The organism is Bartonella sp. AA86SXKL, assembly GCF_042196885.1.
The window spans coordinates 57,672-115,342 of record NZ_JBHIRE010000001.1; the positions used below are offsets into that span (position 1 = coordinate 57,672).

General features: G+C 38.0%; 40 protein-coding genes and 1 tRNA gene (1 of these 41 only partly in view). 21 read left to right on the forward strand and 20 right to left on the reverse strand.

The features are described from left to right. The 3 genes in view from ACFIO5_RS00225 to ACFIO5_RS00235 are tightly spaced (at most 36 nt apart) and all read right to left on the reverse strand, a layout consistent with a single transcriptional unit that may run on beyond the window. Window positions 1-727 carry the 5' portion of an Hsp33 family molecular chaperone gene (locus ACFIO5_RS00225; RefSeq protein ID WP_375705042.1) on the reverse strand. Its footprint begins 275 nt before the window's first position, so 727 of the gene's 1,002 nt are visible here — the first part of the coding sequence; its start codon is at window positions 725-727; the stop codon falls past the left edge of the window. A gap of 36 nt (window positions 728-763) precedes the next feature. Then, on the reverse strand, window positions 764-1,699 hold the full coding sequence (argF, locus tag ACFIO5_RS00230; protein WP_375617531.1) for an ornithine carbamoyltransferase: 936 nt from the start codon (window positions 1,697-1,699) through the stop codon (window positions 764-766). Beyond that, window positions 1,696-2,910: an aspartate aminotransferase family protein gene (locus ACFIO5_RS00235; protein WP_375636452.1), complete on the reverse strand. Its 1,215-nt coding sequence runs from the start codon at window positions 2,908-2,910 to the stop codon at window positions 1,696-1,698. The genes argF and ACFIO5_RS00235 overlap by 4 nt, the downstream gene beginning before the upstream one ends. A 485-nt stretch (window positions 2,911-3,395) precedes the next feature. On the opposite strand from ACFIO5_RS00235, the gene ACFIO5_RS00240 reads away from it, so the two are divergent. Further along, a complete protein-coding gene (locus ACFIO5_RS00240) occupies window positions 3,396-3,932 on the forward strand; it encodes a GcrA family cell cycle regulator (RefSeq protein ID WP_375617530.1) in 537 nt (178 codons plus the stop codon). A gap of 911 nt (window positions 3,933-4,843) precedes the next feature. Here ACFIO5_RS00240 and ACFIO5_RS00245 read toward each other — a convergent pair. Then, a complete protein-coding gene (locus ACFIO5_RS00245) occupies window positions 4,844-5,434 on the reverse strand; it encodes a Smr/MutS family protein (protein WP_375617529.1) in 591 nt (196 codons plus the stop codon). Between the two features lie 52 nt (window positions 5,435-5,486). Then, window positions 5,487-6,179: a Tim44/TimA family putative adaptor protein gene (locus ACFIO5_RS00250; RefSeq protein WP_375617567.1), complete on the reverse strand. Its 693-nt coding sequence runs from the start codon at window positions 6,177-6,179 to the stop codon at window positions 5,487-5,489. A 174-nt stretch (window positions 6,180-6,353) separates the two neighbouring features. Here ACFIO5_RS00250 and ACFIO5_RS00255 point away from each other — a divergent pair, with 174 nt between their 5' ends. Both ACFIO5_RS00255 and secB read left to right on the forward strand, forming a co-directional pair. Beyond that, window positions 6,354-6,848: an FxsA family protein gene (locus ACFIO5_RS00255; RefSeq protein ID WP_375633695.1), complete on the forward strand. Its 495-nt coding sequence runs from the start codon at window positions 6,354-6,356 to the stop codon at window positions 6,846-6,848. Between the two features lie 142 nt (window positions 6,849-6,990). After that, window positions 6,991-7,467 (forward strand): protein-export chaperone SecB, encoded by a 477-nt coding sequence (secB, locus tag ACFIO5_RS00260; protein ID WP_375617527.1) that lies wholly within the window; start codon window positions 6,991-6,993, stop codon window positions 7,465-7,467. A gap of 66 nt (window positions 7,468-7,533) precedes the next feature. On the opposite strand, the gene ACFIO5_RS00265 is transcribed toward secB, so the two are convergent. Continuing rightward, a complete protein-coding gene (locus tag ACFIO5_RS00265) occupies window positions 7,534-9,834 on the reverse strand; it encodes an NADP-dependent malic enzyme (protein WP_375633693.1) in 2,301 nt (766 codons plus the stop codon). A 195-nt stretch (window positions 9,835-10,029) separates the two neighbouring features. Here ACFIO5_RS00265 and mutS point away from each other — a divergent pair, with 195 nt between their 5' ends. After that, window positions 10,030-12,774 carry a DNA mismatch repair protein MutS gene (gene mutS, locus ACFIO5_RS00270; protein ID WP_375642761.1) on the forward strand — a complete coding sequence of 915 codons (2,745 nt, stop codon included), beginning with the start codon at window positions 10,030-10,032 and terminating at the stop codon, window positions 12,772-12,774. A gap of 1,058 nt (window positions 12,775-13,832) precedes the next feature. Here mutS and ilvD read toward each other — a convergent pair. The 3 genes from ilvD to ACFIO5_RS00285 form a co-directional block, all read right to left on the reverse strand. Further along, on the reverse strand, window positions 13,833-15,671 hold the full coding sequence (gene ilvD / locus ACFIO5_RS00275; protein WP_375633691.1) for a dihydroxy-acid dehydratase: 1,839 nt from the start codon (window positions 15,669-15,671) through the stop codon (window positions 13,833-13,835). 975 nt (window positions 15,672-16,646) lie between these two features. After that, entirely contained in the window at window positions 16,647-16,898 is a 252-nt protein-coding gene (locus ACFIO5_RS00280) for a BQ00720 family protein (protein WP_012754519.1), read from the reverse strand. A gap of 26 nt (window positions 16,899-16,924) precedes the next feature. Then, a complete protein-coding gene (locus ACFIO5_RS00285; protein WP_375612819.1) occupies window positions 16,925-17,356 on the reverse strand; it encodes an Hsp20 family protein in 432 nt (143 codons plus the stop codon). Between the two features lie 120 nt (window positions 17,357-17,476). Between ACFIO5_RS00285 and nth the strand changes: the two genes are divergently transcribed. The 10 genes from nth (at window position 17,477) to ACFIO5_RS00335 (ending at window position 27,222) form a co-directional block, all read left to right on the forward strand. Then, the gene (gene nth / locus ACFIO5_RS00290; protein ID WP_375612818.1) at window positions 17,477-18,217 is read left to right on the forward strand and encodes an endonuclease III; all 741 of its coding nucleotides are present in this window, start codon (window positions 17,477-17,479) and stop codon (window positions 18,215-18,217) included. Between the two features lie 155 nt (window positions 18,218-18,372). Continuing rightward, complete coding sequence (gene rpmI / locus ACFIO5_RS00295) at window positions 18,373-18,576, forward strand: 50S ribosomal protein L35 (protein ID WP_183193590.1); 204 nt, start codon at window positions 18,373-18,375, stop codon at window positions 18,574-18,576. A gap of 33 nt (window positions 18,577-18,609) precedes the next feature. Next, window positions 18,610-19,011: a 50S ribosomal protein L20 gene (gene rplT / locus ACFIO5_RS00300; protein WP_012754515.1), complete on the forward strand. Its 402-nt coding sequence runs from the start codon at window positions 18,610-18,612 to the stop codon at window positions 19,009-19,011. Window positions 19,012-19,105: 94 nt separating this feature from the next. After that, window positions 19,106-20,188 carry a phenylalanine--tRNA ligase subunit alpha gene (gene pheS, locus ACFIO5_RS00305; protein WP_375633688.1) on the forward strand — a complete coding sequence of 361 codons (1,083 nt, stop codon included), beginning with the start codon at window positions 19,106-19,108 and terminating at the stop codon, window positions 20,186-20,188. A gap of 32 nt (window positions 20,189-20,220) precedes the next feature. After that, window positions 20,221-22,635, forward strand: a complete 2,415-nt coding sequence (gene pheT, locus ACFIO5_RS00310) for a phenylalanine--tRNA ligase subunit beta (protein ID WP_375634005.1) — start codon at window positions 20,221-20,223, stop codon at window positions 22,633-22,635. A gap of 290 nt (window positions 22,636-22,925) precedes the next feature. Then, complete coding sequence (locus ACFIO5_RS00315; RefSeq protein WP_375620851.1) at window positions 22,926-23,834, forward strand: metal ABC transporter substrate-binding protein; 909 nt, start codon at window positions 22,926-22,928, stop codon at window positions 23,832-23,834. Then, entirely contained in the window at window positions 23,831-24,661 is an 831-nt protein-coding gene (locus tag ACFIO5_RS00320; protein ID WP_273790252.1) for a manganese/iron ABC transporter ATP-binding protein, read from the forward strand. Before ACFIO5_RS00315 ends, ACFIO5_RS00320 begins: the two co-directional genes overlap by 4 nt. Then, window positions 24,658-25,524: a metal ABC transporter permease gene (locus tag ACFIO5_RS00325; RefSeq protein WP_375611406.1), complete on the forward strand. Its 867-nt coding sequence runs from the start codon at window positions 24,658-24,660 to the stop codon at window positions 25,522-25,524. The genes ACFIO5_RS00320 and ACFIO5_RS00325 overlap by 4 nt, the downstream gene beginning before the upstream one ends. Beyond that, window positions 25,521-26,426, forward strand: a complete 906-nt coding sequence (locus tag ACFIO5_RS00330; RefSeq protein ID WP_273790250.1) for a metal ABC transporter permease — start codon at window positions 25,521-25,523, stop codon at window positions 26,424-26,426. The genes ACFIO5_RS00325 and ACFIO5_RS00330 overlap by 4 nt, the downstream gene beginning before the upstream one ends. Before the next feature lie 409 nt (window positions 26,427-26,835). Further along, window positions 26,836-27,222: a YbaN family protein gene (locus ACFIO5_RS00335; protein ID WP_273790249.1), complete on the forward strand. Its 387-nt coding sequence runs from the start codon at window positions 26,836-26,838 to the stop codon at window positions 27,220-27,222. 1,466 nt (window positions 27,223-28,688) lie between these two features. Here ACFIO5_RS00335 and pncB read toward each other — a convergent pair. The 5 genes from pncB to aroA form a co-directional block, all read right to left on the reverse strand. Further along, window positions 28,689-29,993, reverse strand: coding sequence for a nicotinate phosphoribosyltransferase (gene pncB, locus ACFIO5_RS00340; RefSeq protein ID WP_375611404.1), 1,305 nt, complete (start codon window positions 29,991-29,993; stop codon window positions 28,689-28,691). A gap of 125 nt (window positions 29,994-30,118) precedes the next feature. Beyond that, entirely contained in the window at window positions 30,119-38,689 is an 8,571-nt protein-coding gene (locus tag ACFIO5_RS00345; protein ID WP_375705043.1) for a glycoside hydrolase family 94 protein, read from the reverse strand. 226 nt (window positions 38,690-38,915) lie between these two features. After that, the gene (rpsA, locus tag ACFIO5_RS00350) at window positions 38,916-40,616 is read right to left on the reverse strand and encodes a 30S ribosomal protein S1 (protein ID WP_026500132.1); all 1,701 of its coding nucleotides are present in this window, start codon (window positions 40,614-40,616) and stop codon (window positions 38,916-38,918) included. Window positions 40,617-40,749: 133 nt separating this feature from the next. Then, complete coding sequence (gene cmk, locus ACFIO5_RS00355; RefSeq protein WP_375633683.1) at window positions 40,750-41,397, reverse strand: (d)CMP kinase; 648 nt, start codon at window positions 41,395-41,397, stop codon at window positions 40,750-40,752. Continuing rightward, window positions 41,394-42,722: a 3-phosphoshikimate 1-carboxyvinyltransferase gene (gene aroA / locus ACFIO5_RS00360; RefSeq protein WP_375676934.1), complete on the reverse strand. Its 1,329-nt coding sequence runs from the start codon at window positions 42,720-42,722 to the stop codon at window positions 41,394-41,396. Before aroA ends, cmk begins: the two co-directional genes overlap by 4 nt. A gap of 187 nt (window positions 42,723-42,909) precedes the next feature. On the opposite strand from aroA, the gene ACFIO5_RS00365 reads away from it, so the two are divergent. Continuing rightward, window positions 42,910-43,290, forward strand: coding sequence for a TIGR02300 family protein (locus tag ACFIO5_RS00365; RefSeq protein WP_375611400.1), 381 nt, complete (start codon window positions 42,910-42,912; stop codon window positions 43,288-43,290). Window positions 43,291-43,407: 117 nt separating this feature from the next. After that, window positions 43,408-43,483: transfer RNA gene (locus ACFIO5_RS00370), tRNA-Ala, on the forward strand. Window positions 43,484-45,082: 1,599 nt separating this feature from the next. Here the strand turns inward: ACFIO5_RS00370 and ACFIO5_RS00375 are convergent. After that, complete coding sequence (locus tag ACFIO5_RS00375) at window positions 45,083-45,670, reverse strand: transglycosylase SLT domain-containing protein (protein ID WP_375612813.1); 588 nt, start codon at window positions 45,668-45,670, stop codon at window positions 45,083-45,085. A gap of 111 nt (window positions 45,671-45,781) precedes the next feature. Continuing rightward, window positions 45,782-46,963 (reverse strand): DNA recombination protein RmuC, encoded by a 1,182-nt coding sequence (locus tag ACFIO5_RS00380; RefSeq protein WP_375612812.1) that lies wholly within the window; start codon window positions 46,961-46,963, stop codon window positions 45,782-45,784. A 90-nt stretch (window positions 46,964-47,053) separates the two neighbouring features. Between ACFIO5_RS00380 and def the strand changes: the two genes are divergently transcribed. The 3 genes from def to truA are packed head-to-tail and all read left to right on the forward strand — an operon-like array spanning window position 47,054 to window position 49,264. Continuing rightward, window positions 47,054-47,590, forward strand: a complete 537-nt coding sequence (gene def / locus ACFIO5_RS00385) for a peptide deformylase (protein ID WP_375620854.1) — start codon at window positions 47,054-47,056, stop codon at window positions 47,588-47,590. Next, window positions 47,590-48,519 (forward strand): methionyl-tRNA formyltransferase, encoded by a 930-nt coding sequence (gene fmt, locus ACFIO5_RS00390; protein WP_375633681.1) that lies wholly within the window; start codon window positions 47,590-47,592, stop codon window positions 48,517-48,519. The genes def and fmt overlap by 1 nt, the downstream gene beginning before the upstream one ends. 1 nt (window position 48,520) lies before the next feature. Then, window positions 48,521-49,264, forward strand: coding sequence for a tRNA pseudouridine(38-40) synthase TruA (truA, locus tag ACFIO5_RS00395; RefSeq protein WP_375633680.1), 744 nt, complete (start codon window positions 48,521-48,523; stop codon window positions 49,262-49,264). A gap of 32 nt (window positions 49,265-49,296) precedes the next feature. Here the strand turns inward: truA and ACFIO5_RS00400 are convergent, their stop codons facing one another. After that, on the reverse strand, window positions 49,297-50,160 hold the full coding sequence (locus ACFIO5_RS00400; RefSeq protein ID WP_375633679.1) for an LOG family protein: 864 nt from the start codon (window positions 50,158-50,160) through the stop codon (window positions 49,297-49,299). Between the two features lie 106 nt (window positions 50,161-50,266). Between ACFIO5_RS00400 and dapD the strand changes: the two genes are divergently transcribed. Together dapD and ACFIO5_RS00410 are read left to right on the forward strand one after the other, a co-directional pair. Next, a complete protein-coding gene (gene dapD, locus ACFIO5_RS00405; RefSeq protein WP_375633678.1) occupies window positions 50,267-51,115 on the forward strand; it encodes a 2,3,4,5-tetrahydropyridine-2,6-dicarboxylate N-succinyltransferase in 849 nt (282 codons plus the stop codon). Between the two features lie 236 nt (window positions 51,116-51,351). After that, entirely contained in the window at window positions 51,352-51,522 is a 171-nt protein-coding gene (locus ACFIO5_RS00410; RefSeq protein WP_375671727.1) for a hypothetical protein, read from the forward strand. 165 nt (window positions 51,523-51,687) lie between these two features. On the opposite strand, the gene lepA is transcribed toward ACFIO5_RS00410, so the two are convergent. The 3 genes from lepA to argB form a co-directional block, all read right to left on the reverse strand. Then, window positions 51,688-53,493, reverse strand: a complete 1,806-nt coding sequence (lepA, locus tag ACFIO5_RS00415; RefSeq protein ID WP_375633739.1) for a translation elongation factor 4 — start codon at window positions 53,491-53,493, stop codon at window positions 51,688-51,690. Between the two features lie 1,188 nt (window positions 53,494-54,681). Then, on the reverse strand, window positions 54,682-55,596 hold the full coding sequence (locus tag ACFIO5_RS00420) for a DMT family transporter (protein WP_375617501.1): 915 nt from the start codon (window positions 55,594-55,596) through the stop codon (window positions 54,682-54,684). Window positions 55,597-55,628: 32 nt separating this feature from the next. Beyond that, window positions 55,629-56,534 (reverse strand): acetylglutamate kinase, encoded by a 906-nt coding sequence (gene argB, locus ACFIO5_RS00425; RefSeq protein ID WP_375633738.1) that lies wholly within the window; start codon window positions 56,532-56,534, stop codon window positions 55,629-55,631. Window positions 56,535-57,671 lie beyond the last annotated feature (1,137 nt).

The following is a 57,671-nucleotide window of genomic DNA, read 5'->3' on the forward strand; positions in this document are numbered from 1 at the left end:
CCATGAGTATTTTAGCTTCCTGCCATTGGTTATCCAATTGGGTATGAGTTTTCGTTTCTTCTTGCTTTTGATGAGGGGCATCTATTTTATGATGAGACGATTCTTGGGGTAAAAGTTGGATCAAAATACCTCCAGCTCGCCAGCTTTTCTGCTGTTTTCCTTGTTGGTCACGATTAATTAATATAGCAACAGCCAGACGGATATCGGTAGGAATTTGTTCTGATTGATCAAAATAAATACGAGAAGCTTCTTGTAAATTTGATCCATCTAATGCAACTATCCCTTGATAGGGTTGCATATGGGGACCTTGATCAATTGTGAAAGCTAAAGTGCCTTTTCCTAAAAGTGTTTCTGAAGAGGTTTGACCATTGTCTATGGCTTGTTTAAGCTGTTCTTTATCAAAACGAGCGTATCCACGTAAACTGGAAGGAGGCAAAAAATCGCACACCAACATATTAACTGGTCCATCGGAATGAGTTTGTAAAATAAATTTTCCCGTAAGTTTTAGAGAAGTTCCAAGCAGAACCGTTAAAAGTAAAGCTTCTGCTAGAAGATAAGAAACCGGTTCAGGGTATTGATGTCTTGTGAGAATAGAATTTAAAGTTTCCCCAAGTTGTACGGTCCGTCCACGGATATCAAGTTCTTCAACTTGAAAGGGAATAACACTATCATCTTCATGCAAGAAGTTGTTGTTGAGAGAGGCTTCATCTTTAGCTTGTTCACTCATAGCTTTGCCTTTTTTATATAATTTGTTGTAGGGAGGCTATTGTGGAGAGAAAAACGCATCTTGTAAACACCAAGAAAGAATTGCTTTTTGAGCATGAAGACGATTTTCAGCCTCATCGAAAACAACGGAGTGCGGTCCATCAATCACAGAATCAACCACTTCTTCACCACGATGAGCAGGAAGACAATGCATAAAAAGAGCATCAGATTTTGCTAATTTCATGAGAGATTCATTGACTTGATAAGGCTGAAAAATAGAATGACTGCGAGCACGAAATTCTTGTCCCATGGAGACCCATGTATCGGTCATAATACAATCAGCATCTTGAGCCGCTTTTTGGGGATCATGGGTTAGTGTAAGATGCGCTCCTCGTTCACGTGCCCAATGTATAAATTTCTCCTGTGGTTCACTGCCCTTTGGAGTAGCAATACGCAAATGAAAATCAAAAAGAGCTGCGGCTTCAATTAAGGAATGGAGCACATTATTACCATCCCCCATCCACGCAAATATTTTACCAGAAATAGGCCCCCGATGCTCCTCATAGGTTAAGATATCTGCTAGAATTTGGCAAGGATGTGTATCATCTGTAAGAGCATTAATGACAGGAATTTGTGCATATTGTGCCAATTCGAGCATACGTTGGTGTTTCGTTGTTCGTAATATCACTATATCCACAAAACGGGATAAAACGCGCGCCGTATCAGCTATGGTTTCACTATGACCAAGTTGCATCTCTGAACCCGTGAGCATGATTGTATCTCCGCCAAGCTGGCGCATACTGATATCGAATGAAATACGGGTTCGTGTGGATGGTTTTTCAAAAATCATCGCAAGTGTTTTACCTATAAAAGGTTTTGAATCTTTTCCTGCTTTAAAAGATGCTTTAAGGATCTTTGCATAATCGATCAGTGCACGTGCTATTGCTGGCGTTAAAATGGATAAGTCCGTGAAATGACGAAGAGCATTTGTCATGTGTGTGATATTTGTCTTTCTTTGTTTACTTGGGAAAGATAAGCTATTGCTTTTTCAATACGATGTAAACTTTCATCTATTTCTTCTTCCCTAATGATAAGAGGAGGCAATAAGCGCACAACGTTGTTGTTGGCTGCAACGCTTAAGAGATATTCATTTTCCAAAGCATTAACGACAAGATTTGAAGGTACAATACACTGAATACCCAACATAAGCCCCATCCCCTGAACTGCGCAGATAATATCAGGATAGATATTGAGAATGTACAAAAGTCCACTTTTTAGTTTATCCCCCATACGCTGAACATGGTTGAGAAAACTTGGCTCTAACAAAATATCAAGAACACTATTTCCTACAGCCATTCCAAGAAGATTTCCTCCAAAGGTTGAGCCATGTGTCCCAAGTGTCATGCTTTTTGCAACTTTATCCGTTGCAAGGCAAGCACCTAATGGAAATCCCCCTCCTAATCCTTTTGCGAGGGTAAGAATATCAGGCGTGATATCACTCCATTCATAAGCAAAAAGCTTTCCTGTTCGTCCTATACCCGTTTGGACTTCATCTAAAATCAATAACAGACCATTATCATCGCATATTTTGCGCAAAAATCTTAAATATTCATGAGGAACCGTTCGTATTCCTCCTTCTCCTTGAATAGGTTCAATAAGAATAGCGGCGGTATTTTTATTAATAGTGTTACGCAAAGCGACTTCATCACAAAAAGGTACTTGAATAAATCCACCAGCTTTAGGTCCAAAGCCTTCAAGATATTTTTCATACCCAGTCGCAGCAAGTGCAGCAAGTGTACGTCCATGAAATGCCCCTTCAAAAGTAATTATTTCAATGCGTTCTGAATGACCAGCAGCATAGTAATAATGGCGTGCAGTTTTGAATGCGCACTCCAATGCTTCAGTACCTGAATTGCAGAAAAAAACCTTATCCGCAAAACTATTTGCACAAAGCCGCGTGGCAAAAGATGCTTGTTCAGGAGATTGAAAAATATTAGAAACATGCCAAAGTTTTTCAGCTTGTATTTTGAGCGTATCAACTAATTTTGGATGTGAATACCCTAATGCGTTAACAGCAATACCAGATGTGAAATCAAGATAATGTTCTCCTTTATCGGAAATAAGCCATACACCATGCCCTTGTTCAAAATGCAAATTTCGTCGTGCGAAGCATTCATAAAGTGGTTGTATAGAGACGACATCCATCATAATTCCCTTTATATTTTAGTCTTTTCAATATATATACAAAGCAACACTACAAATAAAACAGCATGGTATATTTCGTTACGGTGCTTTCAACATTTCATTACGATTAGTGATTACACCTATAGAATAGATCATTACACCAATTGAAAAAAAGTCAATGAGGGTTCTACAAATAAGCATTTTGGGAAAAAGCCTTAAACAAAAGTGAAAGTTTAACCTATGATTGATTTGCAAGTTGGGGAAAACATTCTAAATAAACTCTTCAAGAGGTAAAGACTCTTGTCATAGAGTGAGTGCATATTGTAATTTACAATATAATAAGCAAGATGATGTGTTTTGATTTGTAAATCCACAGGTTGGATGATTTTTTTATGCTCACGTAGAGTGTAAAGTTCTTTCATTCAGCGTAATGAAACATTATTTAAACATTTGAAGATGCAACGGGGGAGAGCATCTTAGTGACGTAATCGGAATGGAGTGCTGGTATGGGTTGGACATGTGAACGCGTTGAGCTTCTTAAAAAGCTTTGGAGTGAAGGGTTAAGTGCAAGTCAAATTGCTGCTCAATTAGGTGGGGTCAGTAGAAATGCAGTCATCGGCAAAGTACATCGATTAAAGTTACCAGGACGTGGTAAGACAGCACAAGGAAGCACGCGTGCGCAAAAAACTCCCGTGGGAAGCAGCAGTCCATCATCTCCACGTGTGCGTCGCAACACATCCACGGTATCGCCAATAAACACATCATCTGTAAGTATTGAAGAAACAGCTTTAAAGACAGAATTTGTAGTGGAAGATGTAAAAGAAGTTGATATGTCCACAAAATCCAATGTCGTTGTGCCTATATCACGTCAACTTAATCTTCTACAATTGAGTGAAAATACATGTAGATGGCCGGTTGGCGATCCATTATCAGCAGATTTTCATTTTTGTGGTGCAGATTCTGATGAAAATAGCCCCTATTGTGCCTTTCATGCTAAGCTAGCATTTCAACCAATATCTGAAAGACGTCGGATAAGAGTATAATACCCACGGTAGAATCTCATATTCTACGCCTTCTGCGCTTCGTTATTAAATTTTATTATCGAATTATTATGAGAAAGAAATTTGATGGAGCTTTTAATGAATGAAAAAATTTCTTCATGAAACTATTCAACGAAACTGTATCTTTTGGTGCTATTGCGCAGCTGTGTGTTGTAAAGTTATATTACTGTTTATTTTCATAATTTTCTTTAATTTAGTTGTACTGCTTTTAACACTATCCATAGCAACATCTTTTGAATAAGATCGTTTCTCAATTTCTCATGTTTTTATTCTTCGTGTATTTAATAGAGTAATGCTGTGGTTTATAAAAATAATTTATTGCTTTGCAACCTGAATGAGATCCATCTATATCTCTCTCATTTTAAGTCCTATTATATTGAATCAATCAAAATCTTTCGTTTGGGCGTCACGAGCGAGATGAGAACTGTGGAGAGTTAAAAACACTTAAAGAAAAGCATGCCTCTTATAAATGCTTTCAAGTGCCAAGGACTTAAAGGGTTGTTGCAACATTGGGAGATGGCAAAGTGTATGATGATGCCAGCTTGCTCTTTTATTAAGTATAAAGATAGTGAGTGCTTCATGGATTTATCGTTATACTCTTCACGAATGCCGTCGCAAAATAGGCTTGGGAGCGTTGAGAGATGTTTCTTTAAAACAAGCCTGTGAATATATGCAATTCAATGTCATTCTGTTTTGCGTGAGGGATGTGCCCCGTTAAAGAATGCGAAAAACAAAAGCGTGAAGCAATACGTAGAATGTAAAATAATATCTTTATAATTTTTTATAAAAAATTATAAAGAAGGGAATATTGTATTCAAGGCTCTTACGAAATATACAAAAACAATAAATTATAAGTATAAATAAATATAAAATCTAGAGCGACCACAATAACATCACTTTCCTTCTCCCGACACAAAACGGCGCAACCAAACATAAAGCGCACCTTCTCCGCCATGCTGACGCGCTGCTTGCTCAAACGCGTGGACATAATATCGAAAAGCTGGTGTTGATAACCAATACGGAACAAATCTATACAAAGCTCCATCGCTCCCAACGGATCGTCCTTTTCCTGTAATCACAAGGACATAACGCAATCCTCTCTGCTGAGAGGACTGTAGAAATTTTTTTAATAAAAAATAAGCTTCTTCCTGCATATAACCATGGAGATCAAGACGCGCCTCAAGAGGACAACGACCTTGGGAAATTTTACGATATGCAACATGATCAAAGAAATGAATCTTTTGTGCTTGTGTAACTGACCTCTTTTCTCTTTTAATAATTGTCGAGGATTGTTGATTTTCCTGAGACAATGAGGAGATTTGAGTTACAGGCTGTTTTTTATCATTAATATTTGCAATAGTTTCTGAAGCAGAAGAGAGCATCTTACCGTGAAGCGGTGTTATCGTACGACAAACCATCTCCCATAAAAAACGATCTTGTGGAGCCAATAAATCTATTTTTTGTCTCCATTTACTTGAGGACATTTTAATTTCTCATAAATCATTGAATGCTTATGGAAGAAAAACAAAAAGTATTTTAATTTTCATTTTCTGTAGCAAAAAGCTTCCAGTTGGGATCTGACGATAAACTATTGCGAACAAAAGTCCAAATATCCCTGATTTCTACAATAGCATCAGGATCACCGTCTATACGCTCGCCCTGTTCATTATAAGTAACAGAAATCATCTCACTGACAATACGTATCGTTAAAAGTTCATCTTTTTCTTGTATTGCCGCCGCAACAAATTCGATCTTATTAATTCCAACAAAAGTGAATTCTATTCTTTCTTTATTTTTTTCTCGTTGCTCAATAGCCGTACAAAAGCTCTCAAAAACATCCTGACAAAGCAAGCTTTTAAGTTGATTGCGATCACCTTTGGCAAAAGCTATTACAATCATTTCATACGCAATTTGTGCACCTTTTATAAAAAGTTGAGGAGAAAAATGAGGATCAATTCTATGCAATTCCCGCAAATTTTTATTCAAAACACTCCCCTCCGGTGAAATTTTATCAATTTCACTAAAGTCGTCTTTTTGTGAATTTTTCTGATGAGGGAACGAAACAATATTATCAGCCGTTTCTGCTTCAACTTGTTTTTTAGAACGTCGTGAATAAGGATCAAAGGGTGGCTTTTCAAACCCAATTCGTTTCCCTAATACATTACGGAGTTGCACAAAAATAACAACCATAACAACAAGAGCTATGACAAGTATAACGTCAAATTCCATAGGCGCTGTCAATCTCCAAAGCTTAAGTCTCTAATAAACATTGCAGTCAATACCATTTATCAATAAATATGTAAAATAAGGAATCTTATCATTCAAATATTTTTATAGATTTTGTATTTAAACGGAGTTCTCTTAAGAATTTCTCCCCCTACTCATCCAGAAGGAAACTTTCATGTGATAAAACTTTATTCTATAAATCCTCGTTTTTTTGTTGTTATCTTTCTTTGCATTCTTTTAATCGAGATTGCTGGTTTTATCTTTGTTGGTCAAGAAATTGGTATTTTGGCAACCTTGAGTTTGGTTATTCTCACAACCATAGCTGGGGTTGTTTTATTGCGAATTCAAGGGATTAGCCTTTTAAAAAATATACAAAATGAACTTATCCAAGGACGTACATTAGAGAATAATATTATTAATGATGCTTTCATCATGTTTAGTGCAATTTTACTTATTCTTCCCGGCTTTGTCACTGATCTCTTGGGAATATTACTTCTTATTAAACCAATTCGCTCTGTTGCTTGGCATTTCTTTGCATCATTAAAAAACAAAATGAATCCCAATACTAGAAGAAAAAATAACTCTGAAAAAATAATTGATCTTAAAGCAGAAGATTACACAATTCATGATACGACAGAATCTCCATGGCGCAAAAATGATGATAACCATTGAAATGCCTAAAAAATCTGTAACAAACTAAAAAAATATTCAAGATAAAGAGCGCATTTCTTGCAACCTTTTGCAAGGCGTGATAACCAATCTGGTCTTTAGATCTAAAATAAATATACATATTATAATGAGAGAGGTTTGTCGTATGGCCGAAGGTGAAATGAATAACAGTGGTGGAGAGCCGGTTTTTGCTGTATTAACTCAATATTTAAAAGATTTATCATTCGAAAACCCTGGTGCTCCTCGTTCATTGCGTGCACGTGAAAAATCACCACAAATTGATATCAATATTAACGTCAATGCTAACCCAATTGGTGATGACAATTACGATGTCGTTTTGTCTCTCTCCGTCAAAGCCAATGATGAAACTGAAACCTTGTTTCATGTAGAACTTATTTACGGTGGTGTTTTCCACCTTAAAAACATTCCACAAGAACATGTTATGCCACTGGTCTTTATTGAATGTCCCCGTCTTTTATTTCCATTTGCTCGCCAAATTATATCTGATGCTACTCAAAGTGGTGGTTTTCCACCTTTGTGGATTGATCCTATTGATTTTGCAGCACTCTTCCAAAAGCGTCTTTCTGAAGAACAAAAAGACAATCAAATACAGCCCTCTTAAAAATTTATTTTTTTGCTATCAAAAAGCCCCTTGATATATTATTGGTATATTAGGGGCTTTTTTCCTTTAGACGACTTTTGCGGCATGATAAGCCGCAAGCATTGCAATATTGACAACATCTGTATCGCTTCCACTAAACGGTACAATTTGGACAGATTTTTCCAATCCAATTAAAATAGGACCAATGATGGTTGCTTCACCGAGTTCTTGTAACATTTTGCTTGCAATGGAAGATGCGTGATATCCAGGCATAACCAAAATGTTAGCAGGCTCCGTTAATCCCATAAATGGATATTGCTGCATCAATTTGGAATTGAGTGCCACATCAGCACTCATTTCTCCATCAAACTCAAAATCAACTTTGCGTTCATGCAAAATATTAATCGCATCCTGAATTTGCTGCGTCGTCTTCCCTTTCATATAACCAAATGTAGAAAATGCTAAAAATGCTACCCGTGGTTGATATCCAAATCCTCGCACAAATGAAGCTGCTTGTTCCGCTATATCTGCAAGTTCTTCAGCATTAGGATTTTCATAAACGGCTGTATCCGTAATAAACACAATTCGTCCACGGCAAATAGCCATTGAAATACCAATCAATCGTTCTTTTGGTTTTTCATCAATTGCACGACGTATATCGATCAACGCTGTTTCATAATTGCGTGTCACCCCTGTAACCATTGCATCAGCATCTCCTAGTGCCACCATACACGCAGCAAAATAATTGCGATCATTATTGATACGACGATGACAATCACGCAACAGCCAACCTTGACGCTGCATTTTTTTATAAAGATAATTCGCATAAGCATCTGTACGGCAAGAAAGCTTAGCATTCATAATAGAAATACCTTCACGCTCCAGATCAATTCCAGCGATAACAGCCGCTTCTCTTACTTGCTCTTCACGACCAACCAAAATCGCTTGTCCCAATTTTTGATGAACATAGGAAACGGCTGCCCGCATAACTTGCTCTTCTTCACCTTCTGCAAAGACAATTTGTTTTGGCGCTTGACGAACATGGTTATAAACCCCACGCATCATCGAGGAAGTAGGATCACGTCTCGCATTCAAATCGCGCTCATAGGCCTCTAAATCATCTATGTTCTTTTGCGCAACACCGCTTTCCATTGCTGCTTTTGCTACCGCTATTGAAACAACCGTAAATAAACGCGGATCAAAAGGAACAGGGATGATATAGTTAGGACCAAACTTTAATCGCTTTCCATGATAAGCTTCTGCAACGCTGTCAGGCACTTCTTCATGCGCTAAATTAGCAAGAGCCTTTGCCGCAGCAATCTTCATGTCTTCATTAATAACTCTTGCACGCACATCAAGCGCACCACGAAATATATAAGGAAAACAAAGAACATTATTAATCTGATTTGGATAATCGGAACGTCCTGTTGCGACAATGGCATCATGACGCACTTGCATAACCTCTTCCGGCGTAATTTCTGGATCGGGATTAGCCATAGCAAAAATGATCGGCTGGGGTGCCATGGATCTTACCATTTCAGGAGTAAGAGCACCTTTAGCAGAAACCCCAAAAAATATATCTGCACCTTCCATTGCTTCCATAAGCGTACGTTTATCTGTTTGAATAGCATGCGCAGATTTCCACTGATTCATTCCCTCTTTGCGTCCTTCATAGACCACACCCTTTGTGTCACATAATATGATATTTTCGGAACGAAAGCCCATCGCTTTAATCAATTCAATACAAGCAATCCCTGCAGAACCAGCACCATTACAGACTAACCGCGTATTTTGCATATCACGCCCTGTTAAAGTCAAAGCATTGAGAACACCCGCAGCAACAATAATCGCTGTACCGTGTTGATCATCGTGAAAAACAGGTATATTCATCATCTCGCGTAGGCGGCTTTCAATCATAAAGCACTCTGGCGCCTTAATGTCTTCAAGATTAATTCCACCAAAAGAAGGTTCTAAATGGCGCACCAAATTGATAAAACTTTCTGTATCGTTTATATCAATTTCTAAATCAATGGAATCAATATCCGCAAAACGCTTAAACAACACTGCTTTGCCTTCCATGACCGGCTTAGAGGCAAGTGCCCCTAAGTTGCCTAACCCTAAAATAGCGGTTCCATTTGAAATAACAGCAACAAGATTACCTTTTGCTGTATAATCATAAGCTAGCGCTGGATTTTGAGCAATTGCCTTAACTGGAACTGCAACACCTGGTGAATAAGCAAGTGCTAAATCATGCTGTGTTGCCATAGACTTTGTTGCAATAATCTCAAGCTTTCCTGGTCGACCACGACTATGAAAATCTAGAGCTTCTCTTTCGCTCGCACTGTAAACAGTTTGAGACATTTTCTGATCCTGCTCGCTCTTTTTCATCTCACTTTATTTTCTCCAAAAACAGTGTAAATTTTGCTTGATAATGCGTATAGTCATTAAATTTGATTCATATATTAGAAATCGCTATTCTTGCCTTAGCAAATCTGATGATGCGTTGCAATTTAGAGATAAATAGATATTGAAGTAAACAAAAAAGAGTAAAAACTTCACTTAAAGGAAACAGGCCTCGTACAAATGGATAAAAAAAACAATCATAAAAATAATTTAATTCCACAGCCTGCCTCCCCATCTGCTTCCTCTCAAGAACGTCTTACACCTATGATGGAGCAGTACATAGAAATCAAAGCCGTCCATCATGATTCCCTTCTCTTTTACCGAATGGGGGATTTTTATGAATTATTTTTTAATGATGCGATTGAAGCTGCTCAGGCTTTAGGAATCACACTCACAACACGCGGAAAACATTTAGGACAAGATATTCCTATGTGCGGTGTTCCCGTTCATGCAGCAGATGATTATTTACAAAAACTGATTGCTTGTGGTTACCGAGTTGCTGTTTGTGAACAAATAGAAGATCCTGCTGAAGCAAAAAAACGTGGCTCAAAATCTGTTGTTCGGCGTGATGTTGTTCGCCTTGTAACCCCTGGAACGATAACAGAAGAAAAACTCCTTGATCCAACACGCGCAAATTATTTTATGACACTTTCCCGTATAAAAACTAGCGATGGAGAGGAATTTGCTCTTTCTTGGATTGATATCTCAACAGGCATATTTCGTGTAACAGAGAGCCGCCAAGAAAAACTTTTAGCAGATATTATGCGTGTGGATCCACAAGAAATCATTGTTTCTGATTCATTTTTTCATGATAAATCTCACAAGTCACTTTTTAGTGTTCTTGATCGTATCGTTTCACCTCAACCTGCTTGTCTCTTTGATGCACTCACCGCTGAACGCGATATTTGCAATTATTTTAAACTCTCAACTCTTGAAGGCGTTGCCGATTATTCACGCTGTGAACTCTCTGCAATTGTAGCTGCTATTCGTTATATCGAAAAAACACAAATCACGCATCGCCCTCCCCTCATGCAGCCTGAGCGCCAAAATGAAAGTGCAACTCTTTTTATTGATGCTGCAACCAGACTAAGCCTTGAACTTATTCGAACGACATCAGGTCAACGGGATGGAAGTTTATTAAAAGCTATTGATCGCACTGTAACAGGAGGAGGATCACGCCTTCTTATTGACCGCCTTATTGCTCCCCTCACAACTCCTTCAGCTATTGATACGCGTTTGGATTCTATCGATTTTTTTCTACATAATCCTTCTCTTGCGGAAGCGATAAAACTTATTTTAAAGGGGGGACCAGATATGCCCCGCGCCGTTTCACGTTTGGCTCTTGGACGAGGAGGTCCCCGTGATATGGCGACAATCCAGCGCGGCTTTGAAATCATTCGTGAATTGCATCAACTTCTTAATAATGAGCTTCTGCCTCAAGAAATAAGTGATGTACAACAGGTGTTCTCAAACTTACCCACAGCGTTGTACTTTCATTTAGAACAAACATTAGCTGATGATCTCCCACTCCTTAAACGTGATGGTGGTTTTATTCGTTCAAATTATCATAAAGAGCTCGATGAAATGCGTGCTTTACGTGATGAATCGCGCCGTGTCATTGCTGAACTTCAAGCGCAATATGCCCAAGAAACAGATATTAAGACTCTTAAAATAAAGCATAATAATATTCTAGGTTATTTCATTGAAGTAACCAGTACACAAGCATCTGCCCTTACAAATAATCCACAAGCTAAAGCACGTTTTATTCATCGGCAAACAATGGCAAACGCTATGCGTTTTACGACAACAGAGCTTGCTGACCTTGAAAGCCGTATTGCCCATGCTGCCAATCACGCATTGACACTTGAACTAGAGATTTTTGATATTCTCGTTCAGGAAATTACCGAACAAGTTGATTTTATTCGTAAAGCCTCTGAAGCACTTGCTATTTTAGATGTCTCTGTCGCCTTAGCATATCTTGCTGAAGAACAAGGCTATTGCCGCCCTAAAATTGATCTTTCACTTACCTTTCATATCACAGCAGGACGCCATCCTGTCGTCGAGCAAGCACTCCGCAAACAAGCAGCAGAACCTTTTATTGCCAATAATTGTGATCTCTCTGTGCAAGAAAATCAGCAATATGCAGCAATCTGGCTGTTGACAGGGCCTAATATGGGAGGAAAATCAACTTTTTTGCGGCAAAATGCTCTCATTGCTATTATGGCGCAAATGGGGTCCTTCGTTCCAGCGACTTCAGCACATATTGGTGTCGTTGATCGCCTGTTTAGTCGTGTCGGGGCTTCCGATGATCTTGCACGGGGGCGCTCAACCTTTATGATGGAAATGGTTGAAACAGCAACGATTCTCAATCATGCTAGCCACCATTCCCTTGTTATTCTTGATGAAATAGGGCGTGGGACATCAACTTTTGATGGACTTTCTATTGCTTGGGCTGCCGTTGAATATCTCCATGAGGTTAACCATTGTCGTGCTATTCTCGCTACCCATTTTCATGAAATGACCGCACTTACCGAAAAACTTGACAGACTGCATAATGTAACCATGAAAGTCAAAAATTGGGATGGTGATGTAGTTTTTCTTCATGAGGTCACACCAGGAGCTGCTGACCGTTCCTATGGTGTACAAGTCGCAAAGCTTGCTGGACTTCCCCCAGCCGTTATTACACGAGCAACAGATGTACTCCATCAATTAGAACAAGGTGAAATGGCTGGAAAAGGACCTAAACTCATTGATGATTTACCACTCTTTTCTCTTAAAGCAACATCTCCCGTCAATGAAGCAAGAAACAAACATTGTGTACTTCACGAAGCTTTAAAAAATATCCATCCCGATGAACTCTCTCCTAAACAAGCTTTAGAAGCAATTTACCACCTCAAACAGCTTGAAAAGAGAAACCCTTTATAGAAAACAGATGTTATTTTTTATTAAAAAACCTTCTTAATAGGAGATAAAGAACCCTTTTTGATGTACCACAGCACAAACAGTTATTTACCGTATTCCCATCGCTTTTCTACATAATATATTTTGATAAGTGTAATTGCCTATAGAAGCAAAATCCTATGCATTATATTTCATATTTCCTTAGATCAACATTGGCCCGTATACAAAAAATTGGTCAATATCGACTATTTTTACAAGATAGTCGTTTTTTGCAAAGATTGTCATGAAATCTCCTCCACCTTGCAAATACGCAACATTTAATGAATTATGCTTTTTCACAATCAATATTATTGTTATCATAGCAACAGTTTTAGTTTAAAGCTGTCGGTGTTGGGATGCCTCCCCATTTTTCATAATAAATTCATGGATAATGGATCTCGCATTTTCTTCACATTTTAAGTTATGCTTCACATTTTAAGTTATAAAGAGCTCTTTTACTGTTTTCATATGAAACATATAATCAGATATATCACAGCAGTACTTTATTTTCATAAACATCTTTGAACTCCTTCCCGCACCTCAAAGGATAAGGATTTTCATTCGAATCAAGTCTGCAAACAGTCCAGATTCTAAGGGATTTACCTTGACTTCCTAGTCATGTAATTCACTTAAACTCAAAGTTTGATAAACAAGTCTAAGAATATTCACCACACACTAAATATATTAAGTAGGATGCCGTATATCACAGCTCTAAATGACAGTGTTTTTACGGTACAACAAGATAATGCCACCAGTACAATAAATATCTTTCATAAATATAAGAACAGGAAATCGTAATTTCGTATAAAATTGAAATATGATATGAAACGTAATCATACCATATCTATCTTTATCTGTCTTACATAGCTGCTAAAATAAGCAATCCGCAGCAGCTTTTAGTTGTATTGATAGCTTTTTAATCATACTGATCATGACTCGAAATATTCTGATAAGCTCATAAAATAATTAGCTTAGAATATCGTGTAAAAGATGCAAAAAATCAGAATACTATCTATCTTTTATAAGACGCGTCATTCATCTCATCAAATATTACGTACTGCACCCTTTGCAGCAGATGTGGTCATCGCTGCATAGGCTTTGAGAGCCTTTGAAACTTTACGCTGACGCTTCTCTATCGGTTGCCAAGCACCTTTTCCTTTTGCTTCCATCTTAGCACGGCGCTGCTTCATCTCAACGTCATCCACCAACATATGAATTTTACGATTTGGAATATCAATTTCTATGATATCCCCCTCCTCCACCAACGCAATTTCTCCTCCTTCAGCAGCTTCTGGTGAAATATGTCCTATCGAGAGCCCTGAACTTCCCCCTGAAAAACGTCCATCCGTAACAAGTGCACAAACCTTGCCCAATCCTTTAGATTTGAGATAACTTGTTGGATAAAGCATTTCTTGCATTCCAGGTCCACCACGTGGACCTTCATAACGGATTAAAACAATTTCACCTATTTTAATCTTATCAGTTAATATAGCTGAAACAGCTGAATCTTGGCTTTCAAAAATTCTTGCCGGACCTTTAAAAGTTAAAATTGATTGATCAACGCCTGCTGTTTTTACAATGCAGCCATCTTTTGCAAGATTTCCATAAAGAACTGCCAATCCTCCATCTTGTGAATATGCATGTTCCCTATTGCGAATCACACCTTTTTCACGATCAAGATCAAGGCTCTCATAGCGACAAGATTGGCTAAAAGCTGTCTGTGTTGGAATGCCACCAGGAGCAGCACGATAAAATGTACGAACTGTTGGTTCATTAGTTTGTTTCACATCCCAACGGTAAAGAGCTTCTTTCATTGTTTTTGCGTGAACCGTATAAGTTGACGTATCAATGAGTCCCGCCGCATCCAGTTCACCTAAAAGCCCCATAATACCACCAGCGCGATGAACATCTTCCATATGTACATTCGCGACAGCAGGAGCAACCTTACATAAAACAGGAACACGACGTGAAAGATGATCAATATCCGTCATGGTAAAATCCACCTCACCTTCTTGCGCCGCGGCTAAAAGATGCAGTACTGTATTGGTTGATCCCCCCATAGCAATATCAACGGTCATTGCATTTTCAAAAGCCTTGCGTGAAGCAATAGAGCGCGGCAAGACTGTTTCATCATCTTTTTCATAATAACGTTTAACCAATGCAACAATCTGTTTTCCAGCTTCTTCAAAAAGCATTCGTCGATCTGCATGTGTTGCTAACATTGATCCATTTCCGGGAAGAGAAAGCCCCAATGCTTCCGTTAAGCAATTCATAGAATTGGCCGTAAACATTCCTGAACAAGAACCACATGTAGGACAAGCAGCACGCTCCATTTCAGCCACTTCTTCTTCTGAATTTTGTTCTGAAGCTGCTGCAACCATGGCATCGACCAAATCAACCGTTAGATCTTGATCCTTCCATTTAATCTTACCTGCTTCCATAGGACCGCCTGAAACAAAGATTGTCGGAATATTCAACCGTAAAGCAGCCATTAACATACCAGGCGTAATTTTGTCACAATTAGAAATACAGACAAGTGCATCTGCACAATGTGCATTAACCATATACTCTACAGAATCAGCAATGATTTCACGTGAGGGCAACGAATAGAGCATTCCATCGTGCCCCATTGCAATTCCATCATCTACAGCAATGGTATTAAATTCTTTCGCAACACCACCGGCAACTGCTATCTGTTGCGCGACTAATTGCCCAAGATCTTTTAAATGGACATGCCCTGGTACAAATTGTGTAAAAGAATTCGCAATCGCAATAATGGGTTTACCAAAATCAGTATCTTTCATCCCTGTTGCACGCCAAAGTCCGCGGGCTCCTGCCATATTACGCCCGTGGGTTGATATTCTTGAACGGTAAGAAGGCATTATTTTTTTCCCCTCAAATAATTCCATTTTGCTTTTTGTGCTGTAACTTCATTATAAAAACAAGAGCTTTAATATTCAAAAGAGAAAAATACCTTGTACTGCGGCATTTGAAGCACAAAATTAAAAGCTCTGCATAAACTTTTTCATAAAGCCTTTGTTTTTTATTACCTGTTAATCAACATCTAATCCTTGTGCAAGTCCACGTTTGAGACAAATATCAAAACGCTTCAGTGTGACATGAACAGTTCCAGATTTTTGTATGCCAGATTTGGTTAGTATATTGCATCTATCTGTTTGCGTAATCTCTGGAATTGGAAAGAATATAAAGAAATCGTGGTAAAAATCTATTATCTCCTTACAATTCAGCTTTACACCTTTCAAACGCATTCATAAAAATATCTTTTAAATAATGATGACGCATTATCTCATGCTTTTGTTTTTACACTCTTCAATAGAGCTACTCCCCTCAGGAAGAACAAAACACACCAAACAAAATACACTTGTATAGCCTTTATGTACTCATTTTAAAGAGACATCTTTCAATGCACTCGAGCCCATTTCACGATAGCGCCTATGAATGGTATAACAGCCCCCGTGAATAATATAAATCTATAAGGGACATCTTCACACTTATGAAGAAGATAACTGACACCATCATACATTTTTCTCATCCCCAATATTGCGAACATCCTTGGTAATTAAGACAATTAACAAGAGATATTTTTATTCCTTCCTTCAAGCGTTTTTATCTACACGGCCTTCCCTGCGTGTGACATACAAGCAAGTGACTTTAATTGTTTTAATACAAGAGGATCTAAAATGAGAGAACCTTATGATATTCGGGACTCTCATTCCAGTTGTAAAAAATTAATTATGAATATAAACCAATACTTATCTCATTATAACTCACATTACACCCTTTACGAAAAAACAGATAGAATTTACAAAGAGTACAGCGTTTTCTCGTAAGGTAATCTAGTGCAGAGTTACAATTTGTAGTTCATGCTCATTGGCTCCAGCAAGAGCGATAGAACGCTCATCGGATAAAATGATAGGATAACCTGTTTCACCAAAGAGAGCCCATATCGTAATGCCTGGGGTCATCGGTGGAAGATCTGGAAAGTTTTTAGCCAGATCATCTGTACAAACTTTTTTTAAATAGGCAATCTGTCCCGCATCAGAGTAGGATGTGTTCTGAAACGACAAGTTTTGTTTGTGTTCTCCCATTTCACTGTTCCTTTACGCCTTAACTTTTATGACTCACCACTACTGACTTTAATTGGAATCTGTTTTATTTCTTTTTTTAATTTTGGTTGATACAGATTAATTGATAAAAGACCATTTTTCAACTCTGCATTTGTAACATGCATCCCTTCCGCGAGAACAAAGGTTCGCTGGAATTGTCGCGCAGCTATACCGCGATATAAATATTGATGATTTTGGTTGTCTGTTTGTTTACCATGAATAACCAATTGATTATCATCGAGTAAAATATTAAGATGGTTAATCTTAAATCCAGCAACAGCCAAAGTTATCCGGATATGATTTGCATCATCACTTTTATGCAAACGTTCAATATTATAGGCTGGGTAAGCCTCATCAGCTTTACCGATACGTTGCAATATTTTTTCTACGGTTTCAAACCCTAAAAGAAAAGGATTGGAGAAAGGCGTCACATGTGTCATTCATGAGTATCCTCTTTAAAACGGCTTTACTTGACCAAACTCTATAAAAGTGTTCGCTGCACTCCTCTCATATGGCGAGCGTGAATGATAACTTCAAGAGAGAAGATTTAAGAGAGTTCAATGCCTCAAAGTAACATAAAATTATCAAAGGTGCGAAATTTATCTAGTATATTGTATAATAAAGATGAAATTGCGGAAATATTTCGCCGTTTTTCTGTGCAACGCCCAACACCTAAGAGTGATCTTAACTATATAAATACTTTTACACTTTTAGTTGCCGTTGTGCTTTCGGCTCAAGCGACAGATGTAAGCGTTAATAAAGCGACAAAAGAATTATTTTGCCTTGCTGATCAACCGGAAAAAATGGTTGCATTAGGGGAAGAAGAAATAGCAAATCATATCCGTTCAATTGGCCTTTGGCGTGCAAAAGCACGTAATGTTTATGCGCTTTGCAACTGTTTAATTGATTATTATGGCGGTCAAGTACCCGATACGCGTGAAGCACTCATGGCCCTTCCTGGAGTGGGGCGCAAAACGGCTAATGTGGTCTTGAATGTTGCTTTTGGTCAGCCTACATTGGCAGTAGATACACATATTTTTCGCTTAAGCAATCGTCTTGGTTTGGCGCCTGGCAAAACACCAGAAATTGTTGAGAAAAAATTATTAAAGATTATACCGGTTCATTATATTCGCCATGCGCATCATTGGCTAATTTTACATGGTCGCTATATTTGTCAAGCCCGTAAACCACAATGTACGCAATGCATTATTGCCGATTTATGTAAAGCAGCCATCAAAACAAATGCAATTCCAGCACCTTTGGTTGAGCTTCAAGGCAATGGAGCGCCGATTTTTTTGTAATACGGTCTTGCTATTTTGTGTATACTAGCTTATGAAAACGTCTTTAAGAGCCGCCCGGCAGGGCATGCCGTGGCTGTTTAAATGCTTGTTCAAGCGTTGGTCCGCTTGAGTGAATAAAATGTTTGATTGAATAAATTAATGTACGGAGTAGCAAAATGCCCAAGATGAAGACCAAATCATCCGCTAAAAAGCGGTTTAAAATCACTGCGTCAGGCAAAATTAAAGTAGCAGCTGCCGGTAAGCGCCACGGCATGATTAAGCGTTCGAATAAATTTATTCGCGATGCACGTGGAACAATGGTTTTGTGTGAACAAGATGCTAAAAAAGTCATTCAGCATTATTTGCCGAATGGTATTTAAACCTTACGCTTTTGATTTTGAGGAGATTATAATATGGCTCGTGTGAAAAGAGGTGTGACAGCACACGCTAAGCACAAAAAAGTTCTTAAACAGGCTGAAGGTTTTTACGGTCGTCGTAAAAATACCATTCGTGCAGCTAAAGCAGCGGTTGATCGTTCAAAGCAATACGCTTATCGTGATCGCAAAAATAGGAAACGTACTTTCCGTGCTTTGTGGATTCAGAGAATTAATGCGGCTGTTCGCGCAGAAGGTTTAACTTATGGACGTTTTATTGATGGCTTATCAAAAGCCGGTATTGAGGTTGATCGTAAGGTTCTTTCAGATATAGCAATCCATGAGGCAGAAGCATTTTCTGCTTTAGTAGCTTCGGCAAAAAAAGCTTTAGAATATTTAAAAGATACGACACCTAATGCTTTCGAAGGCGCTGTCAAATAAGCCAGTCGTGTTCTCTTAAAGCATTCATTTATTCGAGGTCCCGTGCTGGCTATTGCGAGTGCGGGTTTTTCTTTATTAAAAAATAGGCAAAAATATGAATGATATTGAGCATCTGGAACAAGAAATTTGTTTAGCCTTAGAGGCAGCAGGTGATGAACAAGCACTTGAAGAAGTGCGTATTGCAGCATTGGGTAAAAAAGGTAGTATCTCTGAAAAATTAAAAGAATTAGGAAAAATGGATGCTGGCGAGCGCCATAAAGTTGGACCAGTTCTTAATGGATTAAAAAATCGCATTTTAGAATTATGGGCACAAAAGCGTGATCTTTTGAAAAGACAGGCAATGGATGCCCGTCTTTCTCGTGAAACAGTTGATGTTACCTTGCCTGTTCGCTCTTCACCTATAGAACGGGGACGCATTCATCCTATTTCACAAGTGATTGAGGAAATTATTGCCATTTATACAAAGTTGGGTTTTTCTCTTGCAGAGGGACCTGATATTGAAACAGATTATTATAATTTTACGGCATTGAATTTTCCTGAAGGGCATCCAGCGCGTGAAATGCATGATACCTTCTTTTTTGATGTTGATAAAATGGGAGAACGAAAATTATTGCGAACCCATACATCACCCGTACAAATTCGTACACTAGAAAAACAAAAAGCACCGATACGAATCATTATTCCTGGAAAAACTTACCGCATGGATTCGGATGCAACACATTCTCCCATGTTCCATCAGGTAGAAGGTCTTGTCATCGATAAAACCTCCACCATTGCCCATATGATGTGGCTACATGAAACCTTTTGTAAAGAATTTTTTGAAGTTCCCTCTGTAAAAATGCGTTTTCGTCCCTCTTTTTTCCCTTTTACCGAACCATCTATGGAAGTGGATATTCAATGTGATCGTTCTGGTTCAGAAGTAAAGTTCGGAGAAGGACAGGATTGGTTGGAAATTTTAGGATGCGGAATGGTGCATCCCCAGGTGTTGAAAAATGTTGGTTTAGATCCCGATGAATATCAAGGTTTTGCATGGGGCATGGGCATTGATCGTATTGCCATGTTGAAATACGGTATGCCTGATTTGCGGGCTTTTTTTGATGCTGACCTGCGTTGGTTAGACCATTATGGCTTTCGTTGCTTTGATATGCCTGCTTTTTTTCCTAATAAAAACGTGTGATCTTAGTCATCGCTTTCATGTGAGGTTTTAAAATGAAGTTTACATTGTCGTGGTTAAAAGATCACTTAGAAACAAATGCATCTTTGAATGAAATTTGTGAAAAATTAACCGCTATCGGTCTTGAGGTTGATCACGTTGATGATCGGTCTTCTTTAAAAGGTTTTATGATTGCAAAAGTTTTAATAGCAATAAAACATCCTGATGCCGATAAACTTCAAATTTTATCAGTGGATACAGGAACTGCTACACCTGTTCAAGTTGTCTGTGGAGCACCAAATGCACGAGCAGGTCTTGTAGGTGTTCTGGCACTACCAGGCACTTATATCCCAGGACTTGATGTGACATTATCTGTAGGAAAAATCCGCGGGGTTGAAAGTTTTGGGATGATGTGTTCGCAAGCGGAGCTTGAATTATCAAATGAACATGAGGGAATTATCGAACTTCCAGAAGATGCACCTATTGGAGATTCATTTGCAGCTTATGCTGGTTTAGATGATCCGATCATTGATATTGGTTTGACCCCCAATCGTTCCGATTGTACAGGTGTTCGCGGTATTGCTCGTGATCTTTCTGCCGCTGGAATGGGAAAATTAAAAGAATTATCTTTGTCAAAATTTGAGCCTTCTTTTGAAACACCTCTCGATGTTTCATTAGATTTTTCGCAAGGTTCATCATTATGTTTAGGTTTCGCTTGGCGTGAAGTACGCAATGTTCAAAATGGCGAATCACCACAGTGGATGCAACAGCGTTTGAATGCAATTGGTTTGAGACCGATTAATGCGCTTGTTGATATGACCAATTACATCAGTTTTGACCTTGGTCGTCCACTCCATGTTTTTGATGCAGATAAAATTAAAGGTAATTTGTGTGTACGTTGCGCGCGTGAGGGAGAGCAGCTTCAAGCACTGAACGGAAAAATCTATCATCTGGGCGCTAAGAATTGTGTCATTGCAGATGATGAGGGGGTTGTTTCGATTGCCGGTATCATGGGCGGTGAAAGAACGAGTTGTGATGAAACAACACATCGCGTTATTATTGAATCGGCGCTTTGGGATGCGCGAAGCATTGCACAAACAGGAAGAGCATTAGGTCTTATCAGTGATGCACGTTATCGATTTGAACGAGGTGTTGACCCGGCTTTTATAGAAACAGGACTTGAGATTGCAACAGAATTGGTCTTACGTCTTTGTGGTGGTGAAGTATCTAAAAAGAGGATCGTTGGCTATCAGCAACAAGAAATCAAACAGATCGCTTTTCCTTTTTCTGAAATTAAACGTTTAACAAATTTGGAAATAGAGCCTGAAAAAGTCATCTCTATTTTAACAAAACTTGGATTTTTTGTTGAAGGAAAAGGAGATGTTATTACGGTAAAAGTACCATCATGGCGCCCTGATATTATGAGTAAAGCCGATTTGGTGGAAGAGGTTATGAGAATTTATGGGTTAGATAAAATTAAACCTATTCCTTTGGAAAACTTTGCAGAAGGAAAAGATCAAATTTTAACATGCGCACAAATTCGTTCACGTGCTACACGTTTGGCTCTAGTGCAACGTGGTATGAAAGAAGCGGTAACATGGTCTTTTATTTCTGAAAATCAAGCTCTTGCTTTTGGAGGAGGTCAAGAAGAGCTTAAATTAGTTAATCCTATTGCTGCTGATATGTCAATGATGCGTCCTTCCCTTTTACCTAGTTTGATTATAGCGGCACAAAGAAATGCTGATCGTGGTTTTTTCGATCTTGCTTTGTTTGAAGTTTCAAGTATTTATGAGGGCGACACCCCTGATAAACAACACCGTGTTGTTAGTGGAATTCGTCGCGGAACAGAGCAATTTAAAGGGGCTGGGCGTTTTTGGAATGGAAATGCAACCGTCGTTGATGTTTTTGATGCCAAAGCAGATGCTTTAGCTATTTTAGAAGCATGCGATATGGATGTTGGGAAAGTGCAGATTGAAGTTGGAGCACCTGATTGGTATCACCCTGGTCGTTCAGGTGTCATAAAACTTGGATCAAAGATTATTCTTGGTTTTTTTGGTGTTTTTCATCCTGCTACATTAGAAAAGTTAGATGTCAGTGGACCTTTATGCGGCTTTGAAATTTTTCTAGACCGAATTCCAGAATCAAAGAAAAAAACGACCAAAAGCCGCCCTCCTTTGAAACTCTCACCTTTTCAAATGGTGCGGCGTGATTTTGCCTTTATAGCGGATAAAACTGTTGCCTCTTCTCTTATTATTCGGGCGGCAAGTGGAGCCGATAAAAAACTTATTCATTCAGTGCAGGTTTTTGATATTTTTGAAGATTTAAGCTTTGGTGAAGATAAAAAATCTGTTGCAATTGAAGTAACTATTCAGCCCATAGAACGGACTCTAACAGATGAAGATTTAGAAAAGCTTGCCTCAAAGATCGTGGATAATGTTACCAAAATGACAGGTGCATATTTACGCTACTGAGTATTCTCATTTTTTATGAGATATTTTACATGAAGTGGGAGCATTTTTGAGTGCTCCCTTTTTGTTTGGCATTCAAGAGCTATAGAACTTCTTGAAAGGGAACCTCCTTACCAAAACAAGCTGCTTAAATCATCAATTTTTTCAATATGAAAAAACTGTTTTTAAACATCTTGAAAAGTTATTTTTTCTCTTAATCCTTCATTGCAAATGTAAAAGATAACTGCTATTGCTAAATGATAATGCAAATTATTTGCAATAAAAAGAAGGCATATAAAGGAAAGAGAGAATCAATGAACGTAAGAACGTTTTTCACCATAGTTTTTGGAAGTGTTATTTTTTTTACACCCAATTTTGCTTTGTGTGCTGGTAAATTTAAAGCTGTTACGACATTCACTATCATTGCTGATATGGCACGCAATGTAGCAGGTGATGCCGCTGATGTTGAATCCATTACAAAACCAGGTGCGGAAATTCATGAATACCAACCCACCCCACGCGATCTTATGCGTGCTCAGGGAGCTAACCTTGTATTGTGGAATGGTTTAGAGTTAGAGCTTTGGTTTGAAAAGTTTTTTCAAAATATCAAGGATGTTCCAAGTGTTGTTGTTTCAAAAGGTATTATACCCATTAAAATTGGTGAGGGACCCTTTAGCGGTAAACCCAATCCTCATGCGTGGATGTCACCGACCTCTGCTTTGATTTACGTTGATAATATTCGCGATGCTTTTGTAAAATATGATCCTGAACATGCTGAAATTTATAAACAGAATGCTGAAATTTATAAACAGAAAATTCGTGCAACGATTGATCCAATTAGGGCTGAATTAGAAGCTGTACCGCAAGATAAACGTTGGCTTGTGACCAGTGAGGGGGCTTTTAGCTATTTGGCGCGTGATTTTGATCTAAAAGAACTTTATTTATGGCCCATCAATGCTGACCAACAAGGAACACCACAGCAGGTCAAGCATGTTATCGATATGGTTCGCAAATACAATATTCATGCAGTTTTTTCTGAAAGCACTATTTCCCCTGCGCCTGCCAAGCAGGTTGCCAGAGAAACAGGGGCTAAATACGGTGGTGTTCTTTATGTTGATTCTTTAAGTGAGAAAAATGGTGAGGTACCCACTTATATTGATTTATTACGTGTCACGAGTGGACGTATTAGCAATGCTTTAGTAGAGGGAGTAAAAAACCAATGACGGAATGTGGAATTTTTGCCCAAGGAGTAACGGTAACATATCGTAATGGACATACAGCTTTACGCGAAGTGAATTTTGAAAGTCCAAAGGGTTCTATTACGGCATTGGTTGGTGTTAATGGATCCGGTAAGTCAACGTTATTTAAAGCGATTATGGGGTTTGTACGCCCCTCAAAGGGAAAAATTCGTATGTTTGATTTGCCCGTTGATATAGCTTTGAAAAAAAATCTTATTGCTTATGTTCCTCAAAGTGAAGATGTTGATTGGAATTTTCCTGTCTTGGTTGAAGATGTTGTATTGATGGGGCGGTATGGTCATATGAATTTCTTTCGCTATGCCCGTACACAAGATTATGAAGCCGTTCGTATTGCCTTAGAACGCGTTGATATGTTGGCTTTTGCCAAGCGCCAAATTGGAGAACTTTCTGGTGGACAGAAAAAGCGTGTTTTTCTAGCGCGCGCTCTTGCACAGAAAGCAAAAGCTATTTTATTAGATGAGCCGTTTACAGGGGTTGACGTTACAACAGAAGATAAAATCATTGCTTTGTTACAAGATCTCCGTAAAGAAGGAGCAGTGATCTTGGTTTCAACTCACAATTTGGGTTCTGTTCGCGAATTTTGTGATCATACAGTTTTAATAAAAGGTACTGTTTTAGCTTCTGGGTTAACAGAAAAAATCTTTACAAAGGAAAATCTGGAGAAAACTTTTGGAGGGTCTTTGCACCACCATATTTTTGATCTTCAAACCACAAAAAAAAATGATGTTTTCATGGGAAGAAAGCAGTCTGCAGTTTGTGAAGATATTGAAAGAGTGGAGCACGTTGCATGATTTCTTGGTTGCTTGAGCCACTTAGCTATCAATATATGGTGAATGCAATGTGGGTTTCTGGGTTAGTTGGGTGTGTTTGTGCCTTTCTTTCAGCTTTTTTGATGTTAAAAGGTTGGTCATTGATTGGTGATGCACTTTCCCATTCGATTGTTCCTGGTGTAGCAGGAGCTTACCTTTTAGGGTTACCTTTTTCACTCGGCGCTTTTTTTTCTGGTGGTCTTGCAGCAGCAGCAATGCTCTTTTTTAACCACCGGACAAAGCTTAAAGAAGATACCATTATTGGGCTCATTTTTTCTTCCTTTTTTGCCTTTGGGTTGTTTCTCAAATCATTAAAACCAATGGCTGTTAATATTGATACGATTGTTTTGGGAAATATTTTAGCAGTGAGTTCAACAGATATTCTACAATTGGCTTTTATCGGCTTTGTTTCGTTGCTTATATTGCTTTTGAAATGGAAAGATCTTCTTGTGTCATTATTTGATGAAACGCATGCGCATGCCATTGGATTAAACGTAAAATTTTTAAAGATTCTCTTTTTCACATTGCTTGCCGCTTGTACTGTTGCTGCGATGCAAACCGTTGGAGCATTCTTAGTCATTTGTCTTGTTGTGACACCTGGGGCAACGGCCTATCTTTTAAGTGATCGTTTCGTGAACATCTTGGTTATTGCAGTTGTAATTGGAACCTTCACAAGTGTCTTGGGTGTTTATGTGAGTTATTTTTTGAATGCACAAACAGGGGGGGTTGTAGTGCTTTTTCAAGCATCTTTATTTGTTTTGGCTTTTATTTTTGCTCCTAAACATGGGTTTATTGCTGCGCGCTTACGCATAAATGCGGCAAAAAAGGGTGTAATATTATCATGATTGATCAATTACTGCTTCCGTTTCAGTTTTCTTTTATGCTTAAGGGTATGCTTATTGTCATGATTCTTTCTATTCCCATGGCGATGCTTTCCTGTTTTCTTATTTTGAAAGGATGGGCGCTGTTAGGCGATGCCATTTCTCATGCAGTTTTTCCAGGTGTTGTTGTTGGTTATATGACAACACCATGGGTAATCGCATTTTTAACTTCTTTGCCATTTGCTTGGTTTCAGCATATGCGTCCAGAGAATATTACAATGACTTTGATTACTTGCGGTGCTTTTGTTGCAGGAATGGTGTGTGCACTATTAACGGGTTTTTTAGGGAGCAATAGCCGTATCAAACAGGACACGGTGATGGGTGTGGTCTTTTCTTCAATGTTTGGTTTGGGGCTTGTTTTAGCCACGTCTATTTATAGTAGCTTAGATTTGAATCATATTCTATTTGGTAATCTCTTGGGTGTTAACTGGCTTGATATAACGCAGACGGCAATCATTTCCGCTGTTGTCACTTTTATTTTAGCAGCAAAATGGCGCGACTTTATGCTGTATATTTTTGACACAGTTCAAGGACGTGCAATGGGGTTACCAATATCTCTACTCCACTATACCCTGCTAACGATGATTTCTCTTACAATTGTTGCAGCTTTGAAAGCTGTAGGTATCGTACTCGTTATTTCTTTACTGATAGCACCAGGAGCAATTGCCTATCTTGTCACAAAGCGGTTTTCTTTTATGTTAATGATCGCGATACTTGTTGCAGCTTTTTCTGGTTTTTTAGGGATTTATCTCAGCTTATTTATCGGCTCTGATTCTGCTTCCACAATTGTGTTGATCTTGACGTTGATTTTTATGGCTATTTTCATGATGATTTTCTTTCGTCGAAACACAGTTCAAGAGACTTGAAAGTGTTAAAATTCATGCATATCAGCCATGCATTTTTATATATTGTTTCTCATTTTTATTTTAATTAGAGTCCGGGGTGCTAGGTTATTTTTCCTCCTAATATCTAGCAGGTGAATGCAGTAAATTTTCTCCCCCCCCAACACTGCATTCTTAATTAAGAGGCTGCATTGATTTTTTCTGCAGCCTTTTTATTTTTTTGTTTTTCTAAAATCTCTCCTCTTTTCTTGAAATCATTTAAAATGATTATAATATTGTGTAAGCTATTCGGTATTTTCAAGGAACTTATAACAGCAAAGACACTTACGCATGAAGGGGTAGAGCGTAATTGTGCACTCAGACATGTAAACAGAAAAAAACAGATACAATGTTTTTGTATAGGGTTTTGCGTAGAGGAAAATAGTACGAGAGAATGAAAAAAGATTCGAAGATATCGCACCCTTTACGTATCTGCTATTATATAGCAGGGTGGGCGATGGTTATATTAGGTATTATCGGTGTCGTATTACCTATTATGCCAACGGTGCCTTTTTTATTGGTTGCCTCATGGTGTTTTACGCGTTCTTCTCCACGTTTTCATCAATGGTTGAATAATCATCGTATTTTTGGTCCCCCTATTAAGCGATGGGAAGAAAAAAAAGCAATCTCTCCATTCGTTAAAGTTTTTGCAATGATGAGTATGACAGGAGGATTTTTATCCTTTTTCGTAATGCTACACCCTCCTTTATGGATTTCCTTACTTGTTGCGGTTATATTATTGCTGATTGCCATTTATATTGTAACACGTCCATCTTCTTAATGATAAAAAAGGCTTTATGAGATACTCTTTTTAGCTTCGACTTATTTGTAAAAACTATGAGGACTTTTAAGTTTTGAATATAAGCTCTCCATATCCAAAATACATATGAAATAGCAAGCTTTTTGAGCGCAATTAATTAATAATATGTTTGTGAAATAATTTTTATGAACAAAGAAGATTGTTTACGAACACTCAAAATGTTCTCACTTGGTAAACAATGATAAATCACATTCATGGAAGAGAGTCATTATTTTTGTAAAGCATGTTTGTATGAATCTCTACATATACATCATTGAAAAGTCATTGATATGATAGACATTTCGTTTGTTTTCATATCTCTTAATGAGGATATAATACAAAGCTTACTAAATACCCTCATTTTTATACTTATACAGTTAAGAAGCCGGTCTATTATATCAATCTTTAAGGTTACATCTGTTCTTAACTTAAGAATAATTCATAAGAAACAACAGAATTTTTCAAATGGTTTATACATACACGCATTCTCATTATAATATGCGAATAAATAATTTCTCTGTCTTGATATAAAGCTTATTCGAAATAAAAATATTATTGCATTCTCTGTTTTTTAATGAAGTCATGCCCCTCACGTAAAACAAAAGGTCTCCCAAATCATGTTATTTACACATTTATTTTAATGAAACATTTCTCAACGCTTTACTCATTTCATAATAGCAGACCATACATGGATAAAGTAAAATCTCATTGTAACGTGTATAAAATCTATTTGAGCACCATCATCCTTGCCTTTCAAAATGCACACCAATAGTCACCATGCTATTTGTCATCCTCCAATGTTGCCTTAGTAATTCCTAATGCTACAATTATAGCTTGTCATCTGGTTTTGTATATTTTGACACTAGATTTTGTACCAATTTATTTTTTCAAAGAGTTTAAAGATGTTCTCAAAGGGTTTTGAAAGCCTTTTCTCATTTTTACTTATGGAAACGCACTTTTTTCTGATTTTCGGTAATTTTTGCAATTTTAGGTGTCAAAATCTATTTTGATAAAACGCGCATTGAATGGTCAAAATTGTACATAAAAACAACAAATTACCACGTATTCCTACTTAATCCAACCTCTTCCCACTTAGTATAAAACCTACTGTCAAACTACAACAATAACCCTTAGAACTTGAAAACCTTCATACATGCAAGGAGATGAGTGTGCTTGATTTAACAGGGTTAAAATGAGAAAATCTCCTTGGCTAAACTTCCTTGGCCCGTTAAGTATTTTTTTAATGCGTCGTAAATATTTTTAAGTCTTATCTATCGCGCCTTATGTAAGTGAAGCGTATGCGTGGTAGGCCAAGTAGAATCTGCTCAAAAACAGCCGAACTGTTTACAGACCAGCAAAGGTTAAGAATCCTCGTCCTTAGGGTAGGACAAAAATCAATCTTATAAACAATATGATGGATCAATATACTTGTTTTAAAGAACCGGAAACTATGTCTTTATAGGTCTAGCAATTCGTTTTTTATTACCAAAAAAATTGAGATAACGTTGTACTTCTTTTGAATCACCGATCGTTTTTTCAGGATTATCTGAAAGTTTTACGGCTGGTCGACCATTGGCATAGGTCACCTTACAAACAAGGGAAAGAGCATCAAGAGTTTCGATTTCCTGAGGTGCACAGCCTGTAAAATCATTGGTAAGATCCGTGCCCCATCCAAAACTCATGCGCACTTTACCATGGAAATGATGATAGGTTTTTTCAATTGTATTGACATCAAGAGCATCAGAAAAAATTAAAAGTTTTTTGCGTGGATCTTTTCCTTTTTCTTTCCACCATTGAATAATACGTTCACCACCTTCAATAGGAGGCGCACTATCGGGTCTGAAACCCGTCCAATCAGCGACCCAATCTGGTGCATTGCGTAAAAATTCTTCTGTACCAAAGGTATCAGGTAATACAATGAGAAGATTTCCACCATAATAACGATTCCAATCTTGCAAGACTTGATACGGAGCTCTGCGTAATTCATCATCATTGTTGCTGAGAGCCGCAATAACCATAGGCAATTCGTGTGCATTGGTTCCAAGAGCTTCTAAATCCGTATCCATGGCAAGAAGAACATTAGAAGTTCCAGTAAAAGAATGACCAATGCCTTCTTTTAATGCTTCCACACACCAGCGCTGCCATAAAAAAGAATGGCGACGCCTTGTCCCAAAGTCAGATATTTTAATATCAGGCAATTTTTTGAGACGTTCAACTTTACTCCACATTTTTGCTTTAGCACGCGCATAAAGTACATCAAGAGCAAAACGATCTAGTTTTTTGAGAGCAGCACGTGAACGTAATTCACTAATAATAGCAAGGGCAGGAATTTCCCACATGGAACTATGGGCCCAGGGTCCATGAAAATGAAGGATATATTGGCCATCTTTGCGGGTGAGTTCATATTCTGGAAGTTGAAAATTCTCAAGCCACTGAAGAAAATCCGGTTCAAAAATTTGTTTGCGTCCATAAAATGTATTACCAGCAAGCCAAATCATTTCTTTTTTTGTAAAGCGCAAACTAAGAGCATGATCAAGTTGGGCACGCAATTCACTCTCATCAATATCGTCGGCAAGACGTATTGTTTTAGAGCGATTTATGAGGGAAAAAGTAACATTAACATTAGGATATAACCCCCAAATCATCTGCACCATTAGAAGCTTATAAAAATCCGTATCAAGAAGTGACCGAATAATGGGATCAAGTTTCCAAGTGTGATTGTAAACACGTCTAGCAATATCCGGATGATTCATAACCTTTTTCTTTCATTTTCATAAAATCTAAAATATTATGCACCAACACGGCTAATATAGGCGGTGCAATATAACAACTCTACAGTTTTGGACAAGAATAAAAAGTCTGCTCTCTTTTTTCATCTTTAAGATTTGACAATACGCATAATTTCATGCTGACCTGTTTTTTGTAACTTTATCCCTATATGAACTTCGGTATATTCTTTGCTATTAACATAGAGCATATTTTTAGGTCCCCATTTTACTTTAATGCGATAAACGGCATCATAAAACTTCATTGTTGCTTCATATTTTGGCCAAATAGAGGGTAAATGTGGCTGCAAAAACAATAGGTCTCCCTGACGCTGTATTCCAAGAATAGCTTGTGTTGCGGCGCGATAAAACCAACCGGCTGAACCTGTATACCAAGTCCAACCGCCTTGACCACATCGTGGTTCAACAGCATAAATATCTGCGGCCATCACATAAGGTTCAACACGATAAATTTCAGGATCTTGTCCATGGGTAATTGGGTTTATCATAGAAAATAAAGCATAAGCTTTATCGTTTTGTTCCATTTCAGCCAACGCAAAAATACTCCAAATGGCACCATGCGTGTATTGACCACCATTTTCTCGAATTCCTGGAGGATAACCTTTTATATAACCAGGCTCGAGCGTACTTTTATCAAAAGGCGGCCAAAAAAGGCGAATGAGTCCGCCTTTTTTATCATAGAGCTGTTCCAACATTGATTTCATCGCTTGTTTTTGACGTTCAGGCGATGCCATTTGAGAAATGACAGCCCAAGATTGAGCAATGGTATCAATTTGACATTCATCATTGATTTTAGAGCCAAGAGGTGTTCCATCATCAAAATAACCACGTCGATACCAAGCACCATCCCAACCGTTTTTCTCTAGGGATTTTGTTAAATGTTCAAGGTACGTACTCCATATTTGCATATGGCTATTATCACCACGTTTTTGGGCTAAAGAGATAAATGCTTGTAATGTGTACCCAAGAAACCATCCTAACCAAATGCTTTCGCCTTTTCCTTCCACACCAACCAAATTCATACCATCATTCCAATCCCCACCTAAAATAAGAGGGAGACCATGTGGTCCGCAGCGTTTAATGGCAAGGTCTAAAGCTAAAGCACAATGTTCATAAACTGTTGCAACCTTTGAGGATTGGGTGGGTTGAAAATAAGCATCCTGTTGCCCACTTTTGAGAACATCACCTTCAATAAAAGGAATGAGCGTATCAAGAAAAGCGTCATCACCAGTGGTAGTGACATAAAGAGCTGTTGCATATGCAAGCCAAACGATATCATCAGAAATGTATGTACGAACACCAGCATTTGTGTCAGGCAACCACCAATGTTGCACATCACCTTCAAGAAATTGGTGCGCTGCTGCATTTAACAATTGTTCACGTGCTAATTGTGGTTCCAGCAATAACAAAGACAAGCTATCTTGTAACTGGTCACGAAAACCAAATGCACCACTCGCTTGGTAAAAGCCTGCGCGTGCCATGATGCGGCATGCGTAGATTTGATAAGGAAGCCAATGGTTGACCATAAGATTAAAAGAAGCATCAGGTGTTTTGACTTGGAAAGGAGAAACAAAATCACTCCATTGCTGTTTTTGTTTTGTGAGCTGAATTTCAAAATCACTTGCACGTACTTGATTGAGTAATTTTTCAGCTTCTTGCCTATTTTCAGCACTACCAAGATAGAATATGATTTCTTTTGTTTGCCCTGGTTGAAGATCAATATCATAAGCGAATGCTGAACAAGGATCACATCCTGCTTCAATGGTATTCGAAAGAGCACCGGCTTTACGGATCGCATTTGGACGTGTTACGGTTCCCGTTGCACCAATAAATTCAGCGCGATTGGTCGTAGTGCTGGTTGGCATTTCGGATGCTGATAAAAATGTAACTTGTTGAGATTTCTCGATGTGATAGGGATTTTGAATAAAATGTGCACCCCATCTGTCCTCATAAGAGGAAACAATAAAGGGGGCATATTTTGTACGGACATTTCCCAAAACCCATTCAACATAATTATAAAGGCGTAAACTGCGTGGTTTTTTCCCTTCATTCGTAAGGATAAGACGTGAAAAGCGAATAGGTTTTTCGGGATCAAGTGTATGAGTCAGTTCTAATGCGATTTCTGAATGTGTTGATTTAAAAGTTGAGAATCCAAACCCATGACAAGCCTCATAGACAATATTTTCGTCACATTCAACAGTAGAAACGGGTGAGAAACGTTTTAAAGACTGGCGATCAACCAGATAAAGAGCTTCTCCTGGTCGGTTAGACGTTGGATCATTCGCCCAAGGAGTTAGTTGATAATCGCGGCTATTGTTAGCCCAAGTAAAAATTGCACCTTCAGCAGAGACATGAAAACCAAATCTGTGATTAGCAATGACATTAATCCACGGATGCGGTGTAGTGGTACGTCCATGAAGACGTATTACATAATGATTGTGCTGATTAAAACCACCGTAACCATTCCAATATCTTAGATCTTCTCCATTTGGGAGAAAAGAGGATGGTTTTTGTTGGCTAATAAGACCAATGGAAGAAAAAAGATTTTGTTCAGTTTGTGTTGTAAATTGCTGTCCTTCGTTATATCTTGGCAAGTTTAATTGATCATAAGATTCTTGATAATTTTTACGAACTGTGAGATTAAAATCATTCTCATCAAGTCGTTTAAGTTGTTCAGATAAAGAGCTATTTTGGGCATCAAGAACGATACGCGCTGATGCAAGAAGCGTTTTAAAACTATTTTCACTCATTTGATCGCGTCGAAGCATGAAAATATGTTGGCGTTCATCTGCTTTTTGCGTGTGGTGATAATAAGATTCACAGACCCACTCAAGAGCGCGTTGTGTACTTTGTATATAAGAAAATGTTTGTTCATTAAGAATGACCAAATCAACAATGAGTCCGCGCATACGCCAATATTCATGTGCTTTAAGGAGCTCGCGCAGTACAGTTATATTTCCCTCGTTATTTAATCTAAGAAGACAGAGTGGATTGTCTCCTGAGATAGACATAGGCCAAAGATTAGACTGTTTTCCTATCGTTTTTGCTAATATTTCAGAAGGAAGACGCCACGTTCTTTCTGGATAAATAAGCGGTGTTGCATATTTTTGATAGATAATAGCTTCTTTAAGCTGGGTTCCGCTCTGATACAGTGCGACTTGTGAGCGCGTCCATGCCATTGAAAGTTCTTTTTGAAACATATCAGGTTGTCGATAATGTTTAATATGATTATTTAGCGCTTCTTTTGTATGAGCAGCAAAAGTCCAAAAAATAAGTTCTGCTTTTTCATGGGCTGAAATTTTTATACGGCATCGCAATGACATAACAGGGTCAAGAACACAACCTTGACTGTTACTGAAACGAGCATTTTGGTCAAATGCAGTGGGCCGATGAATGGATCGCCCCCGACCAATAAACAGAGAGCGATCTGTTTCAGCTTCTGTCTCTTGGAGAATATCTGTTGTACTAGAAACAAAATGGGCAACATAGATTTCAGGATCACTAGGCGAGCGTTTGCGCCTTTTGGCAAAAATTGTTTTACCTTCTTCAGTAATTTCTGTCTCTATAAACATACGGGAAAAAACAGGATGAACTTGGTCTGTATCCATCGTTGCAAGCGCTAATTCACCATAAGAAGTCACTTCAATGAGTCGGTCTTTATTTGTCGTATTCATCAATTGAATACGTCTCCCTTCGCCACATCCTTCAGATGTAATAAGACATTCAAGTGTTGATTTAATACCATCAACCATTTTTGTATATTCAGCCTTTTCATCTGTAAAAATGCTGACAGCTTCTTCTTCAATAACACGTGTTGGCTCACCAGTAACAGACCACCACCGTCCACTATGCGTATCACGTAAGAAGAATAAAGTACCTTGTTGATCTTCTGTTGCATCAGGAATAAAGCGCGTAATCGCATAATCGTGCCAACGGCTGTAACCAGAACCATTCGCTGTTAACATGGTAGAATAAAAGCCATTAGACAAAAGTAAAGTTGCTCGTGGTTTGAGTAACGGGTTTGTAATAATGCGCAAAGGGGCTGCGTCAAATGCTTGAGACTTATTGTGCATACGATTAACAGCTTTGGTATGAATAATAGGAATGAGATGAGGCGCTCTTTCCTGTAAGAGCAATTGTGTTGCTTCAATAACGGGATCACGGTGAAAACGATCACGCATTCGCCCTTGAAAAATAACATTGTTAAGAGCAAGAATAGACATACCATGATGGTGCGCATAATAATTGCGTACAATGGCGTATTTTTCCCCTGTTTTCACGCGTGTTGGAGTAAAATCAACAGAGTCATAATAACCATATGTTCCTAAAGCTCCAAGATCACGGAGTCGTTTTAAATTAGCGACAGCGCAAGCAGGAGCATATTGTGCCGCTAGAAGGCTGGCATAGGGAGCAATGACAGCATTGCGTGAAAGACCACGTTGGAGTCCGAGGTTTGGAACACCAAAATGAGCGTATTGGTAATTCATTAAATGATCGCGAGCATTAAATGCGGCTTCTGAAATACCCCATGGCAATTCCCGTTTATGGGCATATTGTATTTGACAACGAATAATCAATCGATTTGTTTGATCTAAGAGAGACCCTAAAGGTTCATGCATTACGAGAGATGGCATAAGATATTCGAACATTGATCCAGACCATGATAGGAGTGCACCTTTCCCACCTATGGGTACGAGAAGTCGACCAAGACGAAACCAATGTTTAAGTTTTATATCTCCTTTTGCGATGGCAAAAAAGCTTGCAAGACGTGCTTCTGAAGCAAGTAGGTCATAACAATTTTCATCGAGTTTGTTTTCTTGAACACGATATCCAATGGATAAGAGATGCCGTTTAGGCTGTTCTAAAAAGTCAAATTTCATATCAAAGGCTATTTGCCGTGCCATTATAGCCAGCCTGTTTAGGTTTTTACGTAATTTTTCAGTATCACAATGAGCAGTCGCATCATGATGATGAGCGTTACAGGTGTCGATAAGGCATTTAGCCCAAGAAAGCGCACGAGCAGATTCTATCGTTTGAATTTTGTGGTCAAGTTCACCGACTAAGTGCACAATATCGTGGGCTGCAAGTGAAAGATCTATGATGTGAGAAGGGACCGTATTTTCTTGTTCTAAAAAAGTGAAGACAGAGTCATGAAAACGAGTGATGTTTTCTTCGATTTTTTGGCGTAAAGAGCGTAAACTGGGTTGATGATCTGGAACTTCTCTGACAGTTTCTTCAAGAATAGCAAGAACATCCGATAAGCCTTCTCGATCACTTTGGAAAAAAAGAGGCGGTTTTTCAGCCCATTCACTTAAAGCAGAAGAGAGTGTTACCAAATGACCGGCAAGATTTCCTGAATCAACGGTTGATACATAAGTAGGCAAAAGAGGCCTGAGTGTCTCCGTTTCATACCAATTATAGAGATGACCACGAAACTTTTCCATTTTTGTAAGAGAGCGTAATGTACATTCAATACGGGTGATGGTCTCTTCAAAACCAATCCAGCCAAAATCACGTGCTGCAATAATAGAAAGGAGATAAACGCCAATATTCGTAGGCGATGTACGTTGAGCAACAAGAGGTTCAGGATCTTCTTGAAAATTATCGGGAGGCAGATGGTTGTTTTGTGCATTGACAAAGGTTGTATAATAAAGCCATGTCCGCCGTGCAATAGAGCGAAGTTTTTTTTCATCTTTTGAAGAAAGATCAAGGCTATCTTGAAAGGTTGAAGGTTGACTCACAATCCAAGCAATAAAGGGTGAAAAAAACCATGCTATCCCAAAAGGCAAAGCAACCAAGCTTGCAAAACTATCAGAAAAAAGAGGGAGTGCTATAGTAAGAATACCAATAAGCGATGCTGGTGCCATTGTAAAAACATAGACACGCAAACTATTGGGCATTGATTTTGTTGCGGCAGAAGTTTTCCATTCAAGAAGATGCTGGTTTGAAATCGTCATACGATAGAGTGTACGAATAATCGCATCGGTCATAAAATACGCCGAATGAGCAAGAAACGTCGTTTTAAGAAATATATCAGCGCTTGTAAGAGCAATTTTGTTCCAAATTAATTGAAAATGTCCACGCAAAGAATGATCTATATTGGATGAGACAAGCGTTTTTAATACACATAGAATGGGTGAAATGAAGGAGCTAAACAACAAGAATAGTTGCCAGACGATTGCACTCTTTAAAGACAAAAAAGCCCATCCTGCAAATGCTGCGATTAACCACATAAGTGGAGTGAGAGAACGACGTAAATTATCCTGCATTTTCCAACGCGTCACGGAACTTATTTGACGGTGGGAAAAAAGATAAGGCAAAAGCTGCCAATCACCGCGGACCCAACGATGATAACGCATAACATCAATATTGTAAGCGGTTGGATAGTCTTCAATGACTTCTATGCTACTTACCAGAGCAGTACGAGCATAACCTCCTTCTAAGAGATCATGACTAAGAGTAGTATTTTCTTTAATTTTGCCATCAAGCGCTTGTTCAAATGCATCAATATTATAAAGACCTTTACCGATAAAGGTGCCTTCTCCTAAAAGATCTTGATAAGTATCAGAAACAGCAAAAACATAAGGATCAATGCCACGGTTTATAGAAAAAACCCGTTGGAGAATTGATGTTTTTTTTCCTGTTGTAAGAGAAGGAATAATGCGTGGTTGTAAAATGCTATAGCCCTTTACAACCTTTCCACTTTGTAGATCAAAAACGGGATGATTGAGTGGATGGTTAAGCTTTCCAACAAGTTTCGCGACGCTCTCTGGAGTAAGACGTGTATCACAATCCAGCGTCATAACAAAACGGCAATCCATAGGAAGACGTGGATTGGGAGGATAAAAGCTTGTATTTTTATCGCCTCTTAAGAGTCGATTAAGTTCATGAAGTTTTCCTCGCTTTCGTTCCCATCCCATCCAACATTTTTCGCTTGTATTATAAAGGCGTCGGCGATGTAAAAGGAAAAAAAGCGGAAGTTCATCACGATGATAACGATTATTGAGTTTATCAATATTCTTTTGCGCATAGTGCAATAAATCAAGATCATCTTGCGTTTCTCTCAATGGAGCATCCACCCAATCTGTAATGAGTGCAAAATGAATGGCACCTTTAGGATTGGAAAGATAGTGCACTTCAAGATTGCGCACTTGTTCATCAATATCATCGCGTGATGTCATCAAAGTAGGTACAACAACCATTATCCGTGCATGTTTTGGAATACCTTCTTTATATTCATAACCAATGAGTTGTCTTGATGGGACAAACCACGAAACAACAGTATTAAATAAAGCAAAAGCAGCATCGATAGCAGGAAAAAGCGCCAATACAGTAAAGCAAAAAGACATCCATTGTGTCATGCCAGATAGCTGTAAAAGGGCGTAAATTACAAGCAAAAGAGCAAGCGTCAGAAAAGAGACAGGAATGGCGATGACTCTCAATTTTGAGCAACAGGAAGCGCGTGTCCATTTTATGAGAAAGGGCGGAATATATCCACAAGCCTTTTCAAATATACCACAACCATCATCAACAAGGTACCACCCCACACAAGAATGATGAGGCATATCTTTAGAAGTGGAATTTGCCATTTCTACAACTTTATGTGCAACTTCCAGTTCACTAAGAGGCGAAAAGCGAGAAACTTTTTCAATGACTTGTCGATAAATATTGCGTGAGTGAGCATCAATTTCAGAAAAATCACTATTTTTACGCAAAATAGAATCGACACAACTCACTGTTTCAAACCATGCTGTCCAATCAACATCATCTATAGCTTTAAGAGCACGGATAATATTACCCATGGTCACACCATCTGCTGCTTGTCGGGTATGTTCATCGGCTGTTGCAATCTCTAAGCTACTGCCTTGGCTTTTCAATTGCTTTTCAAGCCAAGTTAATGCTACGGTTGAATCGACAGATGCACTGCGCAGGCGATAGAATAAATGTGCTGAAAAAGTTGGATCAACAATAAATGATTTATACTGCGTAAAAAGAGAGTGTAGATTTGTTTTATTTTTTACAAGAGAAATTTTATCTGCAACTTGACTAGCAAGATGGCGCATATGTCGTGCTTTTTCGATACGTACTGAAAGACGACGGACATTTTCAATGAGCAGCATTTGCATAACTGAAGGAAGAGCCCACAATTCACCAATTGTGAGCGCACAAACTTCTTGAAATCCGTTGGTCATAGCAGTGAGTGTTTCTTGTGAAAAGCTGCTATCGGTATGCGCAATATAAAGCCAAGTTAAAGCAAAAATTCGTGGTATTCCGGCTTTGTGTGTAGAAAGAGGAAGTTGCTTTATGAAGGACTTGGGTAGATTACAACGTAGCTTTTGTATGGTTTTATCAATGGTGTAATGATTATCAATGAGCCATTGAGCAGATGGTGCGATAGTTTCATCATTTCGAGCAGCAAAATCACTGGTATGAAAGGCATGAAGAATAAGTTTAGCATTTTCATTCAATCTCTTGCGAAAATCTCCTACTCCTTCATATTCAGGGAGTAAAATTTCTTTACCAGAAGCTATATCATGCCCTAAGTTATAAAGATCTTCCTGTACCTTATAAATTGCACGAAGAGGAAAATCCGTATTAATAAAATGATCTTTTTTCTCTTTTTGAGAAAAAAAGCACTTTATGAAAGGTATTATGCACGTCATAGTGTCCCATTGTTATTCAATTACATCGTTTTTTATTTAAATTTTAAGCATTTTATCTGAATAGTGAACCGTTGTTAGATAAAAAACAAACTTTTTGTTTTTATTTGCAAGCATTTATAATTTTTGTTTCAATAATTTAAAAATAAGCAGACAATTTTTTTAGAAAATAAAAAGGTCACTCCTAATGAGTGACCTTAATAATAAAACCAACTTTAATGATTGATGATTAATCTTGTTCTTGTTTTTTCAAAGCTGCACCCAAAATATCACCAAGAGAAGCACCTGAATCTGTAGAACCATATTGTGCAACAGCTTCTTTTTCTTCTGCAATTTCTAAAGCTTTAATCGATACTGAAATTTTACGTGTTTTTTTATCAAATGCTGTGATGCGAGCATCAACCTTTTGCCCAATTGCGAAACGCTCAGGACGTTGCTCATCACGATCACGCGCAAGATCAGCACGCCGAATGGTTGTCTCAAGGTTGTGGTCAATCAATTTCACACCAATGTCATTGTCGTTAACAGCAATCACTTCGCATGTTACAACTGCACCTTTTCGCAATTCGCCAGAAGCAGCAGCTTCTCCAACTTTATCACTGGAAAGCTGCTTAATTCCAAGAGAAATGCGCTCTTTTTCAATATCAACATCAAGGACCACAGCTTTAACGATATCGCCTTTATTGTAAGTATCAATAACTTGTTCACCAGGACGATTCCAATCAAGATCAGACAAATGAACCATACCGTCAACATCGCCTTCAAGCCCAATAAACAGACCAAATTCTGTTTTATTTTTGACCTCTCCTTCAATTTGCGAATTGACAGGAAATTTATTGGCAAAAGCTTCCCATGGATTTTCAAATGTTTGCTTTAAGCCAAGAGAAATACGCCGTTTAGAAGGATCAATCTCAAGAACAACCACTTCTACTTCTTGTGATGTAGACAGAATTTTTCCAGGATGAACATTTTTCTTTGTCCAGCTCATTTCAGAAACATGGATCAGCCCTTCAATTCCTGGTTCAATTTCAACAAAACCACCGTAATCAGTAATGTTGGTAACAGCACCCGTAATTTTTTTACCAATCGGATACCGGACACTGATGCTTTCCCAAGGATCACTTTCAAGCTGTTTCATTCCAAGAGAAATACGGTGCGTATCTTGATTAATGCGAATAATCTGCACTTTAATCGTTTGGCCAATTGTGAGCACTTCAGATGGGTGATTAACACGCCGCCATGCCATATCTGTAACGTGCAAGAGACCATCAATCCCACCAAGATCAACAAAGGCACCATAATCTGTAATATTTTTCACCACACCTTCAACGATTTGGTTTTCTTCAAGATTTTGTACGATTTCTGAACGTTGCTCAGCGCGACTTTCTTCTAAAACAGTGCGGCGTGAGACCACAATATTGCCACGACGACGATCCATCTTCAAAATTTCAAAGGACTGTGAATTATGCATGAGAGGTGAAACATCACGAATGGGACGAATATCAACTTGGCTGCGAGGCAAGAAAGCAACGGCACCATCAAGATCGACTGTAAAACCACCTTTTACTTGGCTAAAGATCACTCCATCAACGCGTGCACCAGCATTGAATTTTTCCTCCAAACGGACCCAACTTTCTTCGCGCCGTGCTTTTTCACGCGATAAAACAGCTTCACCCATCGCATTTTCAATGCGTTCAATGTAAACCTCAACTTCATCGCCAACTTGCAAAGAACCATCTTTTGCTTTAGCTCCAAATTCTTTGAGAGGAATACGTCCTTCGACTTTAAGACCAGCATCAATAATGGCCATGTCTTTTTCGATTGCAATAACACGACCTTTAACAACAGATCCTTCATTAAGATCATTAGTTTGAAAAGATTCTGTTAAAAGGGCTTCAAAATCCGCTGTTGTGGGATTGTATTGTGACATAGGAACTCCTAATATATACCTTGTATTATAAGGTATGAGCGCTAGGTTAGTGTTAACATAAATAACTCCCTAGCCTTTTTCCTTGAATAAAGGAAAAAAAGTTAGCGCTAGGCTGGAAGTTACCTTAACGAATTTATCCAATTATATGCATTTTTATGATTGGATCAATAAAGCTGCATGCAATTTCAAATGTTGCTTCTATACTCAATTCTGACGTATCAAGCAAGTGGGCGTTTTTTGCTGGTTTTAGTGGACTTTGTTTGCGCGTTATATCGCGACTGTCGCGCTGTTCAAGTTGAGCTAGGATTTCATGATAATTTGCTTGAACACCTTTTTTTAAAATCTCTTGGTAGCGGCGTTTGGCGCGTGTTTGAACATTGGCTAGAATATAAAACTTGATATCGGCATCAGGACAAACAATCGTTCCGATATCACGCCCATCAAGCACACAGCCGGGCAAAACTTTAGCAAAGTTGCGTTGTTTTTCGACAAGAATTTTGCGTACAGCAGGGTTAATTGCTATTTTTGAAGCCGCTTCACCAAGTTCATGAGAAGAAAGAAGAGCAGGATTTAAGGTGTTAAAATCAAGTCCTTTAGCATAAATAATAGCATTTTTTTCATCATTAAGAGCTAAATTTTGCTGTAAAAGCGTATGAGCAACACTACGATAAGTAAGACCAGTATCGAGATGACGAAGGCGATAATGTGCAGCAATTTTGCATGCTAAGGTTCCTTTGCCTGAGGCAGCAGGTCCATCAATGGCGATAACAAAAGGCTTCACGCGATTTTTCCCCCAAGTTGTTTTATAAAAGGAATAAATTCTGGAAAGCTCGTAGCAATCATTCGTTTATCATCAATGGTAACAGGTTTTTCTGATACAAGCCCAAAAATGAGAAAACACATAGCAATTCGATGATCAAGATGTGTGGCAACATACCCACCCCCCAAACCTTTGGCAGAACCTTTTCCATAAACAATAAGAAAATCTTGACCTTCTTCACAGTCTACGCAATTAATTTTTAATCCTTGAGCAACAGCAGACAATCGATCTGATTCTTTTACACGCAATTCTTCAATTCCTAGCATAACTGTTTTGCCTTCTGCAAAGGCTGCTGCTACTGCCAAAGCAGGATATTCATCTATCATCGATGAAGCACGTTCTTTGGGCACCGTAACGCCTCTAAGGACCGATGATTTTATCCGTAGATCAGCAACATCCTCTCCACCTGTTTGACGTCGGTTCAAAAATTCAATTTGAGCACCCATTTCCCACAATGTTTCGATAAGTCCTATTCGAGAGTTATTTATCAAAACATTTTCAATGGTGATATCAGAGTCTTCTATAAGAAGGGCTGCGATAATTGGAAAAGCAGCAGAAGAAGGATCACCCGGAATATGAATCGTTTGTCCAGTAAGATGGGGTTGACCATTAAGATAAATCAAACGCGCACCTTCGTTATCTTTTTCTATTTCAAGTTGCGCACCGAATGCTTTTAACATTTTTTCCGTATGATCTCGTGTCAGAACTGGTTCAATAACAGTTGTAGTGCCGGCGGTATTGAGTCCAGCAAGCAGGATTGCTGATTTAATTTGGGAGGAAGCTATTGGAACACGATAACGAATCGGATTAGCCATTTTCGGACCATAAAGCGTTAAAGGAAGGTGATCGTCGCGCGTTGCCTCAATTTCAACCCCCATGAGACGCAGTGGATCAAGGATACGTCCCATTGGACGTTTAGAGAGAGAAGCATCACCAATAAAGGTTGTTTTCATATGATACGGACCAACCATTCCCATAACCAAACGAGCACCTGTTCCAGCGTTTCCAAAGTCTAAAGGTTTTTGTGCAGCTAAAAGGCAACCATTCCCTGTTCCTCGTATGATCCAGAAGTCTTCTTTTTTAATAATACAGGCACCCATAGCTTGCATAGCAGCAGCTGTATTGAGTACATCAGCGCTTTCAAGTAATCCATGAATATATGTCTCACCACTTGCTAATCCTCCCAATATAAGAGAGCGATGAGAGATTGATTTATCTCCTGGTATTTGAATTTTTCCAGAGAGACTACTCGATTTATAGGTGGTTATAGGGATTGCTTTTTGCATGGAAATTCTATTTAATTCTATCTAACTTTTATCAAATTGTGCATCCTTTAGCACATGCTTTAAAAGACGTCATGAAAAAATCACTGTGGAACAGTGTATTTATCTTTGACAAAGGTATTATTTTTCGATTAAGCACCATAAAATTTATCTTTTAATGGAATAATAGTTAATCAAAGAGGCACGGTTTATGGCAAAACAAGAACTTGGAACTAAACGTGTTGATCCAGAAACAGGAAAAAAATTTTACGATCTAAATCGCGATCCTATTGTGTCGCCCTATACAGGAATTTCTTATCCGCGTTCTTACTTTGAAGTTGCAGCAGCTGAAGCAAATAATGAAGAAGAAGTTGATACTGAAGAGCTTGATACAGCACTTGAAAAATCTGCTTTTATGCTTCTTGAAGATGATGATGTGGATTCTAAAGATGACGATCTTCCTGATTTAGAAGATAGTGATGTAGATCTTGGTGATGATGATGATACATTTTTGTCTCATGATGGTGACGATGAAGATGATGACGTTACTGATATTCTCGGAGGCGGTGTTTCTAATGATGACGATGCTTAAAAGAAGTAAAAGAGGACATCTTTTCCATTGAATGTAAATTCTTCTTGATCTTCAATTTTGATCGTTCTAGAAAAGCTGGAATTGTATACTGTCTTTTTGGGACAATTTGTTTTTATAGGGGCTATAGCTCAGCTGGGAGAGCGCTTGCATGGCATGCAAGAGGTCAGCGGTTCGATCCCGCTTAGCTCCACCAAAAAGACCAACTGTTCTATCAAGGGAATCAATTATAATAAAAGATGTGTGCATCAATTTAAAAGGTTTATGTGCTATTTAATTATCATTCCAATAGCGCCTGTTCCTTGCATTTTAATGATATTATAATACATTTTTAATCATTTGTTGGATTATAAAATTTACTGTCGCAACCGTGAAAGTAGATAATTTTTTTATGCTTTGCACAGAAATAGAAAATGAGCTGTTTAACCTGCGCCTTGTCTTAAAGGACAAAATTTGAATTTCCTTTACCACAATATTTCCACAAATATCATAATATGTTGGTTACCGGTATCTTTTTAAAAGATATGAAGTACTTAAACAAAGAGTAGAGAATAAAATATTAAAATATACTTCTCAATTATTGCGAATCAGAACTTTTTTCGAGTATTTTTAGCTTGATCAGATGTTCTGCCAATTAAAAATTATCCACCTTGAGTAGCGTATACCTGCTCAATACTAAGGTATATTAACACTTAAATAATATATTGAATCAATTAATTTTTTCCTTGCACGTCACAAACAAGGTCGAGGTGTAAGAGCAAAGTGGTGCCATCATTATATGTGCTAATTCCCAATGTTACGGATAATTCTTACATTTGAGAATGTATGTTCATAAAAAAACATTTTTAGTCTTTTCTTTCACAGTTTTTATCCACATACCCATTGTGCTTGTTATGTGCAAGCCAATGGTTTTATTGATTCAGCCTCAAGAAATCTGAAACGATAAAACCCTACGCCATTCGAGATTCTTACTTTAATATGAATAACGATATATTATCTTTATAAATCAACATCTTAAACCATTTAAGAAAAAGAATAAAAATGCTTCTCATAAATATTCTCAAATGCAAAAGCTATCACAACATTGGAGACTGACTTGTTACTTCATAGGCGTTACAAATCTTTCTCTGAATACTCCCTACCCTGAGTATTCATTGTGTGTAAAGTTGCATATACCTTATCATCCTATAAACGGGAGTGTTTTTACAATACAATAAGATAACTTCTTTCAATTAAGATGAACTGGATGGACGAGTATGTTTTATTTCATACAATACTAAATACACTTAGTTTTTTTGAAGACTGTAGCGCCCTCTTTATACAAAACAACGTTTTTTCGTTTAATGCATTTCTCGTTTTTTTATATTGAATATTTTACCCTTTTTATGATGCCCGAATTGCATTTGTTTTAATTGCTATTTTATACGCTTAACAAAGAAAATATTCATATAATAATCAACCAGTAATACGCATAATGAAAATAAAAAATGATATTATATTTTAAAATTTTTCTTCAATAACCTCTAGTACTTAGCCCAATGCGAAATGCCAACACTAAATAGAAGATGGTTTCTATTATAAATTTTTTTAACAAAGGAGGTAAAAATGTCGAGAGTATCTTCAAATATATTGTGTATTGCAAAAGCTTTCTGTCGCTTGAGTTTATTCTAAAAAATAACAATTTATTTCATTGAACGATCGGAAAAACGACACTATTTTATCATATTATGCGGAATTTTGCTTTTGAATAATTTTATCCCATCAATTCCCTGATTGAGATTTTCAAAAATCTTCCCTAATGCCATCCACATCTTTTTAATTGCTGTTCATAGAGCCTCGATATCCTTGCCATGCGCTGTGCTGTCTGTGAAAGCGCAGCACTGACATGCCCACCACTACGTGCATAAGCACCATGCCCCATATGATAATTTAAATAAAGGCTATATGCATCATCAAACCTCACCCCATTGCGTTGAACACTTTGGCTATGATACCAAGCAACAAAATCAGCAGCATCTGCGAAATTCGTACGCCATGCAAAAGACTTTCCTGTAGAGCGAAGATACATTGCCCATGTACTATCAAGCGCTTGAGCATAACCATAAGCTGTCGACCGACGCTTCCATGGAATAAAACCAAGTAGTTTTTTGCGTGGAGGACGTGCATTGTGACGAAAGCTCGATTCCATCTTAATGGTTGCAAGAATAATAGGCATAGGAATTCCATAGCGCATTTCCGCTCTTTGAGACACCTTACCCCAATTGTCAAAAAAACCATTTTTTTGTGCTAAAATAGCACAAGCATTATTTGTGTGGATGGGAGTGGTTGTTGCACATCCCTCTAGCAAAAACACCAGTGCCCCTAAAAACAAAAGGTGTCGCATATTCCTATTCCTCTCGTTTAAGAAATAAAACAAGATAGAGATACTAAAAAATGATTACCAATCAATAAAGAACATGATCTAACTTGTAATATTTAAGAAGCTTGCTTTGCTTTATTCCTCATCAGCAAAACGCAATGTTTGCGACTGAGCCAATGTTGTCATTTTTGTTGGTTCAGAGTAATTTTCTTTTAATTCGACAGTTTCAATGCGATTTGCCCGTTTCATGATTTTGGAGGACGATATCAAAATTCCCTCTATATCTTCACCTGCTTTATGAAAGTGCTTCTGTAGTGCGCGAACACGCGTATCCATTCGTCCAAAATCTTCCATCAATTTTGCTACTTCTGATTGAATTAAATGCGCTTGTTCACGCATCCGCGCATCTTTCATAATGGTTTGTACCACTTGGACAGAGAGCATCAACAAAGATGGTGAAACAATAATCACATGGGCTCTATTGGATTTTTGTACCAATGCCTCAAAGTCCTCATAAATTGTTGCGAAAATCGATTCAGATGGCACAAAAAGGAAAGCAGTGTCATGGGTTTCTCCAGGAATCAAATATTTTTGTGCAATATCACGAATATGAACTTCCATATCGGTACGAAATTGGCGTTCTGCCTCTTGACGCTCTTGCGCTGATTCTGCCTTACGCATAGCATTCCAAGCTTCCAGAGGAAATTTAGCATCAACAACAAGAGAAGGAGCTTTATTGGGCATATGAATGAGACAATCTGGGCGCTTTCCATTGGAAAGAACAGCCTGAAAAGCATAAGCGTTTGTTGGTAAGGCATCGGCAATAATTGCTTCCATCCGCCCTTGACCGAAAGTACCACGCGTCTGCTTATTGCTTAAAATGGACTGCAACTGAACAACTTGTCCCGTAAGCGATTGAATATTATTTTGTGCTGCATCAATCACTGCTAAACGTTCTTGCAAACGATTCAAATTTTCATAAGTGGATTTGGTCTGTACCTGAAGTGTTTGGCCTAAGCTTGTTGTCATCCCATTGAGTTGCTCACTGAGTGATTTATTCAATTCAGCTTGCCGTTGACCAAAAATTTCCGCCATCGTTTGCATTCGTCCTTGCATTTCAGCTTGTGTTTTCAGCAAAGTAGCCATCTGCATTTGTGCCTCACGTGCGCGTTCAGCAATTTCATTTTCCAAAAATGCTTTTTTTCGATGAGAATGTATCAACATAAAAAATGCCAAACAGACAAGTATAAATAAAAGCAAAAGCATTAGTTTAGAAAAAAAATCACCAGCGAGTATGGAAAAAAACGAATCAAACATAAATTGTAATATAACGCTCTTATTGTAAAAAAACGCAAGAATCCGTTATTCAATATTGACCAATAACAAACCATTGATTAATCTCTACTTATGCCAATGAGATCTTTAGTTACTTTACCTGATCCGATTTTACGGGAAGTGTCCAAACCTGTTGAGCAGGTCGATTCAGCTCTCCAAAAACTTGCGGATGACATGTTGGAAACCATGTATAATGCTAAGGGCGTTGGTCTTGCTGCTATTCAAATTGGTATACCGCTACGTATGTTGGTTATAGATGTCTCTGGAAATTCTGAAGATGAGCAGAAAAAACCACTTGTTATTATCAACCCTGAAATTTTATGGCTTTCAGATGAGCGTAATATTTACAAAGAAGGTTGTCTTTCTATTCCTGATTATTTTGCAGAGGTTGAACGTCCTAAACGCCTTCGTGTTCGCTATCAGAACCGTGAAGGAAAACAAACAGAAATTGAAGCAGACGATCTCTTAGCAACTTGCTTGCAGCATGAAATTGATCATTTAGATGGGCGCCTTTTTATTGATTACATTTCAAAGATCAAACGCGATATGGTGATACGAAAATTTAAAAAACGCGCAAAAGAAAAAAACATGCAGGAAGCAGTTTTGTAATGGCTTTACGATTAAGTTTTATGGGAACACCAGATTTTTCTGTTCCTATTTTACATGCTTTACTGGATGCAGGTCATGATGTTGTTGCTGTTTATAGTCAACCCCCTCGCCCAGCAGGACGTCGAGGGCTTAAATTAATCCCCTCACCTGTTCACAATGTAGCAAAAAAGAAATCCATTCCTGTCTTCACGCCTCAAACACTTAAAACAGCCGAACAACAGGAGCAATTTGCAGCACTTTCTGTTGATGCTGCTATTGTCGTGGCTTATGGACTCCTTTTACCTAAAGCTATTCTCGAAACGCCGCGTTTTGGTTGTTTTAATGCCCACGCTTCACTCTTACCACGTTGGCGTGGTGCTGCGCCTATTCAACGAGCAATTATGGCTGGTGATAAAGAAACAGGTATCATGATCATGAAAATGGATGAAGGACTTGATACGGGGCCTATCGCTCTTTCTCGCTCCATCCCCATTACTGATAACACCACCACTGCTGAGCTTTCAAACAGACTTTCACATATTGGCGCAGAACTTATGGTAGAGACTTTATCAACTCTTGAAAAAGGACAACTTAAACTGACCCCACAATCAGAGGAAGGCATTACCTATGCGGCCAAAATTAGAAAAGAAGAGACCCGCATTGATTGGACAAAACCTGCAGAGTTTATTCATAGGCATATTCGCGCGCTCTCTCCCTCTCCTAGTTGCTGGTGCAACATGAATATCGGTGGACGAGAAGAACGTGTAAAAATTCTTGATAGTCGCTTAACAACAGGTCCTTCTCTTGAAATTGGACGGATAGAACCAGATTCTTTGATTATCCATTGTGGGCAAGGACGGATAGAAATAACCTCTCTCCAAAGATCTGGCGGTAAAATTCTTGAGTGCGCAACATTTTTGCGAGGTGCTCATATTTCTGCTGTTTTTTAAGATGCCACGTTTTAAACTCACTCTTGAATATGATGGTTCAAATTATGCTGGTTGGCAGCGTCAAGCAAAACTTCACACTATACAAGGAGCTCTTGAACAAGCACTCTTTTCCTTTAGTGGACAACAATTGACCATAACAACAGCAGGACGAACGGATGCAGGAGTACATGCTACGGGACAAGTTGCGCATGTTGATTTTGAAAAAAACTGGCATCCCCATACTGTACGTGATGCGCTCAATGCTCTTTTACGAAAACAGGGAGAAGCAATTTCAATCCTAAACGTAGAAAATGTCCCTGATGACTTTGATGCACGATTTTCCGCTATAAAACGCCATTATCTTTTTAAAATACTTAATCGTCGCTCTCCACCAGCCTTAAATGCCAAACGCGTGTGGTGGTTGCCAAAGCCTCTTAATGCTGACGCCATGCATGAAGCAGCGCAAAAGCTTGTAGGACAACATGATTTTACAACTTTCCGTTCAGCACACTGCCAAGCCAAAAGCCCTATTCGCACCCTTGAACGCCTCGATATTCAAAGAGAAGGTGAAGAAATTTTCCTTTATGCACAAGCTCGTTCTTTTCTTCATCATCAAATCCGTTCATTCGCAGGAAGCCTCATGGAAGTGGGTATTGGACGTTGGACAGCTCAAGATCTCGAAACAGCTCTTCATGCTAAAGATCGTAAACGTTGTGGTGTTGTTGCCCCCCCCGCAGGACTTTATTTAACCAAAGTAGAGTATTAATGATCCTTCAAGAGTGAACATCTCAAAAGTCGTTAAAGCAGTTTATAAAAAGAACGAATTTCTTCAAAAGCTTCTGCTGCTGTATTAACAAATTTTACAAAATTAATATCAGTAGGAGAAATTGTACCTTGTGCAGACAGATACTCAAAATTGACAGTATTGCTCCAAAATTCTTTGCCAAACAATAAAATTGGTACCTGTTTCATACGCCCCGTCTGTACTAAAGTTAATGTCTCAAACAGTTCATCCAGAGTCCCAAATCCTCCAGGGAAAATGGCTAGGGCTTTCGCTCGTACTAAAAAATGCATTTTGCGCATCCCTAAATAATGAAAATTGAAACATAAATGCGGCGACACATACGAATTAGGCTCTTGCTCATGTGGTAAAATAATATTCAAGCCAATCGTTGGAGCACCAACATCACAAGCACCACGATTTCCCGCCTCCATGATTCCTGGTCCGCCCCCCGTAACAACCACAAATTCACGATATTGTGTCGTAGCAGAATAAAGTGAGCACAAACGTGAAAACTCTCTTGCTTCATCGTAATAATGTGACATAGCATGCAAATTTTTCTTTTGTATTTCATTCTTTGCAGCCCACGCTGCTTGCCCAGGTTCAGGAATACGCGCACCACCAAACAAAACAACTGTTGATTGAATATCATATTCTTTAAGGGTTATTTCCGGCTTTAAAAATTCAAGACTAATACGTTGTGAGCGCAGCTCTGGACGCATCATAAAATCTTGATCGATATAGGCTAAACGATAAGTAGACGAACGCACTTGTGCTGAATTAGAGACTTTATGGATCTGTTGTAGAGCATCCTTCGTATGGAGAAGTGGTGTCCAGTTTTCTTGCTCCCTTTTTCTTTTTTCTTTACAGCCTTTTTTCATGCACCTGTCCTACTTCCTCATCGTTTTATTGACTGAACACATTTCTTCGCGTAGTTCATAGAGAATAAATCTTGAAGCTTTCAACTTGTTTAACGGAACTCTCGTCATGACCCATATCACACAACTTGAAATTATTATCGAACAAGCTTTTGACGATCGCGATTCCATCGATACTACCACAAAAGGCGAAATACGTGAGAGTGTTGAACATGCATTGAACCTTCTTGATAAAGGTGAAATCCGTGTTGCAGAACGACAAAAAAATGGACAATGGCATGTTCATCAATGGTTGAAAAAAGCGGTTTTGCTCTCTTTTCGGCTTAATCCTATGCAAATTATTACTGGTGGAATCAATGGGACACATTGGTGGGATAAAGTTCCTTCAAAATTCTCTGGTTGGCAAGAGGCAGATTTTAAAAGTGCTGATTTCCGTTCCGTTCCTGGAGCCATTGTACGTCATTCTGCTTACATTGCACCCAATGTTATATTGATGCCATCCTTTGTCAATCTTGGTGCTTTTATCGATGAGGGCACAATGGTTGATACATGGACCACCGTTGGTTCTTGTGCACAAATTGGTAAACATGTCCATCTTTCTGGCGGTGTTGGTATTGGAGGTGTTTTAGAACCACTGCAAGCAAATCCAACAATCATTGAAGATCATAGCTTTATCGGTGCTCGCTCTGAAATTGTTGAAGGCTGTATTATCCGTGAAGGTGCTGTTTTGGGAATGGGAGTCTTTATTGGAAAATCAACAAAGATTATTGATCGTACAACAGGTGAAATTTTTATTGGTGAAGTACCAGCCTATTCAGTGGTTGTACCAGGTTCTCTCCCTGGAAAACCTTTACCAAATGGTGAAGCAGGACCTAGCCTTTATTGTGCTGTTATTGTAAAACGCGTTGATCAAAAAACACGAGAAAAAACATCCATTAATGATCTTTTACGTTCTTAGACACAAGATTAATGCATAATAATATTTCATCGTTTTTTAACTTGAATAATAACCTCGAATACAAGGATTCTCTCATTTCAAATCCTTTCATAGTGAATCAATCACTATCATTTCCTTACACATTACAAACGCAGTTGGTGTGTGGGTAAGAAACACTTTAAGAAAAGAGTGAAATACTTTTAATGAATTCTCTCAAATGATAAGGACTGTCATAATATTTTGAGCTGAAAAAGAGTATGATGGGTACGCTTTGCACCTTTCTGACGCGTAAAAGCGGTAATGCCAAATGGATTTTATATCATTCACAGTGTATTTTACGTTATATTTTTCATAGCCCCCGTTGTGAAATGGAGTTTGATGTATTGAGTGATGATTTACGAAAACGAGCACGCCAATATGCAACATAAATGTATTTTGTTTAAAGCATTCTGTTTTACGTGAGAAAGTGACACCATTACGCAATACACAAAAACATGAAGCACGGCGCAATTCTATTTAAAGTATCCTTTAAACACCTGAACCAATCGACAAAAGCAAAAGCGCAATCAATGAGAGAAAATACCCTTTTTTCATTATTTGTTCATTTTGAGCGCTTGAATAAATGCCGATTGTGGAATTTCTACTTTTCCAAATTGGCGCAGCCGCTTTTTGCCTTCTTTTTGCTTTTCCAAAAGTTTGCGCTTACGCGTAACATCACCCCCGTAACATTTCGCTGTTACATCTTTACGCAAAGCACGAATCGTTTCGCGCGCTATAACTTTACCACCAATAGCCGCTTGAACTGGAATCTGAAACATATGCTGAGGAATAAGATCTTTCAGTTTTTCACACATTGAACGCCCGCGCTTTTCTGCAATCGTGCGGTGAACAAGCATCGATAATGCATCAATAGGCTCTCCATTCACCAAAATAGACATTTTAACTAAATCACCTTCTGCATAATCTGTCATTTGATAATCAAAAGAAGCATAACCCTTTGAAATCGATTTTAGCCGATCATAAAAATCAAAAACAACTTCATTCAGTGGTAAATCATACGTTACCATAGCACGGGTTCCAACATAGGACAAACCAACCTGTACCCCACGCCGCTCTTGGCATAGCTCTAAAATTGACCCAAGATAATTATCAGGAGTCATGATTGTCGCTCGAATCCATGGTTCTTCTATGGAAGAAATTTTAACCACATCAGGCATATCCGCTGGATTGTGCAACTCTTTAACAGAACCATCATTCATATTCATGCGATAAACAACTGAAGGTGCTGTCGCAATTAAATCCAAATTAAACTCACGCTCTAATCGCTCTTGAATAATTTCAAGATGCAGAAGTCCCAAAAAACCACAGCGAAAACCAAACCCCAAAGCCGCAGACGTTTCCATTTCAAAAGAAAAACTCGCATCATTTAAGCGTAATTTGCCCATGGCTGCACGCAAATCATCAAAATCGGCAGCATCAATTGGAAAAAGTCCACAAAAGACAACAGGTTGCGCCGGCTTAAAACCAGGCAAAGCATTTTCACAAGGACGACGCTCTTCAGTAATCGTATCCCCAACCCGTGTATCTGCTACCTCTTTGATAGAAGCAGTGATAAAACCAATCTCGCCTGGTCCTAATTCATCAACCTGTACCATTTTAGGTGTAAAAACCCCAACGCGCTCAACTGGATATTTTGCTCCTGTACCCATCATACGAATGGTTTGTCCTTTTTTTAAAATACCATCTATCACCCGTACCAAAACAATGACACCAAGATAGGCGTCATACCAGCTATCAACCAACATTGCTTTCAAGGGATTTGCAACATCGCCTGTATGTGGAGGTGGTAATTGTGCAACAATTGCCTCTAGAACATCAGGAACACCCAAACCTGTTTTTGCTGATATTTCTACTGCTTGAGATGTATCAATGCCTATCACATCTTCAATTTGTTCTTTAACACGCTCAGGTTCTGCTGCTGGAAGATCAACTTTATTGAGAACAACAACCAACTCATGGGAATTATCAATGGCTTGATAAACATTTGCTAACGTCTGCGCCTCTACGCCTTGACTTGCATCCACCACCAACAGAGAACCTTCACAAGCTGCCAATGAACGCGAAACCTCATAAGCAAAATCCACATGACCAGGTGTATCCATAAGATTTAAAATATAGGTTTCACCATTCTTTGCTTTATAGTGTAAACGTACCGTCTGTGCTTTAATAGTAATTCCACGTTCACGCTCAATATCCATGGAATCGAGTACTTGTTCTTTCATCTCACGTGTATCAAGCCCACCTGTTATTTGAATCAAACGATCAGCTAAAGTGGATTTGCCGTGATCAATATGCGCCACGATGGAAAAATTACGAATATAATTACGATCTATTGTCATATAAGGCGATTTAGCAAAGAATAATACAAAACGCAAAGACCAATTATGCTCCGGCTTCTATCAAAAGAATATAAACCTAAAAAGCTTCTCAAAACACAACTTTTTATAGCCTAAAAAATGAGGCTTTTGTTTGCTAAATTAAATCCAAGGGTGCTAAAATGATCCTTTCACATCTTATTTGATAACTCATATGCTGTAGTAAGCTGGCACCATCACACACTTTGCCAACCTCCAATATTACGACGATCCTTTACACTTGAAAAAGTTTATAAGAGATATGCCTTTCTTGTACAGTCTTTACCCACATGCCCCCCACCCACTTGTGATGTGTAAGAAAGTGATTTGGATTGATTTAACATGAAAATGATTTGAAGTGAGAAAGTTTTACAGTATTCAGGGTTCTAACTCAATGTGAATAATGATATATTATAATTATAAATCAATGTATTATCATATTTATATGATGGGCGTGTATATCATTTAGGCTTGCAATAAATTCGCAAGAAATGCTTTTTTATTTGTATGCAATAATCTTCTTTTTTAGCAATCTTATATAAGATAACATGAATATCGAGGGAGTTTCTTCTCAATTTTTAAAACTTTAGAAATATGCTCTATTGAGTGATGTTTTTATATAACTCCTTCCTTCCTCTATTAAAGATAAAACACACCAATCCTCTTTGATTCATTGGATAACGCATTGATTTATAATGATGCTCTGTGGTTTTTCTATACTTCATGTGGACCGTCAATGAATATGATGTATATTGAGAAAATTATCTTTTAAAAAACGATTTAATGTACAACGTTATGGGGTACTTTGGACGTTCTATTTTGCGTGAGAAGCGTAACTCTATTAAAGGACAAAAGAAATAACGTGCGACAGTGCATAGTTTTCATTATTCAAAAACATTACCGTAGATGTTTTTGAAAGTTGTAAAGCCGAATTTAAATATAGGCGTTAATTTTTACCTTTATATCACCTCATGCTTTGGCTCAATAAAGGTTGTCTGCCCGTTTCAGAAGTTAGGCAAACAGATAGAAGCATACTATTTCTCCAATTTGGCATGCAAAAGCTGGAATAACTTATAGAACTTCTTAATCATCTTAATATTAAAAAAGCCTTAAAAATGAAAACTCTACAAGAAAAAATCTCATGCAATAAAATCATAATAAAAAAATGTATAGCTAATCAATTTTTTTAATTGCTTTATTTTTTTTACGCCATTGTGAAGGTTGTAATTCAGCCACAATGATCCCAATCAGAATAAGCAAACCGCCTAATAAAGCTAAGGGAGATAAATGTTCTCCAGCCAAACGCCCAACAATACCAGCCCATACTGGTTCACCTGCGTAAATGAGTGTCGCACGCGTAGGGGAAATAGACTTTTGTGCCCAATTCATAGCTAATTGAATAATGGCACTCATTAATGCCAATCCTATACCAATATTAAACCACACCCACGAAAATTCAGGAATGCTTTCACCCATCAAAGGCATACAAGCAAATGAAAAAAAACCACTAAAAAATAACTGAATAATGGTTACACGCCGACTATCAACCTTGTTCGCAAAAATTCCGATGAGTATGACTTCTCCAGCAATCGCTAAAGCGCCTAACAAAGTTAAAATTTCGCCTTTTGAAAAATCAAAATTTCCCGGCTTTTGTCCTGAAATCAATACAAGCCCAATAAAAGCGAAAATAATACCAATCCAACAAGCTAAACGGGGAGGTTTTTTAAAAACAATCCATTGCAAGATTGGAACCATCGGTACATAAAGCGCTGTGATAAAAGCTGACTGACTACTAATAATTGTTTGAAGTCCAGCTGCTTGAAAAGCATAACCAAAAAACATGGCTAAACCTATCGCCATCCCAGCGAAAACTTCATAAACAGTTATACCTTTTATAGAGCGCCAAAAAATTACCCCACATATAAGAGATGCAACAATAAAACGAAATCCAACAAAAAACAGAGGACCACTATAGCGTACCGCAATGTGAATGACTAAAAATGTAATGCCCCACAATATTGTCGCAGTAAATATTGCCAATTCTGGCTTACTTAATAAAGGATATTTAAACTGTTTTAGATTCACCATGAAAAACTTTCTCTTCCAATTTTCCCCACAATTTATGAAACAATAAGCGTTCCAACTCCCTGTTCGGTAAACAGCTCTAGTAAAACAGAATGAGGAGTTTTACCATTTAAAATGACAACACCTTCCACACCATTTTGAAGGGCTTTTATACAAGTCTCTACTTTTGGAATCATACCTCCTGAAATTGTCCCATTTTTAATAAATTTTTCAGCTTCAGAAACTGTCAATTCTTTTAAAAGTTTACCCTGTTTATCCAAAACACCAGGAACATCAGTGAGAAATAAAAGGCGTTTAGCCTCTAATGCACCAGCAATAGCTCCAGCAAAAATATCAGCATTGATATTATAAGTTTTACCATCGCGTCCTGGAGCTACAGGAGCAAGAACTGGTATCATTTCAGAAGATGCTAAAAGATCTAGCAATGTGCGATCAACTTCAACAGGCTCACCAACAAACCCCAAATCTAAAACACGTTCAATATGCGAATCAGGATCAATGACAGTTTTATAAGCCTTTTCGGCAAAAACCATATTGCCATCCTTGCCGCATAATCCTATTGCCCATTCACCCTCAGCATTGATGAGAGCAACAATTTCTTTATTTATGGAACCCGCTAAAACCATTTCAACCACTTCAACGATCCGCTCATCGGTTACCCGTAGTCCGTTTTCAAATCGCGATTCAATCCCCATTTTCATTAAAATTTCAGCAATTTGAGGCCCACCACCATGAACAACAACAGGATTAATTCCCGATTGCTTTAATAGAGCAATATCACGCGCAAATGCTCGCCCCAAATCAGGATCACCCATAGCATGGCCGCCATATTTTACCACGACCGTTTCATTTTCATATTTTTGCATATAAGGTAAAGCAGACGATAAAAATGCTGCTTGTTTTTCCAAAACATCTACATCACCGTTTTTAGCATCATCCATCAATAGAGCCTCCTCATCACTTTTTACCATCTCTTAATGAAATTTAGGAAAAGTGAAAACAATAAAACCAAACTTTACTCTATCCACCCCCTCCCCTGAAAATCGTCAATTTTTCTCTAAATTACGAAAAAGGAATAACGAAATGAAATACAAAATACTTCCTTTAAAAATTGACAGCGAAAAATTAAACAAAATAGACGTAAAAAAATGTCATTATTTTATGATCTTATATATAAAATTGAAAAGCAAAATTTTGAAGCTAAGCCGTACATTCAACTCATTAGTTTATCCCTATGGATACTTAACAATGAATAGGAATATATACAACCATTGATTTTGTAAGATAAAAATAAAGTTTCTTATCATAATAAAATTAACATATTCCCAAGATAAGAAATCACTCAACCGCTTTATAGCTTATCTCAATAAACTATAACTTTGGTTTTAAAAATTTGACTTTTTCTCAATCATTAAACATGAGGAAATGTCAACTGAACGCTCCTCATGGAGAATTATAATAAATTGATTTATAATAATAATTTATCTTTTTATATCGTAAAATTGAAAAAAGGCTTTGCAAAATTATCATATATTTTGATTTTATTGCGAGTAGCTCTTCAGAAGCATTTTCGTAAAAGCATTTAATTGTTTAGATTACTCTCTTCGTAAGGTTTTATAAAACTTCTCATTTTTCATGATCTGTCATTAAGTTTTTCTTTCTGCATAGCGATACACGCTTGAATTATTCAATGTTTTTTAGAATTTTTAATTCTTTTAATTATGTTATTTTATGAAAAAAGATTCATTTCGTAAATTTCCCTTTCCATATCACTAATCAATTTCAACAATATATCGTGCTGTTTTCTAAGCATATTGTGCTATTTTTTATTGTATTTATTTTTTCTTTTTAAAGGTAACTTCCTCTATCTTCCCACCAACTTTTTATTATGCCAATAAATTCAATTAAGTGAATTCCATCGAATCTGTTTCCCCACAAGAGAGATACATCGAATACCTCAAAACTTGTTTTGTTATGTCTTCTTTAGCATTCAACACACATTATCTCATTCCACAATTTCTTTGGAACAAAATAAACTTGATTATAGCGTTTTTTATTATCTGGAAGAACTATTTATG

What these genes read in the sequence shown, in the direction of transcription:
- secB (WP_375617527.1), top strand. Translation starts at nt 6,991, where the DNA reads ATGGCCGAAGGTGAAATGAATAACAGTGGTGGAGAGCCGGTTTTTGCT.
- fmt (WP_375633681.1), top strand. Translation starts at nt 47,590, where the DNA reads ATGGCTTTACGATTAAGTTTTATGGGAACACCAGATTTTTCTGTTCCT.
- ACFIO5_RS00410 (WP_375671727.1), top strand. Translation starts at nt 51,352, where the DNA reads ATGATGGGTACGCTTTGCACCTTTCTGACGCGTAAAAGCGGTAATGCC.
- truA (WP_375633680.1), top strand. Translation starts at nt 48,521, where the DNA reads ATGCCACGTTTTAAACTCACTCTTGAATATGATGGTTCAAATTATGCT.
- ilvD (WP_375633691.1), bottom strand. Translation starts at nt 15,671, where the DNA reads ATGCCTTCTTACCGTTCAAGAATATCAACCCACGGGCGTAATATGGCA.
- lepA (WP_375633739.1), bottom strand. Translation starts at nt 53,493, where the DNA reads ATGACAATAGATCGTAATTATATTCGTAATTTTTCCATCGTGGCGCAT.
- ACFIO5_RS00250 (WP_375617567.1), bottom strand. Translation starts at nt 6,179, where the DNA reads ATGGAATTTGACGTTATACTTGTCATAGCTCTTGTTGTTATGGTTGTT.
- rpmI (WP_183193590.1), top strand. Translation starts at nt 18,373, where the DNA reads ATGCCCAAGATGAAGACCAAATCATCCGCTAAAAAGCGGTTTAAAATC.
- dapD (WP_375633678.1), top strand. Translation starts at nt 50,267, where the DNA reads ATGACCCATATCACACAACTTGAAATTATTATCGAACAAGCTTTTGAC.
- rplT (WP_012754515.1), top strand. Translation starts at nt 18,610, where the DNA reads ATGGCTCGTGTGAAAAGAGGTGTGACAGCACACGCTAAGCACAAAAAA.
- mutS (WP_375642761.1), top strand. Translation starts at nt 10,030, where the DNA reads ATGGATAAAAAAAACAATCATAAAAATAATTTAATTCCACAGCCTGCC.
- ACFIO5_RS00335 (WP_273790249.1), top strand. Translation starts at nt 26,836, where the DNA reads ATGAAAAAAGATTCGAAGATATCGCACCCTTTACGTATCTGCTATTAT.
- argB (WP_375633738.1), bottom strand. Translation starts at nt 56,534, where the DNA reads ATGGATGATGCTAAAAACGGTGATGTAGATGTTTTGGAAAAACAAGCA.
- ACFIO5_RS00245 (WP_375617529.1), bottom strand. Translation starts at nt 5,434, where the DNA reads ATGTCCTCAAGTAAATGGAGACAAAAAATAGATTTATTGGCTCCACAA.
- def (WP_375620854.1), top strand. Translation starts at nt 47,054, where the DNA reads ATGCCAATGAGATCTTTAGTTACTTTACCTGATCCGATTTTACGGGAA.
- ACFIO5_RS00400 (WP_375633679.1), bottom strand. Translation starts at nt 50,160, where the DNA reads ATGAAAAAAGGCTGTAAAGAAAAAAGAAAAAGGGAGCAAGAAAACTGG.
- ACFIO5_RS00345 (WP_375705043.1), bottom strand. Translation starts at nt 38,689, where the DNA reads ATGACGTGCATAATACCTTTCATAAAGTGCTTTTTTTCTCAAAAAGAG.
- ACFIO5_RS00235 (WP_375636452.1), bottom strand. Translation starts at nt 2,910, where the DNA reads ATGGATGTCGTCTCTATACAACCACTTTATGAATGCTTCGCACGACGA.
- ACFIO5_RS00265 (WP_375633693.1), bottom strand. Translation starts at nt 9,834, where the DNA reads ATGAAAAAGAGCGAGCAGGATCAGAAAATGTCTCAAACTGTTTACAGT.
- argF (WP_375617531.1), bottom strand. Translation starts at nt 1,699, where the DNA reads ATGACAAATGCTCTTCGTCATTTCACGGACTTATCCATTTTAACGCCA.
- ACFIO5_RS00280 (WP_012754519.1), bottom strand. Translation starts at nt 16,898, where the DNA reads ATGGGAGAACACAAACAAAACTTGTCGTTTCAGAACACATCCTACTCT.
- ACFIO5_RS00325 (WP_375611406.1), top strand. Translation starts at nt 24,658, where the DNA reads ATGATTTCTTGGTTGCTTGAGCCACTTAGCTATCAATATATGGTGAAT.
- nth (WP_375612818.1), top strand. Translation starts at nt 17,477, where the DNA reads ATGCCTCAAAGTAACATAAAATTATCAAAGGTGCGAAATTTATCTAGT.
- pncB (WP_375611404.1), bottom strand. Translation starts at nt 29,993, where the DNA reads ATGAATCATCCGGATATTGCTAGACGTGTTTACAATCACACTTGGAAA.
- ACFIO5_RS00380 (WP_375612812.1), bottom strand. Translation starts at nt 46,963, where the DNA reads ATGTTTGATTCGTTTTTTTCCATACTCGCTGGTGATTTTTTTTCTAAA.
- rpsA (WP_026500132.1), bottom strand. Translation starts at nt 40,616, where the DNA reads ATGTCACAATACAATCCCACAACAGCGGATTTTGAAGCCCTTTTAACA.
- pheT (WP_375634005.1), top strand. Translation starts at nt 20,221, where the DNA reads ATGAAGTTTACATTGTCGTGGTTAAAAGATCACTTAGAAACAAATGCA.
- ACFIO5_RS00365 (WP_375611400.1), top strand. Translation starts at nt 42,910, where the DNA reads ATGGCAAAACAAGAACTTGGAACTAAACGTGTTGATCCAGAAACAGGA.
- ACFIO5_RS00315 (WP_375620851.1), top strand. Translation starts at nt 22,926, where the DNA reads ATGAACGTAAGAACGTTTTTCACCATAGTTTTTGGAAGTGTTATTTTT.
- ACFIO5_RS00285 (WP_375612819.1), bottom strand. Translation starts at nt 17,356, where the DNA reads ATGACACATGTGACGCCTTTCTCCAATCCTTTTCTTTTAGGGTTTGAA.
- ACFIO5_RS00420 (WP_375617501.1), bottom strand. Translation starts at nt 55,596, where the DNA reads ATGGTGAATCTAAAACAGTTTAAATATCCTTTATTAAGTAAGCCAGAA.
- ACFIO5_RS00330 (WP_273790250.1), top strand. Translation starts at nt 25,521, where the DNA reads ATGATTGATCAATTACTGCTTCCGTTTCAGTTTTCTTTTATGCTTAAG.
- ACFIO5_RS00375 (WP_375612813.1), bottom strand. Translation starts at nt 45,670, where the DNA reads ATGCGACACCTTTTGTTTTTAGGGGCACTGGTGTTTTTGCTAGAGGGA.
- ACFIO5_RS00320 (WP_273790252.1), top strand. Translation starts at nt 23,831, where the DNA reads ATGACGGAATGTGGAATTTTTGCCCAAGGAGTAACGGTAACATATCGT.
- aroA (WP_375676934.1), bottom strand. Translation starts at nt 42,722, where the DNA reads ATGCAAAAAGCAATCCCTATAACCACCTATAAATCGAGTAGTCTCTCT.
- ACFIO5_RS00240 (WP_375617530.1), top strand. Translation starts at nt 3,396, where the DNA reads ATGGGTTGGACATGTGAACGCGTTGAGCTTCTTAAAAAGCTTTGGAGT.
- pheS (WP_375633688.1), top strand. Translation starts at nt 19,106, where the DNA reads ATGAATGATATTGAGCATCTGGAACAAGAAATTTGTTTAGCCTTAGAG.